Genomic DNA, 57,671 nt, shown 5'->3' with positions numbered 1-57,671 from the left:
TTCGAATTCTGGTTTCATCAGCGCCTTTTTTACGTCTGGATGGATATTCAATTCAAACAGGCGCCGAATGGACGGCAAAAGATGATCCTGTGTCAGGACGCCGCGGTTCAGCATTCTGCCCAGTCCATAGATCGACTGGCGTGTTTCCGGCCAGATGGAAATCTGGATGAGATCACGCACGAGCTCCCGATTGGCGTTGTAGCCGGCCGTACCAGTTTCATCCAGCTCCAGGGCAATCGTTAATAAATCCGCTTCAGCCCTGTTGATAAACCGGACGAAAACGGCGTGATGAGGGGAAACCAGCCCGGTCGAAATCATTGACTCCGCAAAAGCTTCCGCCTCTTTTTTCAGGTCTTCTGATGCCAAGTCCTTTAATTTGATCCGATAATCCCTGAGTGACTGATATTCCCTGCTTAAGGGTGAAGGAAAGGTTAGCGCCCTTGTATATCCAGCAAGTGCTGATTTCTGATTCTCATCAATATCGGCTTCCATCATATGCCGTGCCATCTGGATCATTTTTTCAATCCGGTTGGTCATGATCGGCCTTTGGACGGCAAGCCGGTCAATTTCACTGACAATTTTACCGGCAATCGCATTGAACGATAACTCGTCGCCAAGGAACCGGAACAATCTTTGCGCCCTTTCAATATGCTCGCCAGTATCGAGCCGTGCTTCTTCTGTTTCTGGAGGAAACAGCAAATCAAGATTCAGGGCCAATACCTCGTTTAAAAACGACCTGGCTTCCTCTGGAGAGATTGCTTCGTGGTCATAATCTCCCTTTGCAATTGCGAGGATCCGCAGTTCGCTCAACAGTTCGACAATAGAGTTTACTCCCTTAAGCTTAAGCGACCCGCCTACAAGCGGGGGCTGCATTTTCGAAGGGTCCTCCCATGGACCTCCGTTAAAAACACCGGCCCCATCAAACCGTGAAGCCTGTTCATACAAAAAGTGAAGCCCCTGTTCATTTGCTGCTAGATCGATTGCCGTTTGAAATACATTTGTCTGGTACATACTTTTCGCAAAAGGCTTCGCCTGCTCAAGTGCATGAAGGGCATTCTCAAATTTTTGCTTATATAATTCTATTGTTCCGCTCAAGCCTTTTTCCTCCCTAGATCAACCTTATAGATAGAAATCATATTCCTGGTATTCTTTTAACAAAGACCGGATTCGTTCGCTGTCATCCCCGAAAAAGAAGATGGTTCCATAGTGGTTCCCGAACCCGACCCTTTCAGCTACTTTGGAATTTACCGGGATGAACATGTCATGTTTTTCAAAATAAGGATCATTTTTAAGCTTCTCGGGTACATTTAATTTCTCAATCACATTAACCTTTGGATAGACCATCAGGCTGGCTGCATAGCCGATGGCGGAAGTGACCTCTTCAGGGAAAAAGGCTCTGAGTTCCTCCTCTGTCGTGTCAGGATCACTGCACAGAATCTGAGCCTGGAACGCACTGAAGCCATATGCTTTTTCAATCAGTTCAAAGATATGCCCTCCGGGAACCCTTGCTGCCACTTCACCAAAATGCAGCTTGCCGTCCGCTGAAATAAAATATTCTGGGTGGATGACTCCATATTTTATCTCAAAAGCATCAACAAGCTTTTCTATTTCGTCTTTAATCATCGGTCTCCATTCCTCTAGAGAAGGGGAGGCGGGAACAAAATTCGAGTGCCCCAGCTGCACGTATTCCGTTATATTTAAGAATTGAACTTTTCCATCATGGATAAAGGCCTCGCAGGAAAACTCCTGGCCATCGAGGTGGCTTTCCATCAGACATGGAAACTCCTGGTCTTCCATTTCATCGATTTCACGCGACTCCGTTATCATCCTGTGCCCCACAGCACCTGCCTTGTTTAGCGGCTTCACATGAATCGGGTCATTCAAGTCGCCGTCAATCTTGATCAACGCTTCATTGACACGCTTCAAAAACCTATGTACATCTTCCTTTGAATAAGCCTCTTCGAAAACACCAACCCGGATACCGGCCATCTGGGCTTTGCGCTTCATCAGCCCTTTATCTCTTAAAAGCAGTGAACGGTTAAAAATACGTGGGTCATTCATCAAGCGTGCATTCAGGGCTCCCGCCCACTCGACGGTTTCTTCGTAAATTGGAACCGCTGTCTTCACATTCAATGAATCAAGCTGCCGATAGAGTTCATCCGATTTTTCATTAATTCGTTCAAACTTCCAGGGAACGAATGTTATCTCATTTTTATCGGCAAATTCCTGGTAATCTGGCGGACCCACCACCACGAAAGGCTTATTCAATTTATCCGCAGCCTCAATGGCCTGCAGGCTCCAGCCCAACAATGCAATCCTTTTCTCATTTGTCCCCATATGCTCTCCCGCCTCATCAATAGTTTTATAGAATGGTAACCCCTAATCTATTTCCATTTTTTTCTGCAGCTAAACTAGCTTTTTGCTAATATTTGGTTTATTTACTAAAAAATTTAGGTATATAGAGAAATAGTTGTCAGATAACTTCACAAAGGAGCCCAAAATTCCATGGAAAAGTGGTATCAAAAACTGACGGACTATTTTCCGGCAAACGAAATGAAATCACAGGAGCATATGAAAACACTTTTTAAAGATAAAGAGGGAATCTATGTGAAAGAGGAAGGTCCTCATCATGTCCTCGTCTATCTTGAAAAAGAGGATTTTATTTTCATCGACTACATACTGATTACAAATCTTTCTCGTGGAAAAGGGCTTGGCAGCAAAATAATGGATGTTCTGAAACGGAAAAATAAACCGATTATCCTGGAGGTAGACCCGGTAGATACAAGTGTCCCGGATACCAGCAAAAGGCTAAGGTTTTATGAACGGAATGGCTTCAAGAAAGCAGAAGGGATTGAATATAAGAGAATCCATGCAGTGACGAACGAGCTAAACGAAATGAATATCCTATACTGGTCCTCCTCTCCTCGCTCCGAGTGCTGGGTGTTCGATAGAATGCAGATTGCCTATGAACAGGTGCACGCCTATAGAGCCAGGGAATTCTACGGAAAAGAGCCTCAGGGTACCAATGAGGTGCTGTACTATAAAGAGAAGTCATATCGGACAGCTTATTAGCAAGCCCCCTTTCAGCCAGCTGTACACTTGACCAAATAACCACATGTTTGGTCAATATCTTTTCAGAGAGCTTTACCCAGGGGACCAGACTGCAGACATACTTGAAGAAAATCGGGCTTGTCTGCAGTCTTTTCTTTTATTCTGAGAGAATGGAGGCGGGACGCACGCTTTCTTGGCTCTTTATGCACCGGCTTGGTCTCCCCCTCTCCCTAAGTATTTCTTCGCTCCTTTCACTTCACCGTAACCAGGTCCACATCTACTATAAATAAATTCATTTAAAGATGTTTATTGCGTCCCCCACCGTATCCCTTGGCTTATATGACTGCTAAAGCTGGGACAGCGGGCTCGGGCTTCCAAAAACTGCCCCGTCCCTGATGTGTAATTGAGAGATAAAAAGGATGGCTGCTGCCCTCTATTTCTAGTAATTTCTATAGAACTTTCATCCAATAATGATTAAAATAGTCATATTGTAGTTTCGAGAGCGTAGGTGAAAGATAGATGAGGGAGACAGAGCCACTTTACATTACCCGATCAAAACAGATATGCAGGGAAATGGGAATGGATCCAAATGAATTGGCCCGTCCAAAACGGTTTTTGACGGATGAAAAAATAGAGATGAAACGAAAGGAATACAGCGAGATTTTATCTGTGGTCAGTTATTTCTCAAATAAGCTGGCAGGTTCGCTGGAAGCCCCTATTTTGATCACGATAAGCGATGCGGAAGGATACTTGCTGGAAATCACGGGAAATGAATTAATCAAATCGACCGTGGAAACACTCGGGATTAAGATCGGAGGTTTGTTTGCGACTGAAGATACAGGCACCAATGTCATTAGCCTGGCCCTTGAGCAAGGGCACCCCATCAGCATTATAGGCGAAGAGCACTATCATACGTCTCTTTTTGAAATAGCTTGCTATGGAGCCCCTTTTTATTATAAAGATGAAAGTTCCTTGCTGGGATCGGTCTGCATCATGACTCCCATCATGTTTCGCAATCCATTGCTGCTGAACATGCTGTCTCAGACGGTTGAGACGATTGAAAGAGAATTGCTTCTTAGAAAACAAAACCGGCAGCTCAATATTCTCAATCAAATTTTGATCAGCAGGACAAGAAATGGAATTATGATCACAAATGAAAAAGGAATCATCATCGAATTTAACGAATACGCAGAGGAACTGTCCAAGCAAAGCAGAAATTCCGTTTTGGGCAAGTGTATCTATGACTTAATGTTAACGGGAAGTTATTATAAAAGAGTCCTAGAAGGGGAAGAAAAGTTTGAAAATGAAGAATTAAAATTCACTGCCGACGACGGCAGCCAGATTGTTTGTTTATTTGATATCCAGCCCATCTATGAAAACAATAAATTAATCGGTGCATTTGGCCAGTACCGGGACATTACCGACCGATATGCAATGGAGGAAAAGATAAAAGAGGCAGAAAAGGACGCACTTGCAGGCCGTATTGCTGCGGGTATTGCCCACGAAATCAGAAATCCGCTGACAACGGTGCGAGGATATTTGCAATTTCTTCAAAAGGAAACAGACGACAACATCTCTGAGCTTTTCTCCGGCTTACTGATTCCCGAGATCGATCGTGCAAATAAAATCATTTCTGATTTCTTAAGAATCTCAAAGCCTTCCAGAACAAAATTCGAAAGTATTCCCGTTAACCAGCTGATAACGGATTATATCTATAAGTTTCTTAAAAGTGAATCCTTCCTGTACAATGTGGATGTTGAAATTGAAATAGACCCTTCAGCCCAGAATCTCGAAATCCTGTGCAGCCGTGAAGAACTTTTACAGGTGTTCATTAATTTATTCCAAAATTCACTGCACGCCAAAAGAGATGTCCCGCTCAAAATTAACATCCAGGCAATCAGGGTCGACTCCAGCGTTCAGTTTATCTTCAGTGATAATGGGAAAGGAATTTCCAGTGCTGCTTTGACTCACATATTTGAACCATTCTATTCAACAAAGGATGAAGGCACAGGACTGGGTCTGGCCGTTTCCCGGAAAATTATTGAAAGCCATGGTGGAAGTATGCATGCCTCCAGCGATGGTTCAGGCACCAAATTTATGATCGAAATTCCTTATGTCCAGCAGTAGGCGCTTGCTTCCATTTCCGCTGCATGAGGGTTTCCTCTCCCTGCAGCCAGAATGATTCTTGCTCCACGAAATTGTTATGGAACAAGAATCGCTGATTATATTTAAAGGCTGCAGATTCCTTCCTTGTTCAGAGAATGCCAGGCTGCGTCCTGCCAGATAGAAGCGATGACTAAAAGGATGCCAAGTTAAGACAGGCTGTTCATGATCTTGACCAGTTCGTTTTCAAAATCTGCAGGTTCATTTGCGTAGTTATAGATTCCAAGCATCTTCTCGATGGCGGAAGGATGGGCGGAGACCAGTTTATTGACAGCATCCTGCTGTTCGGTGATGATTTCATTTTTGGAAAGCTCACAGCCCATATAAAAACGGACCATGAACTCAGACTCCATTGCTTGCTGATAGTCGGCCGCAACTCTCCCCCACTGCCGGCTCCAGCCTTTATTCCCAGCTAAAACACCGGCAAGGATTTTCGCTCCGCAGAGGGCATCATGGATCCCCTGGGCCATCCCCGGATCTTTAAAGCAGATCGCATCCCCTACAAGTGCCCAGCCTTTGCCCATCCCTTCATACCAGTAGTTGTCATACCCAAGCAGCCCCTTGATTGGCTCGGCGAGTTTCGCTGCTTTTAGCCGGGCAGGAATCGTGGTGTTGGAAAACTGTTCCGTCAGCAGCTCCCTCATACTGTTTTCCGGGTTTCTTTTAAAAAGGTCTATCAAGCTCTTATTTTCCAGAGGGAAATTCGCCACCACAACATAGAGATCATCACTTGTTGGAAAAAGAATCGCCATGTTGTCCTTTCTTTTATAAACTTCAAATTTTGGATCGTTTTCATGCTTGAAACCCGAGAAATACCCAAAGTAGATGGCCACAGTCGACGGGGAGCTAATCTTCAATTGGCTATTTGCAAGCCTGCGTATAGTCGAGTTTCTCCCATCGGCACCCACAACAAGTGAAGCAGAATACGTTTGTTCTGTACTCGAAGAATCCTCCCCGATTACACCGGCTACTGCATCGCCATCGTACACTAAAGCCTTGACGCGAAACTCTTCCATTACCGTGATATTATCATGGGATCTAGCATGCTGAAGCAAAAGATGATCAAGATAAGTTCTCCGAATACAATAGGCGGTATCCTCGCCGTCCACCACGGGGATAGGCCCTTCAATGACTCTGTCCTCAAACTGGAATTTTATTGCTTTCACCGGGGTGACATTGGTTTCCAGCAGGCTGTCCATTACACCGATCTCCCTCAAAATGGCTGCCGTATTGTTAAAAAAGGTATTGGTCGACAAGGTATCGCTTGGAAATGCAGCCCGGTCCAGCAGCAGCACCCTCAAACCTGCCCTGGCCAGGTAGATGGACAAAGCAGAACCCGCACATCTTGCGCCTGTAATAATGACATCATAGCTTTTGTTCACTGTCTCACTCCATTTTCTTTCATAAATTCGTTGTACAAGACCATGCTGGAAAAACATAGGATGTAAAATTAATATACTATTAAAAAATATGGTCTGGCACTCCAAATATGCAGATTTATAAGGTGCCAGAATCTAAAAATTCTGTATCTCATGAAGGTGCCTCTTCCGATATTTTTGTTTATTTTCCCCTCCCTTGGGAATTATGCTTAATAACTTACCTCATACTATAGGAGTGATTTCATTGGCCAAAAATAAAAACAAAATGAAAGAAAAAGCACTCTCTGCCGTAAACAAAATAAAAGCTAATATTAAAGAAACCTATTACAATATAGCGGATATTCCCTCCGCGTCTGTCCAGCAGCTGGCCGATTTCATCCAGAAACACCCCGAGACACAAGTTACAAAAAAAGAGCTGCTGGGAGTATCCTACACTTTTTATCGTTTAAATTTGTCCGATGAATCTTTTTATCTGGAAACCAACTCTACCCGGATCCTGCAGCTGGATGGATTCTCAAAGGGAAATCAATTTGTCGAATACAGATCCTACCGGGATTCGTACAAGCTGAATACTCCGATCAAATTAACCTGATTACGAGATTTCACAAACTTGTGACCGTATGTTTTGGTTCCCCTTATTATCCCGCTAAGACTTGGGAGCACCCTAGGTTAGAGGGCTAAACGCTTGGCTCCTTCACTTCAGGAGGCCAGGGAAAGCTTCTGTTTCAATTTAGTCCTTCATGTGCATTATGAAGGATTTTTTATGGGGTTAGGGCAGTCATTTTCTATAGTCCCAGCCTCTCACTCTTTTGGTTCCTCCCATCCATTCCTCAGTTGAGTCTTCATCGGCTTGATGAAAGACCTTTTCCTCCCCTCTCTGCCCCGCTTGGGTCTCATCGGTCTGATGAAAGACGATTTCCTCCTTTCATTTCCTCGCTTGGGTCTTCATCGGCTTGATGAAGACCTTTTCCTCCCTTCAACTCCCCCGCTTGGGTCTTCATCGGCTTGATGAAAGACGGTTTCCTCCCTTCCATTCCTCGCTTGGGTCTTCATCGACTTGATGAAGACCTTTTCCTCCCTTCAACTCCCTCGCTTGGGTCTTCATCGGCTTTATGAGGACGGTTTCCGCCTTCTTTCTCCTTTATATTTGTCTTCAATCGATTATTAACATCGTCATTCTTCCTGTTTCTTTGGGGATACCGATGGCAGCAGGCCTTCTCTTCATAGTAAACTCAATAAGCAAACTAAAAAAAGGCAGCAAGATTGCATGCCTTTTTTACAGTTCTAATCCAAATATCCAGTTGATCTTAATATGGGTTTCTTAGCTTTTCTTCATCACAAATCAAGTTACTGAACGTCTTTTCGTTAATGGTCACACAATTTGCCTCTACAAAAAAGTGGTCCTTGTTGTTCACCTGGAAGTAGAAATTTGTAGAGGAGTTTATGTTCTCGATTTCAGTCAATTCTTGGTCAAGGCTTTTAATTTTCACAAAACCAAAGCCATCTGGATGGTAGCTTATCTCTGAAAGCAGCATGGGATCTGTCTCTGTCCATTCATTTAACCTGAATTCTGAATCTTGCTGGATATACAAGGATAAGACCTGTTCAAATTTTATAAAAGTCTTTAGAATATCGGCATTACTTACACTTACTAATTTTAAGCTAAGAGTTTCATTTAAATAATTAACCTGTAAATCACTAATATTCCAAAAATCAGCCTTTTCAGCTAACAAGTTGTTGATTTCAATAGCCATTTCTTCTCTGTTTTTACTCATTTATCATCCCCCTCCCAATTACAGAAATGGCTGCCATTAAAACGAAATTTTGAACCCCCGATTTATTTTTTTGTATGGCACCATTGATAGATAAACGTTACCATCACCTTTGTAAATTGTACAAGCTGGTCAATGGATAGCTGCTCGTTGACGGAGTGCGCTTCACGGAGAGTGCCTGGTCCGTAAATGGCGGCCGGAATCCCTGCGGCTCCAAACCACCCCCCATCATTGACAGTTGTAGAGACTCCGACTTCTGCTCCTTCTTTTAAAATGCTTTCGTGCGAATGCATTAACGTATGTACTGCCGGGTGTTCGCCGTCAATCTCCAGGGATGGAAAAATCTCTCCGCGGTCGACGATCATGGAGGAACCGCCCCATTCAAAAGCCGGGAGATTCTCTCTTAACCATGGATCTGCCTGTGCAATGGCGAGAATGTGTTCTTCGACTTCCTTCGCCACCTGTTCATGGGTCTCATTTGGATAAAAATGCACCGTTATCCATAAACGGCATTCATCTGCAATGAAAGCGGGGTGTCTGCCCCCTTCAATGACAGCCGGGTTAATCGTGTTTGTTCCAGGAGGGAAACCCTGATAGCTTTTGGTAACAGCCCAATGCCTTTCAAGCTCCTGCAAGCCCTGGATGATTTTTGCCATTTTTTCAATCGTACTGGCCCCAAATAGCTGTCCCCCTGCATGAATCATTTCTCTCCTTGTCCCATCATGGAAGGTTTGCTTGCTTTTCACCGTGATCCAGCCTGTTATCACTCCGCCTTGACCTTGAATCTTTAAATCGCTCGTATCGACAACAACCGCAAAATCCGCTTTATAACCCCGATTGCAGCATTCCAAAGTTCCTGCTTCGCCCACTTCCTCACCAATGACCGATTGAAAAGTCAGGTCACCGGGGAGCTCAATGCCTGCTTCATGAAGTAACTGGATGGCAAATAGCGCTCCTGCCAACCCTCCTTTCATATCGGCCGTGCCCCTGCCAATGACAGCACCGTCTTGAACGATTGGCGTAAATGGGTCGGCCATCCATTCCTCATCATCACTCACTTCTGCCACATCCATATGGCCATTGATGATCAAGCTTTTATGATTGCTTGATTCAGCCCCCTTCAGTACACCAACCACATTCGGGTCCCCCGGGTACACATCCCATTGATCGATTTCAAAGCCTTTTTCCTTTAAAAAGGCAGCAACATACTGCTGGGCTTCCTCGGTGTTCCTGGCCGGCGGTGCCGGTGTTTTAAATTGCACCAGATTCTTTAGCAGATCAACCAATTCATCCTTCCGATCCTCTACCTGTTCAACCAGCCTTTTTATTACCTTATCCATTCAATCTCCTCCTCCAAAATAAAAAACCGCTCCCTGTAAAAGAAGCGGTTTTCACATCTATCGCAATTTTAAAGAAACAAACTCTAATTACGATCGTTCCCACTTCCCTTCGCTAGCATTATCTAGTGCAGGTTCAAGGGTTAAGGCAAACGCCTCTCTCAGCTTTGAAAGCACCCCTAGTGTTAATGTTATTCAAATGTTTGATCTCCCTAATCGTTGCATAATTTTGAATAGATATCAATATGAAACTCGATATTCCTTTTAATCCTGTCTAAGAATCCCGCGGACTGTGATCATCATTTATAAAATTTGGCTGGTTCAGTAGACTGCACCCTAATGACCTCAGATAAAACAGGAAAAAAGACTGGCAGAGAATGGTCGTATCATCCTTTCCATGAACATATAAATCTGTTAAAGGGGGAGATGGGTATGATAGAACTATGGCTGACGGTCATTGGCATTATGGCTTTATTCTTTGTCGGACTTTACTTTTTCTTTCTGGCCATTAAATCATCGGTAGACACCGATGATGCGAAGAGAATTGATAAACTTCCGGAGGATTACCCTTATCGGGATAACTCCTAGGACCTGTCATGCTTTTCTTAAAAGCCCATTATATAAAAACACAAATGCAGATCATGCAAATATTCAGTCTCTGTCCTATCAGCCGGTTTCCAGCCGGCCTTTCTTCATGAAAAATCGTTTATTTAGAGACAGGCTTCCTCGAAATTTTCCTTCTACCGATTTTCGCAGCGATCTTTTTATCATCTACACTGACGGTCCAAAAATAGCTGGGTTTTATTTATCCGCTTTAAACATCATTCCTTAAATTCTTCGCCAGGCCTCCAAACCTCTCGCCGCTCCAAAATCACCCATACTTTTTCTGATGTTCGTGTTTCATGGCAAGATACTCTTCGTCCTCCCTTGCCTGCTTCCACTTCTCCTTAAAAATGGCAGCAGACTCTGCTTTCACAGGATCATTTTGTCTTTCCTTCACTGCACCGTCTTCATCGTATTTCCTTCCGCCTTTATAATTGGTATATCGCCGGGCTCTGGTATAGCCCATCTGGAGAAACTTCCTGGCCATATCCATTCCGACAAAGTCCTTTTGATCCTTATAGGTAAGAAACAGCTCATAGATTTTATCTGAAGATTCCCTCGCAATTTCAGGGGTTTTAAAGCGCCAGTAAGGAAGGATTTCACTTTTATACGGTTCAACCAGGAGGACCCCCTGCTCCCCCCTGCCCACCCGGTAAAGCTCCGGATGTTCACGAAAATCAATTTGGTCAAAATCTAGGGAATAATCAAACGGCATACTTTTCACCCTTTTTTCCCCTGCTTTTACCCTTGCTTTCCTCATCCTATGCATGAAGCCCCACGAGGATTTTATATTGCTCGGTGAAGTGGGAAGGCTAAATAAAAAAAACAGCCACAGCCTTTGCCCGAATGCAAAGACCTGTGGCAGTTTTCCGTTTTATTCTTAATACACGTCACGCTGATAGCGTTTCTGCTTTTGCATATCCTTGAGATGAGCTTCAGCTTCTTCAGCGGTCATTCCGCCTTCTTTTTGAAGGATGGCAAGAAGGGTCTCGTGAACATCTTTCGCCATGTATTGCTTATCTCCGCAAACGTAGAAATAAGCACCCTTTTCCAGCCACTCATACAATTCCTTGCTGTTTTCAAGCATTTTGTGCTGGACATATACTTTTTGCTCAGTGTCACGGGAGAAGGCTGTGTCGAGTTTGGTCAGCACGCCCTCTTTTTGATAGTTCTCCAATTCAGTTTGATAAAGGAAATCCGTCGATGAATGCTGATCTCCAAAAAATAGCCATGACCTTCCGGAAGCACCATTTGCTGCCCTTTCCTGGATAAAGGAACGGAACGGGGCAATCCCTGTGCCTGGTCCAACCATGATAATATCGGTTTCCTGTTCTTCCGGCAGGTTAAAGTGCTTATTCGCCTGAACGAATAGCGGAAGTGTTTCTCCTTCATCCAACCGTTCTGCGCACAATACGGAACAAACCCCTTTCCGTTCGCGGCCATGGGCATTGTAACGCACAGCTCCAATGGTCAGATGCACCTCATCCGGATGGGCCGTCAGGGAACTTGCGATCGAATAAAGACGCGGCGGTATTTTCCTGAGTAACGAAACGACATCCTGAGCGGAAGCGTTCCATGGTCCAAAATCGCGCAGCATATCCAGCAAATCGCGGCCGTTGATATATTCCTTCAACTGGGCTGCATTCTCAGCATCCACCAGTACTTTAAGCTCCTCGTTTTCCGTTAATGCTGCCGCGTTCTGCAGAATTTTCTTCGTCAATAGCGTAATTTCAAAGTATGTTAAAAGCGCCTGCTTCAGAGGCAGTGTTTCGCCCGTTTTACCGATGACGACAGCCTGTTCTGCATCCCACTTCATTTCCTCCAGAATGGCCTCTACCAGCTCCGGATCATTTTCAGGGATAATCCCCACACAATCCCCAGGTCCATACGAAAGGCCAGAGTCTTTCAACGACAGCTCAATATGCCGTGTTTCTTTACTGGATCCTGGTTTATTCAGGTTTATATTTACAAGGACTTTTGCATGAAATGGGTTCGTCCTTGTATAAGCTGTTTTGTTTTCGGTTGGTCCTTCAGACTTTGTATCTGCTGTCACTACCATGATCTTCACCTCTTAATTTCATCTAGCATTAGGATAACATAAAGATAGCACAGGATGAGAGTTTTAGCTGTGTTTTTGTTCACATATTTTTTCTTACCTAAATATTCGTTAATCGGTACCGAAAATGGAGCCAATCCATGATCCCTTTCCATACGGTGAATGGTCAACTTCTTCTGTTTAGGTTACGTAGGGTCTCATTTATTATACGGCAGAACAATACCCAATGGCACTTTCCCCTTCTATTCCATTATATTTCACTACCCCATGAAAATGTTAATTAGACCATGGACCAATTTTAAAAAGAGCTAAAAGGACCGAGAGCCGGAATCATATTCCGTGTTAAAGCTTAAGCAACCCGCTATACTATAGGAGAATAATGATATGGAGGGATACAGGATGCAAATTGAAATGTGGACTGACTTTGCTTGACCGTTCTGCTATATTGGCAAAAGGCGTCTGGAGGACGCTATTAAACAGATTGACTACCCAATTGAAGTGACTTACCGATGCTTTGAATTGGATCCGACCATAGGACGGGATATAAAAGAAAACATGTACGAAGGATTAGCGAAAAAATATGGAATGAGCATCGCACAGGCAAAAGCCAACACTGAAAATATGGTGCAAATGGCCAAGGAAGCCGGCCTGGATTATCAAATGGATACGCTTATTTTAACAAACACCTTTGATGCCCACCGTTTGACGATGTTTGCGAAAAAGCATGGGAAGATGCACGAAATAACGGAAAGGATCCTCCGTGCCTATTTTACGGAATCCAGGCACATTGGTGACCACGAAACCTTAACGGAGCTTGCAGGTGACGTTGGGCTCGACCGGGAAGCTGTAGCAAGGATGCTTGCAAGTGACGAGATGGCAGATGCCGTCCGTGGTGATGAGAAGGCAGCTAAAGCATACCGGGTAACCGGTGTCCCATTCTACCTGATTAATAAAAAATACGCCCTGACCGGCGCGCAGCCAACGGAGGTCTTTGTCCAGGCCTTGCAAAAAATCATTGCCGAGGATGAAATCACCGTATTAAACGGCCAGGACGGCGGTTTTTGTGACGGCGACGACTGTGAAATCCCTAAAGAATAATCATAAGAACCTGTCTCTGAAATGGGGCAGGTTCTTTTTGATTTCTGGTTCTGTGCGGCGGACACGTCTAGGACCCTATCCCATGATATCCGAAAACGTGGGACTCCTGCGGTTCAAGAATACCCTGCCGGCAGATCAAGCTGGTATAGACGAACCGAAACTGGCTCAACGTCAATGCAGATTTAACAGGTAAACAAAGGAAATGGATAAATTTATTCCGCCGGTAACACCCTATCATTGAGGTGAGAAAGATGAACAAATACACAACTGGAGGAACTGATATCGAGTCGGTAAAGCAGCAAAACGCCAATTCTGGCATGTCCTACAATGAAGTAAAGGCCTTTTTGGCGAGAACAACCGGCGGTCATGGAACGGCGGGATACAGCAATACAGATGTCGAGCAGGTAAAAAGGAACAATAGCCCCGACAGACAGGGAAGCGATTGAGAAATAGCAGTCCTTGATCCCTGAACATCTATTTCATAGAGACTGCTCGATATGTGAAGTTCTCGGGCAGTTTCAATATCCCCCATGGACTTCTCCCTAGTAATCATGAACCTTCCTTTCGGGAAATATTAAGTAGACACAAGGTGAGTACTATAAACTGGACATTCCCTCTAGCCCGCAGGAAATTTTTACTATACAATTTATAGGTAAAAAGATAAAAGTGCGGGTGAATGCTTGTGTTTAAGCTATTGCTGATAGAAGATGATGCAACATTATTTAACGAAATTAGAGACAGGCTCGCCGGGTGGTCTTACGATGTGTATGGTATTGATAATTTCAGTAACGTCATTCAGGAATTTTCCCTTTTAAAGCCTGATTTAGTGATTATTGATATTCAGCTCCCAAAATTTGACGGGTTTCACTGGTGCCGGATGATACGGTCCAACTCCAACGTACCGATACTATTTTTATCTTCACGGGATCATCCAACCGACATGGTGATGTCGATGCAGCTTGGAGCTGATGACTTTATTCAAAAGCCATTTCATTTTGATGTGCTTATCGCTAAGATACAGGCGATTCTTCGCCGAGTGTATAATTACAATAATGAACCTATTTCACTTAAAACATGGTGTGGGGCCACCGTCGATTATGAGAGAAATACGGTCACAAACGATGCAGGAACCATAGAGCTGACGAAGAATGAGTTTTTTATCCTAAAATTGCTGATTGAACAGAAAAACAGGATTGTCAGCCGGGATGAATTAATCAAAAGCCTGTGGGATGATGAGCGTTTTATCAGCGATAATACCTTAACCGTTAATGTGAATCGGCTTCGAAAAAAGCTGGAAGAGCTTGGCTTGGATCACTTGATCGAAACTAAGGTTGGTCAGGGATATATGGCGAAAGAAGAAGGTCATTGATAAATGGTTAAGAATTATCTAATTGAAAGGCGAAGCTGGATCCTCCTCATTTTATTCCTGCATTTCTTCATTCTGTTCGTCGCCTTTTTTGATTCAACCATTCCGTTGCTGCCAATTGTTTACATAGTGTTTTTATCATTGATCATTTTTACGATTTTTTTAATTGTCCGCTATCATAAAGAAACAAAATTTTATAAAAGTCTTGAAGCATGGGAAAACAATCTTGATCTAAAATCAATCTCCAGCCCCGAAAGCCCGTTTGAAAAACTGATTGAGGACAGTGTGGTCAGCCAGACTGAATTCCTGAAAAAGATGGCCTCACAAAATCAGATCTCTTTAGAGCAGGAAAAGGATGAGTTATTATCCTGGATTCATGAGGTAAAAACACCGTTAACCGCGATGCGATTAATGATTGACCGTCTGGAAGAACCGATGAAATCGCAGTTAAACTATGAATGGCTGCGGATCCATCTGCTGCTTGACCAGCAGCTTTACCAAAAAAGGATCCCTTTCATGGAAAATGACCTGTATATCGAGAATACAGATGTAAAAGCCTTGATTATTAAGGAAATTAAAGAGCTCAAATCATGGTGCATTCAAAAAGGAATTGGCTTTGATCTACATATTGAGGCTGGCGAAGTGCTGAGCGATGCGAAATGGCTGGCCTTTATCATCCGACAGCTGTTAACCAATGGTATTAAATATAGTGAAGCCTCCGATATCCATATCAGGAGTTTTCAGCAAAACGGACAAACGGTCCTGGAGGTGGAAGACTTTGGACGAGGCATTGATTCCAAAGACCTCCCGCGAATATTTGATAAAGGCTTTACTTCTACTGCCAAGCATCAGGATCATGCGGCAACAGGAATGGGGCTGTATCTGGTCAAAAAAGTGGCCAAGCCCCTGTTGATCAACCTAGACGTCCAGTCAGAGCCGGGATCCGGGACCACTTTTACCTTACTCTTTCCAAAGCGAAATCAATTCGATACCACCATTACAGGCATGTGACGAAATTGTCACATGCTTTTATGATTTGTAGTGTCAATCGAAGGAACTGAACAGCAGGGCCTACTATAATAAAACTATCAAATAAGAGGTGATTAGCCATGAATATACTTGAAGCAACAAAAATTCATAAAAGCTACGGAAATAAATTTAACAAGCAAGAAGTTTTGAAAGGCCTGGATGTGACCATTCAGAAAGGAGAATTTGTCAGTATCATGGGCGCTTCCGGTTCAGGGAAAACAACGCTCCTGAATGTCCTTTCCTCCATTGATAACGTCAGTAGCGGCTCCATTAAAATTGAAGGAAAAGAAATGACAGGCATGAAAGAAAAACAGCTCGCTGAATTCCGGAAGCATCATTTGGGTTTTATTTTTCAGGAATATAACCTATTGGATACACTGACCGTCAAAGAAAATATTCTGTTGCCGCTGTCGATTACAAAAACACCCAAAAAAGAAGCAGAGCAAAAATTCAATACGGTGGCGAAGGAACTCGGCATTCATGAGTTGAAAGATAAATATCCGAATGAAATATCCGGGGGTCAAAAACAGCGGACCTCTGCAGCCCGGGCCTTTATTCATGAACCAAGCATTATTTTCGCCGATGAACCAACTGGCGCACTTGATTCAAAATCTGCTTCGGATCTGCTGAACAAGCTAAGCGAATTAAACGAGAAACTAAAGTCCACCATTCTGATGGTCACCCATGATCCCGTTGCGGCCAGTTACTGCAACCGCGTTATTTTTATAAAAGATGGACAAATTTATACCCAGCTGACGAAGGGCGAAGAATCGAGACAGAGCTTCTTTAATGGCATCATGAAAACCCAGGGGATCTTAAGCGGGGTGCAAAATGAGCATTAATCATCTCATCCTCCAAAATCTAAAAAAGAATATCAAAAATTATTATCTCTATATATTTGCCCTAGTCTTTACTGTAGCCCTGTATTTTGCCTTTGTCACCCTGCAGTACGACCCGGCTTTGGATCAAACAAAAGGAAGCATAAAGGGAGCGGCTTCCATCCGTACAGCATCCGTTTTACTGGTAGCGATCGTCACGATTTTTCTTTTATATGCCAACAACATCTTCATCAAACGGCGCAGCAAGGAAATTGGGCTGCTGCAGTTGATTGGAATGACTAAAAGCGGAATTTTCCGCATTCTGGTCCTTGAAAACTTAATCCTGTACTACGGCTCTTTGATCTTTGGCATTTTTATCGGGTTTTCTGCTTCAAGATTGATCATGATGATCTTGTTTAAAATTATTGGTGTTGAGACCGCCGCAACATTATCCTTTTCAACAGAAGCATTGATTCAGACTCTTGTGGTTTTTGCGGTTATTTATCTTTTTATTATGCTTATGAACTATCTGTTCATTAAAAGACAAAGCATCTTGTCTCTATTTAGAGTTCTTTCATCAACCGAGGAAAAAGTAAAAAAAGTTTCTCTCTTTGAAATGTTCCTCGGAATTTTTGGCATCTTGCTGGTTATTTTAGGCTATTTTATTTCGTCCAAGTTATTTGGCGGAGACTTTACCACCATGACCGAATTATTCTTAGCCATGATCTTCATTTTAGCGTCCGTTATTATTGGAACCTATCTTTTTTACAAGGGCTCCGTCCGGTTTATCTTTTATATGATCCGTAAAAAGAAAGATGGTTATTTAACGATCAATGAAGTATTATCCCTTTCCTCCATCATGTTCCGGATGAAATCCAACGCATTATTATTAACCATCATTACAACTGTATCGGCTCTGGCGATCGGCTTGCTGGCGTTAAGCTATATTTCGTATTACTCTGCGGAGAAATCCGCTCAAAATTATGTAGTTGCCGATTTTTCGATGGTAAATGAACAAGATGCTGAAAAGTTCAAAGAGGCATTGGCAGAAAATAAAATTGGATATAGTGAAAAGACAATGGATGTCATTCAGGTAAATGCAAACATCAAAGAAATCTCGGAGATAAAATTAAAGGAAATGAATTTTGACCCTAATATCATGACAATGCCCGTCATCAGTGACAAAGACACGGATAAGGTGGATGTTTCTGCGAAAGAAACGGTTTTTACGGGTTATAATGATTTGCTGCAAAAATTCATGCCTTTGAAAGATTCAGGCCGGATTGAATTACAAGGAAAAAAAGAGACTATTCCGCAAGAATATTTAGGTTTAAGACATGATTATGTAGTTTACGATTATTTTACAAGCGGCGGTCTTCCTGTCGCCATTGTAGACGAAACCATTTTCGAAACCTTGAGAAAAGATCTTAACCTGGACATTCAAAAAGAATCCACCCTTTTTATCGGCATTGATTTGAAAGACAAAAATGAAATGAAAAAAGCAAATGAACTGTTTCAAAACATAACGTTCAATAGCGGGCATGATTCCCAGCTGGAAATGAGTAATTACCAAAAAGCAAACATGGGACTGATGATGTTTATCGTTGGCTTTTTAGGCTTAACCTTTTTAATCACATCCGGATGTATTTTATATTTTAAACAAATGGATGAAAGTGAAGAAGAAAAACCTAATTACACGATTTTAAGAAAACTGGGATTCACGCAAATTGATTTATTAAGGGGTATTCGGGCAAAACAAATCTTTAACTTCGGTATTCCATTGGTGATTGGCCTCGCCCATAGCTATTTTGCCGTCAAGTCCGGCTGGTTCATGTTTGGCACGGAACTGTGGACACCAATGATTCTCGTGATGCTTTTATATACCGCTCTATACTCGGTTTTCGGAATCCTGTCACTCCGCTATTACAAAAAAGTGATTAAAGAAGCACTATAAATAAATAGGAAAGGCTCCAGTCTGGATTGACTGGAGCCTTTTTCATTATATGAGCCTTTATTCAAAGTCAGTTTAACGGATTAAATGGAGGATTCTATTTTACAATTATAATAAATACTTCCCCCTACCCCCAAAATTTCAATCTCGCTTCCTAAACTTTTGATATTAGTCATTTTTTGTCGAATGAAGTTTTTTTGCTGACTTTTGCTCTTAGGGTTCCGTGCATTTCTGTTCCCTAAAATGACATTACACCTATGAGGAGGCACCTGTATGAATCGAGTTTTCAGGTGGATTGTCAGATCATTGTTTGCACCTGTCACCGGAAATGCCGGGGCGGTTGCAAGTACACTTGGTTTTTTTCTGGCCTTTTTACCATTAGATAGTTTAAGAGTTCCATTATTGCTGGCTTTTTCTCTATTATTTCGGCTTAATATTATCGCCTTGTTCCTTGGAACGCTGATTACTGTTTTTACACCAAACCTTCGTGAATTGCCATCCGTCGATTTTAGTCTGTTGGAGAAATTCGGGTTCCTTTCAGCCCTGATAACGAAAGTCCAATCCTCACAGATTATTGCATCCGGGGTCTTTGGAGGCTTTATTGGACTCCTCTGCTATTTTTTCTTTCACTGGTTTTACAACTTAGGGCTGAAAAAAGAGGACCAAAACCAGGACCATGTTTTTCTTGACCCGGCCAAAAGACGCTGGTCGATTATTAAGCGAATGAGTGCAGGCTTTGCTGTCTTAATCGTTTTAGTCTCGACTATTTTTTTCCAAAGTCTTCATAGAGATCCGGATTTCACTGAGCTGCAATTGAATCATCCAAGCACAGAAAGGAACGGGATTGAACCGATTCAATCAAGTTTTAGCGAAGAAGAGCTTGCTTCACAGGTCCAACAAACGGAGCGTTCCACTCTTGTTAAAGAAGATATGGGAAAATTAAACGAAACACAACTGTCGAACAAACAGGAAGTGTTTGGCTTTTACGTGAATTGGGACAAAAACAGCAAGACCTCCTTCAAGAAGAATATCGATAAAATTACGATCTTAGTGCCAGAGTGGCTGCAGCTGACCCCTGCCCTTACCCTTAAACCCAGCACGGACAGCTCTATTGCTAAAGATGCAAAAGCGCATGGGATCAAGATTCTTCCGTCCGTTACCAATTATATTGATGATAAATGGGATGGCGATGTACTCCACGAGCTGTTTACTTCTCCGGGCGCTGAAGATTTTTTCATTTCCAATATGCTTGCTTATGTGAAAGGAAATGACTTTAATGGCATCAATATCGACTTTGAAGAAATCAAGGAAGAAGACAGATCCCATTTCACTGATTTTATGGCGAAAGTCAATAAAGCCTTTCATCAGGAAGGTCTCATGGTCACAGCCGCTGTCCCGCCAAAGAACAAGAGCTTTGACTATGCCTCATTGACAGACAGCGTTGACCGTATGATTGTCATGATGTATGACCAGCACCATTCCTTGAGCGAGCCTGGTCCAATCGCTCCTGTTGATTGGGTAAAAGAGAGCCTGGCCCAGCTCCCTGTCCCTTCCGAAAAGCTGATTGTGAGTCTGGGAAACTACGGCTACGACTGGGAAGGAAAATCCAGGAAGCCGGCAACTAACACAACGTTCAGGGATATCATGGAAATGGGCAGCGGGACCAGCCTAAAGATCCATTGGGATCAACAAGCTGGAAACCCGTATTTTCGATACAAACAAAATGGAAAGAAACATACTGTCTGGTTTTTAGATGGAGCAACCTTCTATAATCAGATGAAGCTGGCGATCGACAGCGGTTCAAGAGGAATAGCGGTTTGGCGTCTCGGTTCTGAAGATCCTTCCATCTGGAAGTACATCAATCAGCCCAAGCAAATTCAAGATCCATACAAAGCCCTAAAAACCCTGGAAAACCAGGAGCCAATTCACTCTTCAGGTGATGGAGAGATTTTAAAAGCAGTCTCTCAAGAGGAAAATGGAAAAAGAACCATAGATTTGGATACAAAGGGCCTGATTAAAACGGAAACCTACAATCAATTCCCCAGTCCTTTTGAGGTGGCCCGATACGGCAAACCTGAAGGGAAAGAAATCGTCCTTACCTTTGATGACGGTCCGGATCCAGCCTATACTCCGCAACTATTGGACATTTTGAAAAAGAATAATATTAAGGGAACCTTCTTTGTTGTTGGAGAGAATGCATTGCTGCATCAGGACCTTGTTAAAAGGATTCATGACGAAGGGCATGAAATTGGCAATCATACCTATACTCACCCAGATATTGCGTCCATCTCGCCTTATCAGACAAGAATGGAGCTGAATGCCAATCAGCGTTTAATCCAGGAAATTACCGGACACTCCATGACCCTTTTCCGCCCACCATATGTGGCGGACACTGAGCTGAAGACCAAAGATGAACTGGTGCCTCTGACACGTGCCCAGGAAATGGGTTATACCATGGTAGGTCAATCAATCGACTCCGAAGATTGGAAAAAGCTTCCCAGCAACGAGATTGTGAAACGGGTAATCGATCAGCTGCCAGATGGGAATGTAATCTTAATGCACGATTCTGGCGGTGACCGCTCCAGTACTGTAGAGGCCTTGCCAACGATTATTAAAGAGCTGAAACAGCGCGGGTACACCTTCACGACTGTTGCCGGCCTGATCGAGAAGAGCGAAACTCAGATTATGCCGCCTGCCGATCAGGACAGCCCTTATCTGATTTATGACAAGGCAGTATTCATGGTCATGAAAGGCTGGCACCATGGGTTAAGCTTCCTGTTCTATTCCGCCATTGTGCTCGGAATACTGCGGCTGGCTCTCTTTGTTTTCCTTTCGAGAAAACAGATGAAAAAAGATAAAGAAACACAGATTGACCCAAGCTTTACCCCTTTTGTCAGTGTAGTGATCGCTGCCTATAACGAGGAAAAAGTGATTTGTAAAACCGTAGATTCCATTTTATCCAGCGATTACCGTGCTTTGGAAATCCTGATTGTCGACGATGGATCAAAGGATGGCACTGCCGCTGTGGTTGAGGAAACCTATGCAAACCACCCCCTCGTCACATTAATTAAAAAATCGAATGGAGGAAAGTCGTCTGCAGTCAATCTTGGTTTTAAAGAGGCAAAGGGAGAAATTGTGGTGGCGCTTGACGCCGATACACTCATCGCTGAAAATGCGATTTCCCTTCTTGTGAACCATTTTAAAAATGGCCAGGTGGCCGCTGTTTCAGGCAATGTAAAGGTTGGCAATAAAGGAAACCTCCTGACGAACTGGCAGCACATCGAATATGTCACAGGCTTTAACCTGGAGAGAAGAGCCTTTGCTGCTCTTAACTGCATTACCGTTGTGCCAGGTGCAATTGGTGCTTGGAGAAAGTCGGCGGTGGAAGAAGCCGGGTACTTTAAAGAAGACACACTGGCAGAGGATACCGATCTTACGCTGACCCTTTTACAAAACGGGAAAAAGATTGAATTTGAGGAAAAGGCCTATGCCTTTACCGAAGTGCCGGAGGATGTGAAAAGTCTGGCCAAGCAGCGTTACCGCTGGGTTTATGGGACGCTGCAATGCTTATGGAAGCATCGCGGGGCTTTATTTAATAAAAAACATCACTCCCTGGGATATGTCGCGCTTCCAAACATGTGGCTTTTTCAATATATCTATCAAACGATATCGCCACTTGCAGATCTTTTGTTCATTGTCGCCCTTTTTAACCCGCATCCTGAGAAGGCAGCCATCGGATTTGTGCTATTTTATTTGCTGGATTTCTTTACTTCCCTATATGCATTCCGATTGGAGAAGGAAAGTCCCAGACCGCTGGGCTCCCTGTTCCTGCAGCGAATTCTGTATAAGCAGCTTATGACCTATGTGGTGATAAAATCCCTCTTCTCCGCATTAAAGGGAGTAACCGTTGGCTGGGGTAAACTAAAGCGAAAAGGCAATGTTACACAGGAAACCTCTATTGAAGGGTGAGGAACCTGGTTAATACCCATTATTGATCGAAAAGGTCTTTCCCGGCTGGGAAAGACCTTTTTTATGCTAAAAAGAGCCGCCTTCATTTGGCGACCCTTTTCTAAAAGATTTAGAGTTTTTCTCCTTTGTTCCCTTTTTGCTCCTTATTGATTGCAGCTTTTTCTTTTGCGGTTTGAGAGACTTCCTGGCCTCGGTTGGCGGGCTTTACGGCTGAATTTGCTGGATTAGTTCCCTTTGTCGCAGATGCAGTTCTTGCTGCAGGTGCTTTCGGACTGGCCGCGGATTTGGTTGCTGCAGGTGTTGCTGGAATAGATTTCACTGGTGCAGATGGCGCTGTGGCTGTACGATCTTTTTTGGTTGTCGTCGATGCGGAGTCGGTTGTTGTCACAGGTGCTTTTATACGTGTCTCCGTTTTCGTTGGTGAGGTTACTTTTGATGTCACTTGCTTTGGTGCAGATGGCTTTGGTGCAGGCCTTGCGGTTGTCGTTTCCGGTACAGGAGATACTGCAACAGCAGTTTTCCTTGTTGGTTTTACGCTTGTCTCAGGCCTCGTTGCTGCAGAAGGAGCAGGCACTGCAGTGTCACTCTGCTTATTTGTGGCCGACTTTTCTGCAGTCTTCTTGCTGACATTTTTCGTATTCTCATCAACAAGGGCTATAGCTGCATCGCTCGTATTCTTATTGTCAGGAACCTTTTCCAAGGCTGAAGGATTAGAAGAAACCTTAGTTTGAACGTCCTTCTTATCATTCACTGCAGGTGTTTGAGCATTCACCGTTTTTTCAGCTCTGGAGATTATATCCGTTTTTTTAAGATTGTCGTTTAGTGCTGAAGCACTTCTTTTGATCAGTTCTTTAGGTGATTGCTCCACCAACAAAGCAGCGGAGATTGAAAACGTGACAGCCCCTGCTAGGACCATCGCAAGTGCCCCCTTGGTTCGTGTACTCATAAAATTCCCCTTCTGTCTTATGTATAGTCGTATTAATAGAATACGAACATACCAGATTGTATTGTGGGGGTATAGGAACCATTTAGTATTGTTGTTAAATGGTCACGCCAAATAAAAGTTAAAAAAGGCCGCCGCAAGACAGATGTATGTAAAAAGCTCCTTCGGCAGAAGAAGCTTTTAGACAGGAAAGATTCATTAATCCTCAATATTTAATCCTTCAATGACAAATGTTTTCAATTTATCGCGTGTTTTTTCTAACCCTGCCAATACATCATTTTGGGTTAGTTCACCGCTTAATTCGTACTTGAGTATATGCCTGGGTTGTTCGACGTGGGCCTTGATTTTTCCCATTCCAGTATCATCATCATCCATGTCGATATTTTTTAGCCGGTATTCAGTTTGCATGCTGTTGGCCAACTCCATTTTTAACCTTGACATGTCAAAACCTTCCTTTAATTTCACCGTTGCTGCTACGCGGATCCTACTCATTGTTCCAGCTCCTCGCCAATTATTTACAAGGTTAAGGTTTGCATTTTCTGGAATGAATATGTAAGGATAAGAATTGTTTTGTAACTGGCTGGAACCAAAACACTAAATAGCCTTACTCAATTTGAAGCCTTAAAATAAGGAATTAACCCCTTTTGGCCTCCATGCCTCCCTTTCCCCTTACATTTTACTTATTTTCATCCATGACCCAGCTTCTAAAAAATATATTTTAATTATTGTCACATCTATTCACCCATTGTCGTCTTGAGTTATGAAATAACAACTGGAGGTTATCTTATGGCTCAAAAATGGGACATTGTCATTGTTGGCGGCGGTTTAGCAGGTTATGTTGCTGCAAATTTTTTAACTAGTACCAATTTATCTATTTTAATAGTAGAAAAAGGAAAAAATGTTGGAGGAAGGGCTAGAACAAATAAAATCAATCAACAATGTTTAAATCTGGGCCCGCACGCTCTTTATAAAAAAGGAAAAGCCTGGTCTATTCTCGAAGAATTAGATGTTGCGCTTAATGGAAAATCCCCAAAATTAAGCGGCCTGTTAATTGAAAACAATATCGAATATGCTGCTCCATTTTCCCCTATAGACCTTTTTACGACCAGGTTTTTGAATTGGAAAGAACGTATGGAGTGGGTCGCCGTTTTGGTAAAAATCATGAATGCAGATCCTGATAAGCTGGCAGAACAAACCTTCCACCAATGGGCTAAGGCAGTAACCCGCTCTAAAAAAGTTGAATCATTACTCTATACACTTGGCAGAATTGCAGCCTATTGTCATGCTCCTGATCTGGCAAGTGCAAAAGTAATGGTAACGAATTTAAAAAATGCTATTGGAGGTGTACAGTATTTGGATGGCGGCTGGCAAATGATCATTGACCAGCTTCACAATAAAGCAATCTCCTCAGGCGTTCAGGTTCAAACACATACTCTGGTGAAACAGATTAAACCCATCGAACAGGACCAATTTAAATTGGTTCTATCTAATGATGAAGAAATTCTCGGGAAGTATATCATTTGTACAGCTGGACCTGCCGAACTGAATGAAATGTTAGATGAAAAAGATCATCCTGACCAAAACAGCTTTTTCGCTGAAATTACAGCTGTAAGAGGCGCAACGTTAGATGTTGCTTTAACCCAGCTGCCTTGCCCAAATCGACTATTCGCCATGGGCATCCCGGATCCTCTCTATTACTCTGTGCATTCAAATGCTGCCACCCTGTCTGATGATCCAAACAATGCCGTCCTTCATGTATTTAAATATCATCACCCATCTGATTATATAGATGGAACAAGGGTTAAAATCGAGCTTGAACAATTTTTAGATCAGCTGCAGCCAGGGTGGCGGCAATACGTCATCACCAAACGATTTATCCCTAATATTACAGTGAACCAGCGCCTGCCCCAAATTGGTGATGAGCAGAAGCTGACACGTTCTACAACAAAAATTCCGGGATTATATATAGCAGGAGACTGGGCTTCACCTGACTGCATTTTGGCAGATGGAGCCGCCAGCAGCGGAAAACAAGCAGCGAAAGAAATTATATTAACCGAAAAGAGGAAAAAGAGTGCAAATTACTGATGAGGATTATCAGCACTATAAACCCTTGTTGTTTTCATTAGGCTATAGGTTATTGGGTTCCGTCATGGAAGCAGAAGATATGATGCAGGAAACGTTTTTACGGGCCATCAAACTTAAGGAACAGAACATCAATAATAAGAAAGCCTATCTTTGCAAAATGATGACGAACCGATGTCTTGATGCACTAAAATCCGCCCGGTACAAACGAGAACAATATGTGGGCCCATGGAATCCCGAGCCATTATTACTGGAGAAATGGCATGCCTTTGATCCTTCTGAAACTTTGATCAAAAAGGAAGGATTGAGCATCGCCTATTTACGGATGATGGAGCATTTAACAGCAGATGAACGAGCCGTCCTCCTGTTAAGGGAAATATTTGATTTCCCATACTCTGAGATTGCTAACATCATTGAGAAAAAGGATGAAAACTGCAGAAAAATTTATAGCAGGGCTAAACAAAAGATCTCACTTGTGGAAGGAGAAAGCTTAAACTATGAGAAGAATGAGTCAATGGTTCATTCTTTTATAAAAGCTCTTCAATTGCAAAACATGGATGCCTTATTAGAACTGATTTCAGAAAATGTCACATTGTATTCGGATGGCGGAGGAAAAGTTAATGCCGCCGTTCGCCCAGTTGTATCCAGATCCAACGTCCTAGCCTTATTATTCGGTATCCTGAAAAAAGTTCCAAAAGACTTTAATTTTGAAATTAAAAATGTCAATACCCAGCCGGCCATCGTCATTAATATGAATGGAACCCTTCAAAGCATTCTTAGTTTTTATATTTCCAATGACCAAATGAATGAAATCTATATCACCATGAATCCTGAGAAACTGGCGATTTTTTACCGAGATAAGATAAGATGAGTATGCAAAGCTGTGGTATAGGCTATCTGAGGAGATGAGCTCTAATATTGCTTACCTTAGCTCTTTAAAACCCAGTCTCTCTAGATAAAAAAAGGAGACTGTCCACATTAAGGTACATTTATTTGTACCTTTGGGCAGCCTCTTTTTAACTCCGTTTGCGTAAGCTTATTTAGTTCGTACGTTCTGCAATGTCTAACATGATGAAGTTTCAAAATTTTATCCTCTTTACTACTATTTTGTTCGCCTAGCAATTCCCCTGTTTTTTATACTTTCACCCTTTAACATTTTTAACCTTTTTGAATCATCCTTCGTATTCTTAAAAATGAGTAGTGCTTGGCTAATCTATAAACGAACTCTATAATTGCAATTCTCGGTACAAGGCATAACATTATCATTTAGCTGTTAATCTCATTCTTGAGTTGAACAACGATACGCATCTTCTTCCTCGGTCCCCATTTCAACAATCACTCCACAGGCTCCATCTAAGTTGGTAAATACATCTTAACTCCATAACAAATTCAATCATTAGATGTTTTCCTTTTTGAAACACTACTGCACTTTTATAACCGAAAGAAACTGCTTCTAAATCTACAACAGGAAATGCCCCCGAGTTTCTATCTTCGCATTTATTCATTTAAATTTTTTATTAACTCAATTTTAACAATACAATATATCTTTATTATACTAATTGCCCATCCATATATTTCAAATTTATGATACATTTTACAAATTTGGTTTACAAATAGGTTTTATTCTATTATAATCCTTTTTGGTAATATTTTAAAATTTTCCAAACCATTCATACTATGAATATTTTCCTATGGGTTATTTAGAAAGGATTGCACATGAAAAAGTTCTTAATCGTACTACTTGCACTAGTTTTATTAACTGGTTGTACCAATAAAAATACACAAATGCATTTGACGGAAAAAGAATGTAAGACAAATTGGGCAATATGCTTAGTTTTTTCAGATAAATCTTATCAATATAGCTTTAAGAAAAAGATAAAAGTTGCCATTTTAGACAGCGGTATCGACGGAAATCTCCCTGAATTAAAAGGTATATTAAAGAAATCATACAACGCTATTAATCCCAATGAAAAAATAATAGATTCCTATGGTCACGGAACAGCTATCGCAGGAACAATAGCAGCAAAACCAAATAAATATACGATTCAGGGAATTAGTCAATCTGTCCATCTATATGATGTGAAAGTTCTGAATGATAAAGGGGGTGGTAAAATTGAGGATGTTGTAGACGGGATCGAATGGAGCATCAAAAATAATGTAGATATTATCAATCTCAGCTTCGGATTCCAAAAAGACAATAAAACCCTAAGAGAAGCGATCCTTAAGGCAACCTCACACGGAATAATCATTGTAGCTGCTGCAGGAAACAACCTTGGATTATATACCGATTACCCTGCTAAATATGAGGAAGTCATCTCTATTTCGTCAATCAGTAAAAAATTGAAAGTTGATCCATTTGCCGGCAAAGGGAAAGTTGATTATGTAGCACCTGGTGTAAATATCCCTGTCCTAACAACTGATGAAAATAAAGTTAGTTATGTTGATGGTACTTCGTTTTCAACAGCATTTGCCACAGGAATTATTGCCAATATTCTAGAACAATCGGAACATCCCCTAAGTTTGACAGACATAAAAGAAAAATTAAATAAAATATCTCTCGACTTAGGAGAAAAAGGCAAAGATACTGCATATGGCAATGGATTGATCCAGTTACAAAATAACCAATAAACACGAAACGAGGGGAATAAAAGTGAAAAAAATATATTTTAGTTTTATAGCTACTATATTGATATTTGCATGCATAGCTCCTGCATATGCTAGAGCAGCTACTGAAGAAGAGCAATATAACCATCTTGAAGAATCCATTCCTGCCATTACTGATATCCAGGAAGAAGAGGTTACAACAGTCGATATTGAAAGTGCTGAAGAGGAAACAAATGAATTTGTTGGAGAGGACATTGAAGATAGTCTTGAGATTCAAAGTGAAGTAGTTGATGATACAGCTGTTATTGAAACTGAAATTGAATCTGAAGATGTACATATTGATAGTACATTGGAACTTGATCTAGAATCAAGTGCTATGACAGTTGAAACTGAACTTGAAATTGAAGATGGTCAGAAAGTTTCTAAATCTTTTGATGTATCTGTGACAGAAGTCAACGGAGAAGATTTCACCGCAAAGTTAACGGATACAGAAACTGGGGAAATCTATGAGGTCAACACTGAAGAAGTATCCGCTTCTTGGTATCCACTAGTGGTTATTGCCATTCACGTAGCTCGTTATGGCATTACATATGCAATCAAGAAGTATGGAAAAAGTGCCGTAACAAAGGCTACAAGTAAATACGGAAAAAAAGCTACAGCAAATACATTAAAAAAAGTACAATTTGCCTCTAAATCAACGTTTGACCGTCACTGGAGAGATCATAAAAATGAATTCCCTGGATACACTCAATCAAAATATTTAACTAGAGCCCAAGCAATAGCGGGAACTACTGGCAAACATATTCTTACCAAAAAACGTGCAAATGGAGATATTTTAAAATACAATAAAGATACGAATGAATTGCTTATTCTTGACAAGAATGATGTGATTAGAACTCTTTTTAAACCTAAACATCCTAATAAATCAAAAGGTTATGAGTATTTTAAAAGACAGTAATTTTGAGGTGATTCGATGAACTATATCTGTCCTGTATGTGGGTTTGATCAGTTAGATCAACCTGCTTATGATGAATATAATGATGCTTCATTTGATATTTGTCCTTGTTGTCGATTTCAATTTGGAGATGATGATGACATAGAGATCAGTGAAGGAGTTTTTATGCAGAGAGAGGAAACTCACACTATTTATAGAAAGAAATGGATTGAAAACGGAGCTGAAATATTTCAGCCAGAATGTTATCCGCAAGAGTTTCAGTTAGATGGCAAAGTAAAAAAAGAACATTTGATTAAACAACTAAAAAATATTAACGTAATTTTATAAAAGGTAGAAAACTATCCATTTTAGACGGTAGAAAATTAAAGGGGGAAGAAGAATGATCTTCAGTAGTTCATTCCTCTTCCCCCTTTTTATAGTGGGTCGATCATTTTATTCTTAACTGAATTGGGAAATTAAATTAAAGAGAAACCCAATTAAAACCCTCAATTATTTATGAAACGGTTCACGGCAATTGATGCTAATTTAATTCTTAACTATCTGCCTCTAGTCCTCGTACTGAACAAGAGTTAATAAACCAATATGAATGTATTATTTAAGTTTAAGCCCCAATGATTTGCAATCCGTTCCGTTTCTTGTTATGATAAATAAGAATTATTTTTGTTCGGTGTAAAGGATAGTATAAGTATCGACTTTTCGTCTTGATGATCACTTTGGGCAAGGATAGTAATACGTTGTGCGTTAACGCACTAGGAGGCAACAAAAATGGAACAAGGTACAGTTAAATGGTTTAATGCAGAAAAAGGCTTCGGCTTCATCGAACGTGAAAATGGAGACGACGTATTCGTACACTTCTCTGCTATTCAAAGTGAAGGTTTCAAATCTTTAGATGAAGGTCAAAAAGTAACATTTGACGTTGAGCAAGGTGCTCGTGGAGCTCAAGCTGCTAACGTTCAAAAAGCTTAATCTCAAATCGATTATATAAACAGGCTCTTTATATAGAGCCTGTTTTTTATATTCCCTTCATTTATAATGCTCAAAATAAAACCCTACTCAACGTTTTGAGCAGGGAGATGGAAAAGGGAATGTGTAAAATGATAAAAGCTTTAAAGGTTTGTCTACAGTACAACATACTGGGATAAACTATATGCGGAATGTATATCATTATAAAAATTTCTTTTCAAGAACAACTAGATTTTATCCTTTCTTATGTCACAAACATGCCCCGTTAGTTTTGTAGATTCATCAAGGATAAGCGACGATCGTTTTGGATTATCGCATTTATCATCTATCCAAGTATCTTTTAATTGGTCATAACTTTTTCATTTTACTTCTAACACCTGTTTTGCCATAGTCAAATACTCTTCACTACCGGATACAAATGCAAATTCTGCGACTGCAACAATTTTATGTAAGTTCTTTTTTTTACCTAATCTCAACATGCAACTTTAACAGAGCCAGTAAAAAGAAGAATGAAGCCCTTATGGCCTCATTCCTCCCTTTCTCCTTATTAATTCTTAAATTTTGGAACCCAGCCATCCAGCACATTTTCGACTGTGTATTTGGCGGCTTCTTCATCGCTGAGCTGGCGGCGGTCTTCATTGATGACGGCACCAGGTCCTTCATTTTTATATTCAAACAGTCTGGCGTCCTCCGGCTGGCGGCCGCCCATCTCTGTCCAGCCCACAGTCTTGATATGTTCGCCCATGTAGCTGTTTTTAAAGACGACATTGCCGTGGTCCCTCCAAGGACGGCCCAGATAGACGGTGTCTGCCGGTGCATTGCTCGTTAATTTGCTGTTGATGATCAGGAACCCGAATGGCTGATCCACCGGAGTGCTTGCCGCGGTTATATAGCCGTTATTGGAATTGGAACCGCGGCTCAGGGAATGGATCGTGCTCTCTTCAAAGACGGCCCGTGCTCCGCCGTAGATAAAATCAACATCCCCTTCAATATAGCAGTTATAGTAGTACTGTTTCCCGGAATGGGCCAGCAGCGTATCCTGGTTGCCAAGGAAACGAACATTTTTGAACGCCATACGTTCTCCGCGGGCATATGCGGCAAGGGCCTGCTCACCATCAACGTCTACGGAGGCTTCGTCAAAGGAATTTTTAAAGGTCAGGTTCTCTGCCGTGAAATCACTGGCTTTTAAAATGGCTGTTGCACTTTCAAAGCCTAGCGTTCCCCCAAGGCCATTGTCTTTGCCGGCATAGTTATCAAAATCGATAATCGTTCCTTCAGCACTCTCGCCAATTAACGTAACGTACGGTTTATCCGCAGGAATAGAGATGACTTCCTTATACACTCCATTCTTAATGTTGATCACTACAGGTTCGCTGTTTTTGGAAGGAACAGCATCTATTGCATCCTGCACGTTTCCGTATTCGCCGCTTCCATCCTGTGCCACCGTAAGCTCACTTGGGATCTTCTCCAGTTCTCGGGAATAATCCTCCAGCTTCTCCACTTGTCCTTTTACCAATGTCCTGCCCAGCACATCCCGAGATTGATCATCCAGAACGCGGGCATATACCTTTCCTTCAAAGAAGCCAGTTGTTTTAGCCGTTTCAAGAAGCTGTCTGGCATAGGATCCGCCCCATGAATAGCCATTTCTTCTCTCGGCCTCGATCTCTTTGATATCCCGTTTAATCACTCCATCCCGCCCGGAAAAGATTGGTTCGTTCGTGACAGGGTCATAAAATCTGTACCAGGTAACTGCATTGAGATCCTTGACGAAATATTCCCCGTCTGCTGTTCCTCCGCTGACATACCGGATTCCTTCCAGCTTGCTGTCATCAAACCACTTCAATGCCGATTGTACCGCCTTCTTGATTTCAGGCGTTTGATTTGGCCTGGACATTAAAAATTTAACGATCCCGACTGATTCGCTGCCGGAAATGGAAGGGTGCTCATAGGAACGGGCCCCCACTGGTTCATAGGTCGAAGGGTCATGCTGCGCACACCAGGCTTTCAGCACTCCGTCCGTTTCAATCTGGGCGTTTAAAATGTAGTGTATTGCCTTGTCCATCGACTTTTCAATCATTTCATAATAGCTTTCATCAATGACACCGGAATTGAAAGGATACTTCTTGTTTAGAATATCATCAAACATAGTCAATACGCGGATCATGGCATTATCATTAAAAGTCACCATATCGGAATAATTCCCGCGCCTCGGATAGACCTGGGCAAACCCGCCAGTATCATATTGAAGATCCATCAGGAAGTCCATGCCTGCTTCAATGCTTTCCTTATAGCGCTCATCTTTTGTGACGGAGTACACTTCTGCCAGGTAGCGAATTTCTTTCACCGTTCCATCGTTGTCAATCGTGCCCAGTTCAACGCCATCCTTATTCACCCACGGGGATCTCGGTGCTTTGCCGTCCCAGGCTTTGCTGTAATCGATCGCTTTCGACCAGCCCCCATGATCCATTTGCCATGACAGCATATGATTGGCCTGCCGGATGGCTTCCTCAACATTCCCTTTAAATTCCTGAGTTTCTTCTTCAAGAATAAAGGAGTCCCCGTTCAATTCATCCATGCTTTCTAAAATTAATACCGTATTGCCGAATGCGTCAGTGCCTTTTGCCGCTTTGGAGATGCGCAGGTCTCTGTCCAGCTGAGGTGTCAGGCTGTCCCAGCTTCCCCGCGGAACCGATATCGCAAGGTCCTTATAATCGAAATCATCAAATGTCCCGTTGAACGTCACGGCGATCAAATTACTTCTTAACGCATCAACGCGGGCAATATTGACCTTATTTGTCTCTTTGTCACTTGCAGCTGCCAGCCTTTGCACCAGATCCTTCGCTTCCTGCCAGTTCATATTGTCTTTAATCCCAAAGTTTTTATCACTGTTCGGATTCATGATTCCTTGTTTGGCAAGCTGGCCCAGCATATTCGAACCCTCTTTGTCGTCTTCAATCATATCCAGCAGGTCACCAGCTATTAAGGCAATATGCTCTTTTTCAAGAACCTGGTCCGGCTTCAGCTCCTTCCAAAGAAACTCGGGGACATAGTGATGGTCCGCTGCGACTTCAGCAATATAATTCCCCCAGGACTCGGCCGGGATATTTCCGTAGGCTTGCTTCGATTCGAGATTTTTAAACACCTCGTCATTGTCAAACCCAAAGGCATTATTAATCAAGGCAAGGAACTCGAGAAACGTTACTTCTACGTTTTGCTTCTCCTCTGTATCTCCAATCACACCCAGCTGTTTTAACTTTTTCATCGTCAAACCATCAATAAGCTTAGATAGCTCCACTTCCTCTGTTTCAACTGGAACCAGACTATTATCTGTTTTTAGGTGATTGTGAACCCGCAAATGGTCAATATTGCCGCCGCCCTCTGAACCGGTGGCTGTCAGGCGGATGGTATTTTCGCCTTTTTGCAGAACAGCCCCCATGCTCTCATTGGTCCATTTGGTCCAATCTGTAGGCGGGAAACGCAGTTCTTCAGCATCCTTTCCGTTAATGGATACCTTCGCTGGCCTTTCACTTCCGCCTCCGTGTGCATAGCGGAAGTCCAGGTTATACTCGCCAGCCTCCGGAACATTCACTTTCCACTCCAAATATCCGCCTGGGACGTTTGGATTAAAGTCTGCAAAACCAGAACCGGTAAAACCATGGTGCTTGTTATCCAGAACAATCCCTTCGCTAACCGCCTCTTCCGCTTCTGAAGTGATATCTACTAGCCGGTAGACAGACAAATGATCGATGTTGGCACCGCCGTTTGGAGCGGTTGCCGTCAGCCTGATTTTATGTTCACCTGGTGCAAGCTCTGCCTGGGTTGTGACGTATATGTAGTCATCAAAATCACCTGATTGATGAAAATCGAGCTGCTCCTCTACAACTTTCCCATCAACGGTAAGCTTCGCGTGTCGATTATCCGAATTTCCATTGGCATACCGGATGGCAAGTACATACTCGGCGGCTTCCTCGACCTTGACTGTCCATTCTATATATCCTCCCGGCTCATTCGGTTTGTAATCAACAAAACCATCCCCCGTAAATCCTGGATGCTTATTATCACTAATCACCCCTTGTCCGCCGGCATGCTCTGCTTCATAAATTTGTCCATAACCCGGTGCACTTTCCCCGGCTGCCTGCACCTGAACAGTGGGTACAGCAGACGACAGGAAAAATGAACCTGCCATGATCACACTTGCAGTTAAACGTATCTTTTTTGGTTGCATTTTCACGTTTTCACTCTCCTATTTTGACAGATCGACTAATGAAAACCCTTACATTCCAATTATAGCAACCTATTGATTACACATTTTGTATTCTCTATATGTTAACGTTTACATTTTAGTGATCAATCCTGGCTAAATGGCTACCTATTGCTGTTTTTCTGTTCCTGATGATGATTACGGTATTCATTGGGAGACATAGCCGTCATCTTTTTAAAAACACGCCAAAAATGAACGTTATTGGAGTACCCGACCTTCTTCGCTATTAAGTTCACTTTCAGAGTAGATTCATTTAATAATCTCTTAGCTTCATTGATTCGAATCGCATTCAGATAGTCAATAAAGCTGCAGCCCGTATACTTTTTAAACAATTTACTGATATACTGTTCATTTAAATGAAACTGCTGCGACAAAACGCGAAGTGATACATCACTTGAATACTCCCCGTTAATAAACGCAATCATGGCTTCTATATCGGTTATAGTACCGATTGGAGGATTGCCGGAATTGCTCGAAGTCTTCTTGGGTTCCAGCAGTCTGGCGCTTTCAATCAGGAGCTGTGTTAACAGGGACTTGAGATAAAGATCCTTATCGCCCTGGCTCAGCTGATATTCCTCGAGCTGAGTGACAAGATTACTGCGTATACGTTCTCTTTTACATGGGGGAATTTGAAGAATATGGGGACCATTTTCAAAAAGCTTTTTCAAAAGGTGAGCTGCACTCGCCTCCAGGAAACTGTCCCTAAAATTAATGACAATTCGGTCATACACGTCCTTGTCCCTGCTGTTAACCGTTGTCTTATGGATGAGATTTTTATCGATAAAGACCAAATGGTGTTTTTTTATTAAATATTCTTTCCCATTAATCTGGTAAATCCGTTCTCCCTCAAGCAAGTAATAAATTTCATAATCCTGGTGGATGTGATGATTGGTCATCGAAGGATGGTCCCCTTGAATGCGATTAATGTAGAAAGACTGATCTCTCAGAGAAACATTAACTTTTTGTACCAAAAACCCTGCCTCCTGTCCCTACTCTCCTATTAATAATACTAAATTTTCAGTAAAATCATCAAGCAGGCGAGGTGCGGTACTATGGGGCATCTTTTATTTACAACGGCAAAATAGGTCACACTGGGAACAGGTTAACAGTACGCGACCAGAGGTGGTTGTTACGAAGATTGAATCTATTTCATTACAATGAGAAATCAGAGGATAAACCTGCTAAATAGAATGGATTCTTGCCATTTCGAGGATCAGGCCGCGGGAATTTACGTGCGGCCCAGCTCCTCTATTGTCCAGATGAGCATTCTATACAGGAAGTAAACCCCGAGATATGCCCCCGTAACCAGGAAAAACGGATTTAGGAATAAGCCGTGAATATTGGTCATAAAAACAGTTTTATCTTCAATGATCTCATGGATCGCCAGGGAAGCGATATTTCCAAACATCAAGGCAGAAAAGACCGCTAAGCCGTTTAGATACAGCCTGGAACCTGGCCACTTCCTCCGTAAAATAAACAGAAGCACCGGAGAGATTATGCTGCCAGAAATCAACAGGAATTCCATCCTATCACCTCTCTTTCATTCTGCCCCTGTAAAAGAACACTAAAACCTTCCCTAACTCATTTTATCGGTAATTTATATACTTCTTCTAAGGGCCCTGGTCTTTTTTTATCCCGGTCGGGAATAAGATAAGAGGTGAATGTATTGAGAATGTGCTGGGAGGAATTGATCATATGAAGATCCAACGGCTTGGACATGCTATGTATCTGTTAAAAAGCTCCAAAGGTAAGAACTATTTGATTGACCCTTTTTTTGATTTGAATCCTGGATTCCCTTCCTCATTGAATAACACCGAATTTTTTAAGTCGATTGATTGCGTTTTTCTTACACACGGTCATTTTGACCATACGAGCGGGCTTTCCAAGGTGATTGAACACAAACCAAATATTATGATTGTTGCTATCTATGAGCTGGCGTTGCTTCTCCTCCAGCAAGGCATAAAAAATGTCCTCCCAATCAATATTGGCGGCTCAGTGTCATTGGAGGATGTAACCGTAACGATGGTACAAGCGAAGCACACATCCTCATACGGAGAGACGGAAGGCACCCCTGTTTATGCCGGTGAAGCGGCAGGCTATATCTTTGATTTTGCTGATGACTATACCCTCTACCATTCGGGGGATACCGCTTTAATGGCTGACATGAAAGTCATTCAAGATGTATACCAGCCGGAAATTGCCATATTATCTTCATCTGGCCATTTTACTATGGGACCAAAAGAAGCTGCTTATGCCGTTAAACATCTGCTAAACGTTCGTTATGTAATCCCCAGCCATACATTTCCTACAAAAAGTACTGCTCCATCACCAGAGTCACTGACCCAATTGTTAAAGGCCTTTCCAGTAGTAGAGTTTATGATTGATAAAGATAGGGAGCTAAAAGAGCTGTTAAGTGATTATAAGCAAACAGAGGTAGAAGTTATGGGGTATGGAGAAGAAAGGACATACGAAAAATAATTAGATTGATTTGATTGAAAGTGTTGCTCAACAAAAATATGCCTGATCCTCGAAGCGTTAAAGGTTTAATGCACCGAGGATCAGGCACCGATATGAATCTATTATTTAGCCGTTTTTAATGAAGGCTTCCAATAAAGTTCATTTCCTGTAAAAGATTCTGCTAAATGAATTGCAACCGTCTTGTCTGCATCACCAATTGAAAATAAACGTGCCATCAAAGTAAAAACGTTCATTCCGCCACACTCCCTTTGCTTAACTTACTTACATAATAAGGTCAGGAGAATGGCAGAACAACAACCATGTTATATTTTATGACACGGAAATTAACGAAGAGGTTCCTGTATACCGGCTGTATGATCCAGGTCCCTTGATAAAAATAAAACTCATGAGGGATTTTTGGAAGGCGCCCTATTGTTTTGGTGTAATGAAAAATTCTACTAGATGATTATCTATATCCTGCAAATTTTCTAAAATAGTGTCCCTTTTTTATGTCTTAAAATTCTTGCGTATCAAGGGTTTAGGTTAATGCAAAATGCTCATATAAAAAAAGAACAAGGCATGAATTTTGAACACGCTCTGTCCTGATTATATGATTCAATGACTTAACTTAATATCATTGGCCGAGTCCTCTTTATTAACATGTGAAGAGGGCGGCTTTACAGCACGCCCTCTCGTATAGAGTTTGGTAATTACTCCGAGTTGCTTACGCTTATGCTATTGTGTAATGGGTTGTCGTTACTCCACGATGTAGCACTCGCGGATTTGCGTGTTGCCCTTGGTGTCGACGTAGACCTGGTAGGTGCCGACCTTATAGGTGCCGGCAGCGTTATTGCTGATGCTGAAGGTCTCGCTTATAACGTTCGTGTTGCCGTCAGAAAGCTCCTCGGAGATTTTGATCGTTAGGTTGTTCTTGTTTCCGGACAGCTTCTCAACCGAGGCCGACGGAGTCGCCTTGAGAACAACAATCTCTTTCCATTTGGCGTACAACGTCATATCGGTGGTGACAGGCATGTCGAAGTTCCACGGGGTTTCAAGCTTGGCGTCGCTGAACCAGCCGTCAAACATGAAGCCGGCCTTGGTCGGGTCTTCGGGCTGTTCAATTTTGCCGCCCTCGGCCACAACCAGCGAAGCAATCTCAGAACCGCCGTTGGTATCGAACGTCACAATGTTATCATTTTTAGTGGATCTTTCGGAGGCGTCTACTCTCACGTTGTGCAGCATGACGGTGTTATTGGTTGTCATGCCGCTTCCGGCATAGTCGTAAGAGGAGTTGCCAGAGTTGTTAATCCGGATGCCGAAGCCGCCAAAAAGGTTGTCACCCAAAGCGCCGGTTTCATCCGTCCACGAGATGTCAACCGAATTAGGAAGATTTTGCTGGGTTTGCAGCGGCGTCTTCTCGGACAGCGTCGAAGCCTGTACGCGAAGAGTGCTGCCCGTTACGGAAACGGTAATGGTACTCTTCGGCATAAACGCAGCTGTCCTAATGGGCTCGCTCAACGGAATCTGATTGGTGCCGTCATATTTATACAGCGTCCATATCGTAGCGTTAGAGCCGCCGGCAGCGGTACGTTCTACACGTAGCCCATACCCCGTGCGGGTCGCCGGATCATATTTTACATAGATATCCATGAAGTGACCGTTTCCGCCGAAGCCCTGACCCTCTACCTTACTTGAGGAGTAGTTCAGATTCAGCGACATGTCTCTGTAGCTGCCGGTTTGACCGAACACGAATCTGGTGTTCGTCCCGCCGGAATTGTTCTGAAGGCCCCAAATCTTATCCGTGCCGTTGGTTCCGATCCCCCACCCCCATGGCACTGCTGTACCGCTCACCCGGTCAAAGAACCATCTGCCCTTCGTGGTGGTATTGTCTTCATTGGTAAAATACAAATTCTTAAAATCGGTATACAATGACGTTTCCGTCACGTCTTTTGCCGTGACCGGGCGCTTGGTGTATACCGTGATGGGGGCGCTGGCTGAGCTGAACTCATACTTCGGTTTGATAACGGCGCGCAGGTAGTAACCTACGTCATACTTATTAAGAGAGTAGTTTTTATACGGTTCGTCTATGAAGAATTCGTTAGCGTCGTTGTGCATCGTTCCGATATGAACGCCGTTTGTAGTATCGGGACCTGTCTCGCGGTACCATTCGATGACAGAGGTATCCTTGTATCCGAGCTGGTCCAGCGTATAGCTGAGCGTCGCAAGGTTCTCGCTGATATCAATCGCAGGCCCTGTAACTACAGGAGCAGGGACGGGCGTGGGGCGGATGTACAGAGTCGCACCGGCCGAGATACCGCTCGGAAGCGTGCCCGTCACAATCGTCTTAACGATAGCGCCGGTATTGTTGGGCTTGGCGGTCAGCGTAATTACGCCAGTCGCGGCGTCAACGGTGCCGTTCAACAGATTCGTATCGTACGACCAAACGGTATTCTTTACGTCAACGGAATCCGCCGGAGCCGGGGCGGGCGTCAAAACGGCCCTGTTGGTGCTGTCAGCTTTGTCGGAATACATGGTTTTGCCCTTTGCATCGACTAAGAATCGGTACGGCAAGTTGGCGTAAGGTTCCCACTCAGCATTGAACTGGCCTTTAGGGTCCCAACCGTCATTCCCCTTTAAGAGGTTATATACGTTGTATTCCTCGCCGACCTTAAAGGCATTAAGGGCGTCTCCGGTCAGCGTTACGGAGGTTTGCGGCTGGGACGGGCTGATGACGAGCGGCGTTTTACCTTCGCCGATTGTGTTGTTTGACACAAAGTGGCGGGCGTCCTCGCGCACCACGTTTTCCCACTCGACAGATTCAATCCGGCCGGTGAACTGGGTATCGATGAGGGCGAAGATACCGTTCGCGTTAGGGCCGATAGCGTTGGACTGCTTGGCAAGGTAAACATCCGTACTGGTCATTTGCGGCATGCCGATGATTTTGCTGCCCAGCAGGACGTTGACGCCGCCGTTATCTGCGCCGTTGACGGATGGGTGGTTGCCGAAGAAGTGGAAGGTACAGTTCTCGTACACATTGACTCCGCCGGAGAAAATAGAGTCGTCTGTTAATTGGAAAAAGCTGTCTAAGAAATACGCCCGGGTAGGCGCGAGTCCAACCATCATGTTCAAATATCCGACGAACCGCGTGTTTTCGAAGTACAGCTTATCTGGAGCACCTGTTCCGTTGGCTCTCGTTAAAACCTCGGCGTGATTTTTGGAGTCTAAGCGCTTTTTAATATTTTGCGACGGATCTCGCGGATAAACCAGATCCTCCTGCGCGTAATTTGCGATTGTGATGTTCTCGCTGTGGAAGCCAGAGGAAATGCCAAGTGAATACCAGCTGCCGTTCGCGCCTAAGCCGTTCTCGCCCCCCTCGCCGCGGTTGCCGCAGATGATTGCGTCTGTAGCATCCTCAGTAAGGCCTAAGAACGAGATGTTTTCCCCCAAAATGCTCAGGCCGATATTTGGACCTCCAATTACGCCGCCTTCCTTATACGTCTCATCCGTCCAGTACACGCCGGGGACTATGTACACCGTCGTACCCTCGGGCAGCGTCAGCTCGCGTTTGTTTTCGGACAGCGTTCCCAAGGTCTGCAGCGTCTTCGCGACGTAAGGACTTTCAAGCTCTTCAGCCGAGGCGTAGGCATTCAGCAGGCGATGCTTCTCGTCCACCTTGATCCACTTTGCGTAAAGCGTCATGGAACGGACTACCGTGTTGTTCAAAAAGTCCCACATATGGACGCTGGCAGCTTCATCCGTATACCAGCCCACAAATACCAAACCGTCTTTTTTAGGACGTTCCGGAACCTCAATCGCGTCGCCGGCGGACACCCGCTGCGGTTCTACCGCGCTGCCGCCGGCGGTGTCAAACGTTACCAACAGGTCTTCTTCGCTTGCTGCACCGGTTAAGTTGCCGATGAGGTCGTTCGCTGCTTCTAAGGCGGTGCTCGCTTCCTCCCGCGCCGCTTGTACCGCAACGATTTCCTCAGCCGACGCCCCTTGGGCAGTTTCCAAACCGTCCGCCAGCGCCTTTACGGCGGCCAGCTTCGACTGCAGCTGGGCAACCGTGGTAGCATTGGCCGACTTCGCCTTCTCCAGAGTGGTTACCTTGTTCTGCAGTTCCATTTTAGCTGTTTCCAATTGCGTAAATTTTTCTGTTTCGACCCTAGTTCCTGCGGGAGAAGCTGCGTCATCGTCTTCCGCGGCAAACGCGATTCCCAGGAACATGTTGAGAACTAGAAGAACGCCAATCAGCATACTGACTGCTCTCTTTACTACCATCAGACTCACACTCCTTATTTTTTTAATTTGAAGGCTGCCCTACACCCTCCATGATAAATGCTCCCCCCTACCGTATGACGCCGAGGCTGCGGGCGGATTGGCGGTGGCGGTACAGTTACAGCTGATTTTCTTATTTCAATCTTTTCGCGTACCATCGTCAACTTCTCTTCTCTCAACTTTTATAAGTGTTCAATCCTCCGGATACGTGCCTCCGGAGTCTGTGCATCAATTATTCATTGACGATTGAGATTTCGCGGATTTGTGTGTTTCCTTTTGTGCTGACGAAGACTTTGTAGTCGCCGACAGTGTAAGTGCCTTCTGCATTGTTTTTGATGGTGAAGATATCAGAAATTTCATGAGTCTTTCTATTTTGATAAGTTTCTGTTACTGTCACAGTCAGCTCATTTTGATTCCCGTTCAGTTTATTGATCACTGCTGAAGGCGCAGCATCCACCACGGTCAACTCGCCTACCAGATAAACATCCGACCATTCACTCGAACCGGCAGAGTTGAGGGCACGGACTCTGAATGAATAAGCCCCACCTTCTTCAGCTTCGGCAAGAATGGCTCTCAGATTGGCAAACTGGTCGATATCCTGGGTAATGAAGCTTGCAGGACGGGCATTGGCTTTAACAGTGGCAAGGGTTGTCCACTCATTAGAACCTTGATCCCATTGAATTTCATAGCTTTCTGTCAATACATCTGTATTCACCCAGTTCACGGTGAAGGTATTTTCATGAACAACGATTTTACCTGGCGCCTCAATAAAATCTCCCACTGCAGAACGTACTTCATTATTAATGACAACACTTGAAATTACAGGAGTTGTTGGCGCATCGTGTACTTTCGCAGCATGTTGGGCACCGGAATATGTTTCAATTTCCGTTCTTAAAGCCTGGGACTTTTCCGCTGTGCCTGTTGGCCAAACACCTTCTTCACTAGGCCTGAATTTCCAATCCAATTGCGCAGCCGGACTTGTTGACATATTTGGATTAGAAGTGATCGAATCATTGGCAACAACGATTCCCACATCTTCTTTTACATTAAAGTTTTTTGCAGAGCTTTCGTCAATAACATTCGGTTGAAGGTTCAAGGCAGCTTCTCTGAGGGCATCCAGGTCTTTTTGGGTAATGCCACTCATGACATCCGCTAGGGTTCTAAAACCTTCTAAAGTTTCAGGAAAATCCCCTTCAGTCACTGCTTCATAGGACACGATAAATCCTGGGGCATCACCGAAGAAGTGATTATATCCGGCATTTGGAGTTCCTGATGGCAAGTCAGATCCGAAATCATTGGATTGGTAGCCTCTTGCGTGTCCTTGACGGCTTCTCAGGAATGGGAAGTTGACATTGTCGAAAATATTACCTTCCGCCCAAACGTTGGCATTATGGGCAGCACCGATTCCATAACCATTGTTACGTTCCAAGAGAGTATCATGATATGGATGCCCTTGAACATCTTCGAAGAGGTTGTTGAAGACGTGAATACGTCCGTTGCGCACCCGTGGTGTTCTTTCTTCAGAACCCTCGAACCAGTTATGATGGATGGTTCCATAGTGCGCGCTGATTGAGCCGGTACCGCCTCCAATCAGCATCACTTTACTGCTGCCGTTGAAGTGGTTGTAGGCAATGGTGTAGTTTCTTGCATGGTTGGTAACATCAACTGCGCCGTCGCCTTTAGCTTGATCCGGATCGGCCGCATTGGCAAGGTGGAGGTTTTGACCATAACCAAAGCTGTTGTTATGCACCCAATAATTTGAACCTCTTGTGGTCGTGTTTTGACCATTAAGTTCAATGGCGTCATTTGGCCAATAATCGAAGTTCAGGTTGCGGATAACAATATTGTGGGCGCCTCCAGTACGAATCCCCCACCCATAAAGCAATGCATCCGGACCTATACCCTCAAAAGTGATATTTCCATTGCCGGCACCGACTAAGCGGTCACCGCCGGTTACAGTTCCTACGAAACGAACGATTAACGGCGTACGTTCATTTGGAGTACTTCCTCTTTCTGTTTGAAATACTGCATTTCCCCAGAAAGTAGTTTCTTTATTTTTTTCGGTGACATAGATGATTTGTGCCTCAGGATTTACGCGTCCATCTGGCAGGTAACCACCTACAGCTCCATCTAAAGCAAATTTGTGATTTCCTGCAAATTCATTTCCATTAGAAGGAACAAACGCAGCTCCGTTACGTGGGAATGAGCGTGTTTGCAAATTGGAAAACGTTTCAAGGACTTTTCCTTCTCTGTCCCGTATCTGAATTTCATATTCCCCTTTAGGCAGGCCCGGAATATCAACGCGCCAAGTACCGCGGGCTTCGTCTACTACACGAACCAGCAGTTCGTTGTCCTCGTCATTAACTAAAGTCCATTCTGTTAAGAAGTCTTTGATCAGGCTGTTATCGCGCCAATCGAGGATGTTTTTCCCCCGGACATAAACTTTATAGTCTGCGTCGGTGCTTCCTGTCCAAGTCGCAAAAGCGGACTCAAACCAGGTCCCGGCTTCTTTGGCAACTACTTCATTAAAAGCCGCCGACGCCGGCGAATCATTAGCTAAAATCGGCACGGAGATGAATGATGCAAACGTTAACATCATCACCAAAACGATACTGATTCCTTTCTTTCCTTTTGAAGAAAACATTTTTAATCCTCCTCTCCTTACTCCGTTCCACACCAAGGCCAATATTCCCCTATCACCCTTGGACATTTTCTTTTTTTTAACCGTGTTGCTTTCGATCGACGTTTCAGTAACTCCACTTGAAATATCCCAATGATTTCCTCCTTTCTTGGTTTCATTATAATGAAAACGGTTTCATACTTACATTAAAGAATTTAATATTTTTGTTTAAAATTTTAAGATATTGCAAATCTTTATCTATTATTAAACAATCTGTTAACATGCTCTCACCAAATTATTTTATTACTATCTTCCTAATTGCTAAATACAACGTAAAAAAACTGACTGCTAGATCAGAATAGCAGTCAGTATGTTAGTTTCCTTTTAAACTTCAGGGCTAAATACTGGTTCATCAACATGAACTCCCGGAGGCCAGTATACTAATCATTTTAAGATTGATTCGATTTTTTTGGTTCATTTAACGAATGTCCTTTATGTTTTTCTAATGTCTAGTTAATCCTAAAAAAAGACGCTCTGATTTCAGGAGCCTTTTTTCATTAGATCTCTTAATACGTTGTTACACCCCTTGTTTGTTGAATTTGATGGTGAAGAAAAAGAAATACTGCCTGCCGTATATATAGCTTGGTCCGGTCCGCTAAAATGTAATAGTGTGAGATTTTTAGGTACTTTTCAGCTGTTTTTATATTGTTTTGGTGTAACACCAGCAAATTTTTTGAAGACTTTAGTGAAATAACTCTGATCCTGGTACTCGATGGACATGTGGTCAGTATCCCTCTACTGAGTGTTAATTTAGTGATTTTTGCTCAATTCTCCTATTTTTAAAAAAGTTACAAAAAATTCAAAATTTTCTTGAAAGCCCTTCCATTTCCTGATATCCTAAAAATATACAAGTAAATGTTTAATAGAATTGTCATTTTTTTAGTAAATTATTTACTAGAAAGGTATAAGAGATGGCTACCATAAAGGATATAGCAAAATTATCAAAGGTCTCCGCTGCAACCGTTTCAAGGGTGTTAAATGGCGATGAATCAATCACTGTTCAGGACCAAACGCGTCAGCGAATCTATCAAGCCTCTAAAGAACTGGGATATAAGACGATTCAAGAACGCCGTAATCAGCAACAAATGGTAATAAGTAAAAAGTATCCTGCGACAGGTATTATCCTTTGTCTTTCATATGAAGAGGAATTGAGTGATCCCTATTTTTTATCGATACGTCAGGGGATTGAGGAAGAGCTCATAAAGCAAGGGATTAGTACAACAACTATGATCCGTTTACATGATAAGGTCGATTATCAGAAAGTTCGGGAACTAGATGGAATGATTATTGTTGGAAGAATCAATGAGGAGGCCATAAAAAAAGTAAGCTGTCATAGTAAAAACATCGTTTATATCAATCATTCTCCTGATGATGATATTTATGATTCCGTTGTCGTCGATTTTCAAAAAGCAACAGAAAGAGCCTTACAGCATTTGTTAAAAGCTGGTTATAAACGGATCGGTTATATTGGCGGTGTCGAAAGAGAGCATCTAAAAGAGAAAACGATCATCGGTGAAGATCTACGCTTTACGACCTATGAAAAAGTGATGAAATCAGTTGGATTCTATCAACCTTCCTATGTTTTCATTGGTGAATATACGATGACGCAAGGATATGAACTGATGAAGAAAGCTGTCAAACAGAAAAATGTTCCTGAAGCATTCTTTATTGCGAGTGATCCTATGGCAATTGGAGCTTTACGGGCCCTTCAGGAATTAAAAGTTTCCGTTCCGTCCGATATAGCTATTGTCAGCTTTGATGATATTGAAATGGCGGAATTTTGCAGTACGCCTTTAACAACAGTAAAGGTCCATACAAAAGAGATGGGACAAACTGGGGTAAAATTATTATTAGATCGAATAAACGGCAGGGAACTTCCGTTGAAAGTAACGGTTCCTACAGAATTAGTGATTAGACAAAGCTGTGGGACCAATAAATAAAGAGCAGTACCATTTTAAGGAGGTGATTATCAGAGAAGTGAGAGTAGCTTTTATAAGGCTTAATATCCCTATTGTGACGGCCATCACATGTGATAGGGATACTAAACCAGGACTCAAGGACTAAGTAAATGAGTCTCTATTATTATATAGTAGTCTCATTCTACTAACAACGTTATAAATGTAGCTTCATTTTGGAGAGAATGCTTCCAAATATGAAAGCGCATTCAAAGTCTTGGGCTGTTTTACAAGAAGTTCCAAATTTTGGATTTAACTTTGGAGATCGTTGGTAATGGCAACATACTTATCCCGGATTGCTAAATTGGAATCAAAAAAAAACAAGAAGGGATACATAGAGGTATCCAAGGCATCGTATCTATTGTTTTTTAGTGTTTTCATTTCCAAGTAATAATTAGGAGGTATAGATATGAAAAGAAAATCAAATGTTCTCCTTAAAATTGTTCCAGTATTTTTTGCCGGCATGCTAGCCCTTTCCGGGTGCAGCGGAAGCGGGGAAAAAGCATCCTCAGAAGGCGGCGGTTCTGGTAAGACCGTAAACCTTACGATGTCTGCTTGGGGAAATCCAGCAGAGCTGAAGGTATATCAAAAAGGAATTGATGCCTACACAAAAGAGCATCCAAACGTAAAAATCAAATTAATTCCAGTGCCCAGCGACGGTTATGAGCAAAAAATATTGACGCAGCTGCAAGGTGGAGATGCTCCAGACGTATTTTATGTAGGTGACGCCACAATGGCAAAGCTTGCGCAAAACGGTTCTGTTTCAGAGCTAGGTGAATATATGCAGACAGAAGAAAGTTACGCTAAGCCAGATGAATATGCTGACGGGTTATGGGGAGCAGCCAAGCAGGGTGATAAATATTATGGTATACCGGTAGACAGTAACCCGTTGTTACTTTACTACAACAAAAAGATGTTCAAGGATTTAGGAATTAAATCGCCTCAAGAATATTTTGACGAAGGTCAATGGAATTGGAAAGCTTTTGATGAAGTTACGAAGAAGTTAAAAGATGGTGGTAAAAAAGGCTTTATTGCTGAAAAATGGCTGATGGATACTTGGATTTGGTCAAACGGCGGACGTGCCTATGATGAACAAGGTAATTATGTTTTAGATAAGAATGAAAAAGCACATGAGGCTATCAAATTTATCAGTGACTTAACAAAAAAAGGACAAATTATGTATGCTGGTTCCCTTCCTAAGGGGCAAGGTCTAGATGCCATGTTTATGTCCAACCAAGTAGGTATGGTAGCCGCTGGCCGCTGGTTAACTCCAATGTTCAGTGAAAATAAAAATCTTGATTTCGATTACATTTACTGGCCATCTAACACTGGTAACAAAATGGAACCCGTTCAAATTGGTGTAGCTTTTATTGCCGCAAATAAAAAGTCTAAACATGTAGAAGAAGCTATGAATTTCGCAACCTACTATGTTTCCAAAGAAGGACAAAAGGCCCGATTAGAGGGAAATGGTAACGCGATACCATCAGTTAGCGGTATTGACGAGATCGTAACAAGCGATAAAACAGTCGAGCATTCACAATATTTAATGGATGGCCGTGAAAGAGGCTTTGTTAACGGTTCACCTATTATGTTCAAGGGGCAAATTCCTGGATTGAATAAAGAAGTAGAAGATCAATACGACTTATTGCTTTTAGGTAAACAAGGTGTAGATAAGACAATCAAGAATATTACCGAGAAAACCAAGCAGTTGACAAGCGAATATAAAGCAGAAAACTAATTTTTCGAGAGTAAGAGGCAGGGAATGATCACGTTCTATCCCTTCCCTCCCCTTTCTCTGTTCAAATCGATAAATGACAGATGCTTAATATGGAAGCTTTGGGCTGCTAGCGGTCTGATTTTCATAAATTGAAGTGGAGGGTGAGTTCCATGCACAAGCGTCAAAGGACGTTGGCAGGATATTTGTTTATTACACCGCAATTAATTGGCCTGCTTGCTTTCTCATTATTCCCAGTTGCTTACGCACTTGTGTTAAGTTTCATGAAATGGGATGGTTTTGGTGCGAAAACCTTTGTAGGTTTCGCCAATTTTTCAAAGCAGTTTCATAATCCTGATTTTTGGATGGCCATGAAAAATACCGTGTATTACATGATATTAGTTATTCCCGTTGGAATTGTCATTTCTCTGCTCCTTGCAGTGGCCTTAAACAATGTGAAAGGAAAAGAGATATATCGCGTGTTTTATTTCATGCCTGTTGTTACAAGCTCTGTTTCTATCGGAGTCATTTGGATGTGGATTTTAAACGGTGACTTTGGAATTTTGAATCTCTTGCTTTCTCACATCGGGATTGAAGGACCAAAGTGGCTGACGGATACAAATTGGGTTATTCCAGCTATAGCGATCCTCAGTATTTGGTGGGGACTTGGTAATAACATGGTTATCTTTCTTGCGGGATTGCAAGGAATTTCAAGAAGTTATTATGAAGCTGCCGAAATAGACGGTGCGAACACTTTTCAGAAGTTTTGGCACATTACCCTGCCCTTGCTTTCACCAACGACGTTTTTTATTGCCATCATGGCAATCATCGGCTCCTTCCAAGTATTTGATCAGGCCTTTGTTATGACAAACGGTGGCCCAGCGAAAGCGAGCTACACACTCGTTTATCATATCTATCAACAAGGGTTTATTGACTTCAAAATGGGAGAAAGCTCTGCTACTGCCATGATTTTGTTTGTGATTATCTTGTTCTTCACACTTATTCAATTCAAAATGTCGAAAAGGTGGGTTCATTATGGCGAATAATGTTGTTGCAGCTGTCGAAAAGAACGCCATACCAGTTATTGAGACAAAGGTGAAAAAAAGGGTTAAACCGTCACAAATCCTTATTCATATTATTTTAACGATTGGCGCCATCATAATGGTTTTTCCATTCCTATGGACAGTAAGCAGTTCCTTAAAAGATATTTCACAAATCTTTCTGGTGCCGCCGGCTTGGCTCCCAAATCCAATTAAGTGGTCGAATTATATCGATTCTTTGACTGCGATGCCATTCGGTTTAGCATACTGGAACAGCTTCTATATTACAGCTGTGGTTGTATTGGCTACATTACTGACAGCCTCTATGGCCGCCTATGCCTTTGCGAAAATTGAGTTCAAAGGCGCAAACTTTTTGTTCGTACTTTTCTTAGCTACTATGATGGTTCCGAAGCAAGTAACGATGATTCCTTTATATATCATTATGGGGAAAATCGGATGGTTGGATTCCCACCTGTCTCTGATTGTGCCGGGTGCTTTATTTAACGCATTTGCAGTATTTTTATTAAGGCAATTTATCATGGGGATTCCAAAAGAATTGGAAGAGGCAGCAATTATTGACGGTGCTGGCTATTTTAAAATCTATTGGAGCATTATTTTGCCGCTTATACGTCCTTCTCTTGCGGCAGTTGGAATTTTTGTCTTCTTAGGTTCATGGAATAACTTTCTGGATGCCTTAATCTTCTTAAATACACCTCAGCAATTTACCGTACCATTACTGCTAAATACATTCAAAGGACTGTATGTGGCTGACTGGGCGCTTATGATGGCAGGAACCACCATTTCGGTTATTCCAGTATTGATCATTTATATCTTTGCTCAAAAGCAGATTATTGAGGGTGTCACGATTACAGGAATTAAATAAGAAAATTAAAATACTAGTGGTGAGTATATGAACTTTATGAACAGCAAGGGATATTCCGCATTCGAGACTGCTTCGAATCTTCTACTGATCAATTTACTTTGGCTTTTGATGTGTTTGCCTATAGTTACGATTTTTCCAGCAACAGCCGCAATGTTTGCCGTTATTAGGCAATTGGTTTTGTATAAAGATTCCAGTGTGATTAGACCGTTTTTCCGTTTTTTCAAGGAAAATTTTAAGCAAAGTTTTCTGTTAGGGATGATATGGCTGCTTATTGGTTTTTTCTTATATTTTGACTATAGGTTTATGAACCATTTCGGTTCAATCCGTACTATTTTGCTGCCGATTCTATTCTTTTTTGGAATTCTATACTCCTTTTCAACCGTCTTTTTGTTTTCTGTAATGGTTCATTACAAAGCGAATTGGCGTACAGTTATTAAAAATTCGATCTTCCTTTCAATTATTCATTTTCCGAGCACCCTTTTGGGTCTGGTAATTCTTGTTGGAACAGCCATCCTTGCAATGGCCTTGCCCATTACTGGTGTGATCATTTTTAGCATCAGTACTTATGGAGTATTTTCCCTTTGCAATCGTAGCTTTCGGAAAGTAGAGCGGCTTAAGGGGGTGGAATCGGTCAAAGAACAATATGATGGAGAATTTTTGGAAATATAAACTTTAATTAACGGAGGATTAAAATATGGAGAAAATTACATTTATCGGGGCAGGCAGCACTGTTTTTGCAAAAAACGTTTTGGGAGATTGCATGATGGTTCCGGCTCTTGATGGCTTTGAATTTGCTTTATATGATATTGATGAAAAGCGGTTAAGAGAATCAGAGGCTATGCTGACGAATCTAAGGAATCGTTACAATAAATCCATTAGCATTAAAGCTTATTTAAACCGGAGAGAAGCATTAACCGGAGCTAAATATGTAATCAATGCAATTCAAGTGGGCGGCTATAGGCCAAGCACCGTAATTGATTTCGAAATTCCTAAAAAATATGGCCTTCGTCAGACAATTGCGGATACGATTGGGATAGGAGGCATTTTTAGAGCGTTACGTACAATCCCGGTACTGTTCGACTTTGCGAAGGATATTGAAGAGGTATGCCCTGACGCTTGGTTATTAAACTATACGAATCCGATGGCTTCCTTAACAGGGGCCATGCTTCGATACACAAATGTAAAAACAGTAGGATTATGTCACAGTGTCCAGGTTTGTACAAGAGACTTGTTTAAGACATTAGAGATGGATCCTGAAGGCGTGGAAGAAAAAATAGCTGGAATTAACCATATGGCTTGGCTGTTGGAAGTGAAAAAAAATGGGAAGGATCTATACCCTGAAATTAAACAGCGTGCATTAGAAAAGCAAAAGTCTAAACATCATGATATGGTGCGTTTTGAACTGATGGATAAATTCGGCTATTATGTAACCGAATCTTCTGAACACAATGCTGAATACCATCCTTACTTTATTAAAAATAATTACCCAGAACTAATTGAAAAGTTCAATATACCGCTTGATGAATACCCAAGGCGTTGTGAAAATCAAATTAAAGGCTGGGAAGAAATGCGGGAATCTCTTACCAATGACTCAAATCTTTCACACGTACGTTCATCTGAATATGGTTCAAGAATTATTGAAGCGATGGAAACTAATATTGCATTTAAGTTCGGAGGCAATGTATTGAACACGGGCGGACTGATTAGCAATCTCCCTCGAAAGGCTGTTGTAGAGGTTCCGTGTATTGCGGACCGAAGCGGCATTATCCCTTGTTATATAGGAGAATTGCCTGAGCAGCTTGCCGCTTTGAATCGAACTAATATTAATACACAATTGCTGACCATTGAAGCTGCTGTAACAAGGAAAAAAGAGTACATTTACCAAGCAGCTATGCTCGATCCCCATACAGCTTCAGAGTTATCATTAGATGATATTGTCTCATTATGCGACGATTTAATAGAGGCCCATGGAGAATGGCTGCCTGCCTATGAGAATAAAAACCAGTTTATAGCTACGACTTAAGGTTAACGGCCTTATACGACTTAAGGGGACTCTCAATTGAAAATTGAGAGTCCTTTGTGCACTTTGCAGCTTATTGAACCGGATAGAGGGTGTATGAAGAAGCATAAATCAGTTTAAGGAGTTGGCAATTCTGTTGGAAAATAGTAAATCACCTTTATTTATTGTTACTGGTGCGAGTGGTACAGGTAAAAGTACAGTGGTTCCATACCTTCGTGAGATGTTGGATAATTTTGATGTATTTGATATCGATGTTATTTCGGAAGATATTGGTGATTGGCAAAAACTTAAAAATGTCTGGTTAAAAATTGCTAGCAGTATCGCTAAAAGCCACCGAATGACGGTTCTGTGTGGAACGATGATGCCTTGGGATGTGGAAAAATGCGATAATTATCAAGATTTTAATCATATTTATTATCTAAACCTTCATTGTGATGATGAAACTCGTGAAAAACGGTTATCTAAAAGAGGTTGGTCACAGGAACTTATTGAGGAACATAAACATTTTGCAAAATGGCTGCTTGAAAATGCAGAAAAGGCCTATTCTCCTCCTATGCCTATCGTCCATACATCAAATAGTAATGTAAACGAGGTTGCACTGAAAATTAAAAATTGGGTTTTGGAAGTTTTGGATCATTAATTTTTTCTTGAAACCGGGATATACTTTGTAATGTATCGTTTTTGGTTGGTTATAGAAATGAATAAAGCGTACCCGACAAAAGGAGCGCTATCTGTTCTAAAAAGTTAAGTAAAATAAAGCTCTTAATTGATAAATTTTATCCAAAACATACATAACAACAACAGATTGCAAGAATTCAAAGAGCATATTTCTTTAATAGCGTAAAATCGAAATTTTAAAGGAGAGAACTCCATGTTAAAGGTTGACAAACCTGGAAAGATTATAATCCTGAACGGAACTCCGAGATCTGGAAAATCCAGCATTGCAGCTGTCATTCAGAATATGTTCGAAGGTGTGTGGATGAATTTAGGGGTCGATCGGTTCATGCAGATGACCCCCGAAAAATATCAGCCTGGGATAGGTTTGCGACCTGGTGGTGAACGCCCTGACCTTGAACCTCTCGTTATTGTTATGTACCGTGCTATGTATGAAACGATTGCTATATATAGTCGATTAGGGCTAAATGTCGTAGTAGATGTTGGTCACCATGAAGGTTATTCCACCAATTTAGACATTCTTTCAAATTGTACTCGGATCCTAAATGGACTTCCTGTTTGGTTTGTTGGCGTCCGTTGTCCAATCGAAATTGTCATGGAACGCAGGCTTAAAACTGGGTATCCTGGACACACCGCTGAAGGATTAATCCCAAAGCCAATCAGTTTATGGCAGCAGCTAGTCCACATACCTGGTATCTATGACTTGGAGGTCGATACATCAGTGCTCACTCCCGATGAGTGTGCTAAATTGATTCGCCAGCGACTCGAAGATGGTCCACCCCCGACTGCTTTCCAGCGCATTGAGAGAAGGGAGTTTAACTGAGGCTTTCAAAAAGTAAGTTTGTGAAAGACTCTCTTTAAACTCCTTCATTTTAATGATTTACTCCTGGGGTTCTCATATGGCAGTTCGAAGGATCTGAATCTGACGTAGAAAAACTATCTTCCATAACTTCCAGGTATTAAACAAATGTCGGCTGCTTAAGGGTATGGCGAAAGACAAATGTTGCACGCATTTTATCAGGGGCAGAAGAACTAAAATCCTTTGGCTATTTGTATAAATAAGATATGTGAAATTTTTATTTAAGATAATTTAAATATTTATATATAATAAAATCAATATATTAGTTATGCTAATATTAAAAATTAGTCCCCCCATAACAAAATTCCCCATTTTGTTTTTTAGGAATATATTCGATTGCATCCAAAAGTTTAGCAATTATTTTTAATTGAATTCACCTATTCAAAAGGACCTCTACCCAATTCGCTCTGTAACGGAACTAGACGGCAACCATGCAGCCTGAGAGTGAATTTCCTAACCCATAGTAAAGATAAGTAGCCACTATGCAGCAAATGCACACATTTGGTCGTTTAAATATACAAAATCAGATGTAAACCAAAATAGATTGCGCACTATTTAATATCACCTTGGAATAACCACGCATTGCAGGCCTCTTCCTAAAACTCCAGGGGATACACCAATATTATCGAACAAAAAACCTAATCCAGATGGATTAGGTTTTTCCGTTAGTAGTGGGCCTAAATGGACTCGAACCATCGACCTCACGCTTATCAGGCGTGCGCTCTAACCAGCTGAGCTATAGGCCCATATTGTCTTGCTTCGGCTCCTGGCTTTCCGTTTTTCAAAGCTAATCAGTCGCCTTTGCATTTCGTTTTTGGAGCGGGTGATGAGAATCGAACTCACATCATCAGCTTGGAAGGCTGAGGTTTTACCACTAAACTACACCCGCAAATCTATATAAAAACAGGTTACCCTGTTACGAAATACCGGTGGTCGGGGTCGAACCGACACTCCTTGCGGAACACGATTTTGAGTCGTGCGCGTCTGCCAATTCCGCCACACCGGCAAAAGAATAATGGAGGCGGCAACCGGATTTGAACCGGTGAATGAAGGTTTTGCAGACCTTTGCCTTACCACTTGGCTATGCCGCCATTGCAGGATGGCAATCGAGCCAGCATCCATTTGCATATAAAACATAAAAAACATTAGCTGGAAATAATAACTGGTGGAGGGGGACGGATTCGAACCGCCGAACCCTGAGGGAGCGGATTTACAGTCCGCCGCGTTTAGCCACTTCGCTACCCCTCCAAAAAAGATCTATTTAAAAGCTGGCGCCAACCGAACTAGTAAACTAGAAATTTAAAGAATGGCGGTCCGGACGGGACTCGAACCCGCGACCTCCTGCGTGACAGGCAGGCATTCTAACCAACTGAACTACCGGACCAGATTGCGGGGGCAGGATTTGAACCTGCGACCTTCGGGTTATGAGCCCGACGAGCTACCGGACTGCTCCACCCCGCGATAATAATATTTACATTGTACTGTTTATGCCCAATGTTTGGCATGGACTGTCCCGATCTCAGGATGCTAAATCAAGAAGCAGCTCGATCGGTACAACTCGCAGATCATTCGGTGAAGTGTTGCTCGTTGCTCCACCCCGCGATAATAGTATTTATATAAAGCCATATCCATACCTTAAAGGTAATTATGGCGGAGGAAGAGGGATTCGAACCCCCGCGCGGTTTGACCCGCCTGTCGGTTTTCAAGACCGATCCCTTCAGCCAGACTTGGGTATTCCCCCATAAAATGGACCCTGTAGGACTCGAACCTACGACCGGACGGTTATGAGCCGTCTGCTCTAACCAGCTGAGCTAAGGGTCCCAACTCTATATCAAGCTATTTAGCGAAAAACATAATTTATAAAATAAATGGAGCCTAGCGGGATCGAACCGCTGACCTCCTGCGTGCAAAGCAGGCGCTCTCCCAACTGAGCTAAGGCCCCATGTTCATAAAAGTGGCAAGCATGGTCGGGAAGACAGGATTCGAACCTGCGACCCCTTGGTCCCAAACCAAGTGCTCTACCAAGCTGAGCTACTTCCCGTAATATGGCGCGCCCGAAAGGAGTCGAACCCATAACCTTCTGATCCGTAGTCAGACGCTCTATCCAATTGAGCTACGGGCGCATATAAATGAAGTAAAAATGGTGCGGGTGAAGGGAGTCGAACCCCCACGCCTTGCGGCGCCAGATCCTAAGTCTGGTGCGTCTGCCAATTCCGCCACACCCGCGTATGAAAATGGTGAGCCATGAAGGACTCGAACCTTCGACCCTCTGATTAAAAGTCAGATGCTCTACCGACTGAGCTAATGGCTCCTAATTAACAAATTGTTTATATTGACTAAAATAGTTGTATCGCACCTGCGATGCTCGAAATACCTTACGGTCTTTCTCGCAGATTGCCTAAGAAGTATTTCAAAGATGTGAGCAATCTGCTCTACCGACTGAGCTAATGGCTCAAACTGAAAAAGTGGTGCCGGCTAGAGGACTTGAACCCCCAACCTACTGATTACAAGTCAGTTGCTCTACCAATTGAGCTAAACCGGCGTATATATGGTGGAGGATGACGGGATCGAACCGCCGACCCTCTGCTTGTAAGGCAGATGCTCTCCCAGCTGAGCTAATCCTCCAATTTAAGTTGCTATATTAAGAGATTATATTAATAGAAGAAACACGAATTAAATGTCGCTTTTTTTCGATCTTCTCGTTCACCACTCAGAAGCGACGTTTATTATCTTACCACGTTACTTTTACAATGTCAACAACTTTTTATCGATATTGTAATGAGTTAAGTTATTTCGGAAGCAACTTTTACATATTACAACAGTGAATCACTAACGTCAATACTCTTTTTTTAAAAAAGTTAGTTGCTACCAAGGCAGCTAAAATAGATTAACACCATTCATACTTAGGAGGCAATAGTTATTTATAATAAAAGAATGATACAAGGATATTTAAAGTATATCCATAATAAGGTCAGCCTCTGGAAACACAGTAACCAAATCCCTGTAGAAACAAAAAAAAGCAAGGGAACTTTGTCTCTTGCTTTCCAAAAATGAATCATTATTTATGCTCTTTAATCTTTTTCAAATCCAGTACTCGATCTGGCTCTCGTCCGAAACCGTCAATTTCAATTCGGTCCTTAAATATTTTGATCACAGAATAAGCATTACTTTCTTCTGTTTCAACCATTCCTTGAAAGTTTACATAATAAATTCCGTTTTTCCGGGCATAATTTCCTACATGGTTATGTCCATTAAAATAGGCCACAACATTCCCTGCAGACTCCATGACTTTAATCAAATATTCGTCATTCCATACATTATGGTTATTTTTAGGATAGATTGGCATGTGGCCAAATACGATGACTTTTTCTTCGTTGGCTTCGGCGTCCTTCAATACACCTTCAAGCCAAGTTATTTGATTCTGACTTAAACCTCCATTCCAGGTTTGGGCATTCTCAGCTCCGCTTGCTTTTAATTGTTCATATAGAGATAAGGCTTGATTATATTTTTCTGAACCCTCTGGATTAGCATAAAGGCTTAAATCATTTGTATCGAGGACAACAAACCGAAATCCCTTATGGCTAAAATCATAATACTGTTTTGGCATTTCCAGGATATCAATCACCTTGTCAGTTGGAACGGGAAAATCATGATTGCCAAGCACACTGTATTTCTTTCCTTCGACTTGGTTATATACGGGGATTATTTCCGAAAAGCTTTCAACATCCCTGTCAATGATATCCCCAAGCTGAACCGTAAAAGCAAGGTTATGCTGGTTAAGAGTTTGGGCAGCGGCGGAAAGCTTGTCTAAGGATTCTCTGTAGTACCTAGTTCCAGCAGGCTCACAATCACAGTATTGAGCATCTGCAATTAAACCAAATTCAAATCGTGGCTTTTTTTCTTTCTTATTATTCTCTCCTGCCGAAGCCATTGCTAACGGACTGGAAGCAAAAAGCGATACTCCCATCACTGCCGCAGCACTCATAACCATCAGCTTTTTCCTCATACGGTTTTTCATTTTCATTCCATCCACCTCTTATTACGATTTTTTAACTGTTTATCCCCACAAGATCCTTTACAATGGCAACTATTCTTTTCTTTCAGCTTGTTTCGGCCTTTACCTTTTATAGAAAAGACTTCCTCTTCCTCCTTACAGTTCATTTTGGTCTTTTCCTTCTTACCGAGCCCTTCTTTTTTTACCATTTCATGATTTCAATCTTCTTCACCCACATGAAGACCTTTCCTTCTGATCTTCCGCTTGAACTGGGCCTTCATCACCCTTATGAAGACCTCTCCTGCTGATCTTCCGCTTGAATTGGGTCTTCATCACCCTTATGAAGACCTCTCCTGCTGATCTTCCGCTTGAATTGGGTCTTCATCACCCTTATGAAGTCCTCTCCTGCTGATCTTCCGCTTGCATTTGGTCTTCATCACCCTTATGAAGACCTTTCCTTCTGATCTTCCGCTTAAATTGGGCCTTCATCACCCTTATGAAGACTTCTCCTGCTGATCTTCCGCTTGCATTGGGTCTTCATCGCCCTTATGAAGTCCTTTCCTTCTGGTCTTCCGCTTGAATTGGGTCTTCATCACCCTTATGAAGACCTTTCCTTCTGGTCTTCCGCTTGAATTGGGTCTTCATCACCCTTATGAAGTCCTCTCCTGCTGATCTTCCGCTTGCATTTGGTCTTCATCACCCTTATGAAGACCTTT

The 57,671-nt window shown here is 42.4% G+C and carries 44 protein-coding genes, 16 tRNA genes, 1 pseudogene and 1 riboswitch (1 of these 62 running past the window's edge); of the genes and pseudogenes, 27 read left to right on the top strand and 34 right to left on the bottom strand.

Translation table 11 applies throughout. The annotated features are described in order from the left end of the window. A protein-coding gene (locus tag EV146_RS18700) for a hypothetical protein (RefSeq protein WP_132009390.1) crosses the window boundary here: on the bottom strand, window positions 1–1,095 show its 5' portion. Its footprint begins 867 nt before the window's first position; 1,095 of the gene's 1,962 nt are visible here — the first part of the coding sequence; its start codon is at window positions 1,093–1,095; its stop codon lies beyond the left edge, outside the window. Between the two features lie 24 nt (window positions 1,096–1,119). Beyond that, on the bottom strand, window positions 1,120–2,337 hold the full coding sequence (locus tag EV146_RS18695) for an ATP-grasp domain-containing protein (RefSeq protein WP_132009387.1): 1,218 nt from the start codon (window positions 2,335–2,337) through the stop codon (window positions 1,120–1,122). Window positions 2,338–2,505: 168 nt separating this feature from the next. Between EV146_RS18695 and EV146_RS18690 the strand changes: the two genes are divergently transcribed. Beyond that, on the top strand, window positions 2,506–3,072 hold the full coding sequence (locus tag EV146_RS18690) for a GNAT family N-acetyltransferase (RefSeq protein ID WP_132009384.1): 567 nt from the start codon (window positions 2,506–2,508) through the stop codon (window positions 3,070–3,072). Window positions 3,073–3,570: 498 nt separating this feature from the next. Then, a complete protein-coding gene (locus EV146_RS18685; RefSeq protein ID WP_132009381.1) occupies window positions 3,571–5,178 on the top strand; it encodes an ATP-binding protein in 1,608 nt (535 codons plus the stop codon). Window positions 5,179–5,363: 185 nt separating this feature from the next. Here EV146_RS18685 and EV146_RS18680 read toward each other — a convergent pair whose 3' ends face one another. After that, the gene (locus EV146_RS18680; RefSeq protein ID WP_132009378.1) at window positions 5,364–6,596 is read right to left on the bottom strand and encodes an NAD(P)/FAD-dependent oxidoreductase; all 1,233 of its coding nucleotides are present in this window, start codon (window positions 6,594–6,596) and stop codon (window positions 5,364–5,366) included. A gap of 241 nt (window positions 6,597–6,837) precedes the next feature. Between EV146_RS18680 and EV146_RS18675 the strand changes: the two genes are divergently transcribed. Further along, complete coding sequence (locus tag EV146_RS18675; protein WP_241993958.1) at window positions 6,838–7,185, top strand: hypothetical protein; 348 nt, start codon at window positions 6,838–6,840, stop codon at window positions 7,183–7,185. Window positions 7,186–7,900: 715 nt separating this feature from the next. Here EV146_RS18675 and EV146_RS18670 read toward each other — a convergent pair. Further along, window positions 7,901–8,368: a YxiG family protein gene (locus EV146_RS18670; RefSeq protein WP_132009372.1), complete on the bottom strand. Its 468-nt coding sequence runs from the start codon at window positions 8,366–8,368 to the stop codon at window positions 7,901–7,903. Window positions 8,369–8,430: 62 nt separating this feature from the next. Continuing rightward, a complete protein-coding gene (locus EV146_RS18665; protein WP_132009369.1) occupies window positions 8,431–9,705 on the bottom strand; it encodes an acetylornithine deacetylase in 1,275 nt (424 codons plus the stop codon). Between the two features lie 87 nt (window positions 9,706–9,792). Next, a riboswitch (TPP riboswitch) is annotated at window positions 9,793–9,893 on the bottom strand. A 241-nt stretch (window positions 9,894–10,134) separates the two neighbouring features. On the opposite strand from EV146_RS18665, the gene EV146_RS27135 reads away from it, so the two are divergent. Continuing rightward, window positions 10,135–10,290: a hypothetical protein gene (locus tag EV146_RS27135; protein WP_158287135.1), complete on the top strand. Its 156-nt coding sequence runs from the start codon at window positions 10,135–10,137 to the stop codon at window positions 10,288–10,290. Between the two features lie 283 nt (window positions 10,291–10,573). On the opposite strand, the gene EV146_RS18660 is transcribed toward EV146_RS27135, so the two are convergent. Then, window positions 10,574–11,020: a DUF4385 domain-containing protein gene (locus EV146_RS18660; RefSeq protein WP_132009731.1), complete on the bottom strand. Its 447-nt coding sequence runs from the start codon at window positions 11,018–11,020 to the stop codon at window positions 10,574–10,576. A gap of 165 nt (window positions 11,021–11,185) precedes the next feature. Next, window positions 11,186–12,364 carry a sulfite reductase subunit alpha gene (locus tag EV146_RS18655; protein WP_132009366.1) on the bottom strand — a complete coding sequence of 393 codons (1,179 nt, stop codon included), beginning with the start codon at window positions 12,362–12,364 and terminating at the stop codon, window positions 11,186–11,188. A 441-nt stretch (window positions 12,365–12,805) separates the two neighbouring features. On the opposite strand from EV146_RS18655, the gene EV146_RS18650 reads away from it, so the two are divergent. From EV146_RS18650 to EV146_RS18620, 7 genes are all read left to right on the top strand, one after another. After that, a complete protein-coding gene (locus EV146_RS18650; protein ID WP_277873227.1) occupies window positions 12,806–13,459 on the top strand; it encodes a DsbA family oxidoreductase in 654 nt (217 codons plus the stop codon). A gap of 251 nt (window positions 13,460–13,710) precedes the next feature. Then, window positions 13,711–13,905 carry a gamma-type small acid-soluble spore protein gene (locus EV146_RS18645; protein ID WP_132009360.1) on the top strand — a complete coding sequence of 65 codons (195 nt, stop codon included), beginning with the start codon at window positions 13,711–13,713 and terminating at the stop codon, window positions 13,903–13,905. A 236-nt stretch (window positions 13,906–14,141) separates the two neighbouring features. After that, on the top strand, window positions 14,142–14,828 hold the full coding sequence (locus tag EV146_RS18640) for a response regulator transcription factor (RefSeq protein ID WP_132009357.1): 687 nt from the start codon (window positions 14,142–14,144) through the stop codon (window positions 14,826–14,828). A gap of 3 nt (window positions 14,829–14,831) precedes the next feature. Continuing rightward, window positions 14,832–15,836 (top strand): sensor histidine kinase, encoded by a 1,005-nt coding sequence (locus EV146_RS18635; RefSeq protein ID WP_132009354.1) that lies wholly within the window; start codon window positions 14,832–14,834, stop codon window positions 15,834–15,836. 98 nt (window positions 15,837–15,934) lie between these two features. After that, window positions 15,935–16,696, top strand: a complete 762-nt coding sequence (locus tag EV146_RS18630; RefSeq protein WP_132009351.1) for an ABC transporter ATP-binding protein — start codon at window positions 15,935–15,937, stop codon at window positions 16,694–16,696. Further along, the gene (locus tag EV146_RS18625; protein ID WP_132009348.1) at window positions 16,686–18,626 is read left to right on the top strand and encodes an FtsX-like permease family protein; all 1,941 of its coding nucleotides are present in this window, start codon (window positions 16,686–16,688) and stop codon (window positions 18,624–18,626) included. The genes EV146_RS18630 and EV146_RS18625 overlap by 11 nt, the downstream gene beginning before the upstream one ends. Window positions 18,627–18,896: 270 nt before the next feature. Further along, window positions 18,897–22,592 carry a polysaccharide deacetylase family protein gene (locus tag EV146_RS18620; RefSeq protein ID WP_132009345.1) on the top strand — a complete coding sequence of 1,232 codons (3,696 nt, stop codon included), beginning with the start codon at window positions 18,897–18,899 and terminating at the stop codon, window positions 22,590–22,592. A 109-nt stretch (window positions 22,593–22,701) separates the two neighbouring features. Here the strand turns inward: EV146_RS18620 and EV146_RS18615 are convergent, their stop codons facing one another. After that, window positions 22,702–23,538 carry a hypothetical protein gene (locus tag EV146_RS18615; RefSeq protein WP_132009342.1) on the bottom strand — a complete coding sequence of 279 codons (837 nt, stop codon included), beginning with the start codon at window positions 23,536–23,538 and terminating at the stop codon, window positions 22,702–22,704. 195 nt (window positions 23,539–23,733) lie between these two features. Then, on the bottom strand, window positions 23,734–24,027 hold the full coding sequence (locus tag EV146_RS18610; RefSeq protein ID WP_132009339.1) for a hypothetical protein: 294 nt from the start codon (window positions 24,025–24,027) through the stop codon (window positions 23,734–23,736). Window positions 24,028–24,321: 294 nt separating this feature from the next. On the opposite strand from EV146_RS18610, the gene EV146_RS18605 reads away from it, so the two are divergent. The 6 genes from EV146_RS18605 (at window position 24,322) to cspC (ending at window position 30,142) form a co-directional block, all read left to right on the top strand. Then, window positions 24,322–25,620: a phytoene desaturase family protein gene (locus tag EV146_RS18605; RefSeq protein ID WP_132009336.1), complete on the top strand. Its 1,299-nt coding sequence runs from the start codon at window positions 24,322–24,324 to the stop codon at window positions 25,618–25,620. Then, a complete protein-coding gene (locus EV146_RS18600) occupies window positions 25,607–26,488 on the top strand; it encodes an RNA polymerase sigma-70 factor (protein WP_132009333.1) in 882 nt (293 codons plus the stop codon). The genes EV146_RS18605 and EV146_RS18600 overlap by 14 nt, the downstream gene beginning before the upstream one ends. Before the next feature lie 845 nt (window positions 26,489–27,333). After that, complete coding sequence (locus EV146_RS18595) at window positions 27,334–28,245, top strand: S8 family serine peptidase (protein WP_158287134.1); 912 nt, start codon at window positions 27,334–27,336, stop codon at window positions 28,243–28,245. 22 nt (window positions 28,246–28,267) lie between these two features. Further along, a complete protein-coding gene (locus EV146_RS18590; RefSeq protein ID WP_132009330.1) occupies window positions 28,268–29,179 on the top strand; it encodes an SAR2788 family putative toxin in 912 nt (303 codons plus the stop codon). Window positions 29,180–29,194: 15 nt separating this feature from the next. Beyond that, the gene (locus EV146_RS18585; RefSeq protein ID WP_132009327.1) at window positions 29,195–29,503 is read left to right on the top strand and encodes a hypothetical protein; all 309 of its coding nucleotides are present in this window, start codon (window positions 29,195–29,197) and stop codon (window positions 29,501–29,503) included. Between the two features lie 438 nt (window positions 29,504–29,941). After that, the gene (gene cspC, locus EV146_RS18580) at window positions 29,942–30,142 is read left to right on the top strand and encodes a cold shock protein CspC (RefSeq protein WP_010331195.1); all 201 of its coding nucleotides are present in this window, start codon (window positions 29,942–29,944) and stop codon (window positions 30,140–30,142) included. 544 nt (window positions 30,143–30,686) lie between these two features. Here cspC and pelA read toward each other — a convergent pair. The 3 genes from pelA to EV146_RS18565 form a co-directional block, all read right to left on the bottom strand. Beyond that, window positions 30,687–34,364, bottom strand: coding sequence for a pectate lyase (gene pelA, locus EV146_RS18575; RefSeq protein ID WP_241993971.1), 3,678 nt, complete (start codon window positions 34,362–34,364; stop codon window positions 30,687–30,689). Window positions 34,365–34,504: 140 nt separating this feature from the next. Next, on the bottom strand, window positions 34,505–35,371 hold the full coding sequence (locus EV146_RS18570; protein ID WP_132009321.1) for a helix-turn-helix domain-containing protein: 867 nt from the start codon (window positions 35,369–35,371) through the stop codon (window positions 34,505–34,507). A 257-nt stretch (window positions 35,372–35,628) separates the two neighbouring features. After that, window positions 35,629–35,925, bottom strand: coding sequence for a transposase (locus EV146_RS18565; RefSeq protein ID WP_132009318.1), 297 nt, complete (start codon window positions 35,923–35,925; stop codon window positions 35,629–35,631). Between the two features lie 170 nt (window positions 35,926–36,095). Here EV146_RS18565 and EV146_RS18560 point away from each other — a divergent pair, with 170 nt between their 5' ends. Further along, entirely contained in the window at window positions 36,096–36,878 is a 783-nt protein-coding gene (locus tag EV146_RS18560; RefSeq protein WP_132009315.1) for a metal-dependent hydrolase, read from the top strand. A gap of 101 nt (window positions 36,879–36,979) precedes the next feature. On the opposite strand, the gene EV146_RS28190 is transcribed toward EV146_RS18560, so the two are convergent. The 4 genes from EV146_RS28190 to EV146_RS28405 all read right to left on the bottom strand — a co-directional run bounded on the left by EV146_RS28190 (window position 36,980) and on the right by EV146_RS28405 (window position 44,535). Beyond that, on the bottom strand, window positions 36,980–37,111 hold the full coding sequence (locus tag EV146_RS28190) for a hypothetical protein (RefSeq protein ID WP_258236002.1): 132 nt from the start codon (window positions 37,109–37,111) through the stop codon (window positions 36,980–36,982). Between the two features lie 502 nt (window positions 37,112–37,613). Then, window positions 37,614–41,114, bottom strand: a complete 3,501-nt coding sequence (locus EV146_RS18555) for an InlB B-repeat-containing protein (protein ID WP_199232694.1) — start codon at window positions 41,112–41,114, stop codon at window positions 37,614–37,616. Window positions 41,115–41,367: 253 nt separating this feature from the next. Continuing rightward, window positions 41,368–43,779 carry a pectate lyase family protein gene (locus EV146_RS18550; RefSeq protein WP_158287133.1) on the bottom strand — a complete coding sequence of 804 codons (2,412 nt, stop codon included), beginning with the start codon at window positions 43,777–43,779 and terminating at the stop codon, window positions 41,368–41,370. Between the two features lie 666 nt (window positions 43,780–44,445). Beyond that, window positions 44,446–44,535: a helix-turn-helix domain-containing protein gene (locus tag EV146_RS28405; RefSeq protein ID WP_132009306.1), complete on the bottom strand. Its 90-nt coding sequence runs from the start codon at window positions 44,533–44,535 to the stop codon at window positions 44,446–44,448. Between the two features lie 191 nt (window positions 44,536–44,726). On the opposite strand from EV146_RS28405, the gene EV146_RS18540 reads away from it, so the two are divergent. The 9 genes and pseudogenes from EV146_RS18540 (at window position 44,727) to EV146_RS18505 (ending at window position 52,925) form a co-directional block, all read left to right on the top strand. After that, window positions 44,727–45,755: a LacI family DNA-binding transcriptional regulator gene (locus EV146_RS18540; RefSeq protein ID WP_132009303.1), complete on the top strand. Its 1,029-nt coding sequence runs from the start codon at window positions 44,727–44,729 to the stop codon at window positions 45,753–45,755. Window positions 45,756–46,179: 424 nt separating this feature from the next. Further along, window positions 46,180–47,508 carry an ABC transporter substrate-binding protein gene (locus tag EV146_RS18535; RefSeq protein ID WP_132009300.1) on the top strand — a complete coding sequence of 443 codons (1,329 nt, stop codon included), beginning with the start codon at window positions 46,180–46,182 and terminating at the stop codon, window positions 47,506–47,508. Between the two features lie 149 nt (window positions 47,509–47,657). Beyond that, window positions 47,658–48,530: a carbohydrate ABC transporter permease gene (locus tag EV146_RS18530; RefSeq protein WP_132009297.1), complete on the top strand. Its 873-nt coding sequence runs from the start codon at window positions 47,658–47,660 to the stop codon at window positions 48,528–48,530. Next, a complete protein-coding gene (locus EV146_RS18525) occupies window positions 48,520–49,407 on the top strand; it encodes a carbohydrate ABC transporter permease (protein WP_132009294.1) in 888 nt (295 codons plus the stop codon). The genes EV146_RS18530 and EV146_RS18525 overlap by 11 nt, the downstream gene beginning before the upstream one ends. A gap of 27 nt (window positions 49,408–49,434) precedes the next feature. Further along, window positions 49,435–49,692: pseudogene (locus EV146_RS28400) on the top strand (YesL family protein); the annotation flags it as partial. A gap of 18 nt (window positions 49,693–49,710) precedes the next feature. Beyond that, window positions 49,711–50,076 (top strand): YesL family protein, encoded by a 366-nt coding sequence (locus EV146_RS27925; protein ID WP_241993957.1) that lies wholly within the window; start codon window positions 49,711–49,713, stop codon window positions 50,074–50,076. Window positions 50,077–50,101: 25 nt separating this feature from the next. Continuing rightward, window positions 50,102–51,430 carry an alpha-glucosidase/alpha-galactosidase gene (melA, locus tag EV146_RS18515; protein ID WP_132009288.1) on the top strand — a complete coding sequence of 443 codons (1,329 nt, stop codon included), beginning with the start codon at window positions 50,102–50,104 and terminating at the stop codon, window positions 51,428–51,430. A gap of 121 nt (window positions 51,431–51,551) precedes the next feature. Continuing rightward, window positions 51,552–52,067 carry an AAA family ATPase gene (locus EV146_RS18510; RefSeq protein ID WP_241993956.1) on the top strand — a complete coding sequence of 172 codons (516 nt, stop codon included), beginning with the start codon at window positions 51,552–51,554 and terminating at the stop codon, window positions 52,065–52,067. Between the two features lie 231 nt (window positions 52,068–52,298). Next, the gene (locus tag EV146_RS18505; protein ID WP_132009285.1) at window positions 52,299–52,925 is read left to right on the top strand and encodes a chloramphenicol phosphotransferase CPT family protein; all 627 of its coding nucleotides are present in this window, start codon (window positions 52,299–52,301) and stop codon (window positions 52,923–52,925) included. Window positions 52,926–53,633: 708 nt separating this feature from the next. Here the strand turns inward: EV146_RS18505 and EV146_RS18500 are convergent. The 18 genes from EV146_RS18500 to EV146_RS27130 all read right to left on the bottom strand — a co-directional run bounded on the left by EV146_RS18500 (window position 53,634) and on the right by EV146_RS27130 (window position 57,164). After that, window positions 53,634–53,707, bottom strand: a tRNA-Ile gene (locus EV146_RS18500). A gap of 69 nt (window positions 53,708–53,776) precedes the next feature. After that, window positions 53,777–53,850: transfer RNA gene (locus tag EV146_RS18495), tRNA-Gly, on the bottom strand. Window positions 53,851–53,885: 35 nt separating this feature from the next. Then, window positions 53,886–53,967: transfer RNA gene (locus EV146_RS18490), tRNA-Leu, on the bottom strand. Window positions 53,968–53,977: 10 nt separating this feature from the next. Next, a tRNA-Cys gene (locus EV146_RS18485) sits at window positions 53,978–54,052 on the bottom strand. 72 nt (window positions 54,053–54,124) lie between these two features. Further along, window positions 54,125–54,209, bottom strand: a tRNA-Tyr gene (locus tag EV146_RS18480). Window positions 54,210–54,268: 59 nt separating this feature from the next. Next, a tRNA-Asp gene (locus EV146_RS18475) sits at window positions 54,269–54,345 on the bottom strand. Window positions 54,346–54,348: 3 nt separating this feature from the next. Next, window positions 54,349–54,422 (bottom strand) — tRNA-Met (locus tag EV146_RS18470). Between the two features lie 187 nt (window positions 54,423–54,609). Next, window positions 54,610–54,702: transfer RNA gene (locus EV146_RS18465), tRNA-Ser, on the bottom strand. Window positions 54,703–54,708: 6 nt separating this feature from the next. Next, a tRNA-Ile gene (locus EV146_RS18460) sits at window positions 54,709–54,782 on the bottom strand. Window positions 54,783–54,830: 48 nt separating this feature from the next. Next, window positions 54,831–54,903: transfer RNA gene (locus EV146_RS18455), tRNA-Ala, on the bottom strand. A 22-nt stretch (window positions 54,904–54,925) separates the two neighbouring features. Further along, window positions 54,926–55,002 (bottom strand) — tRNA-Pro (locus EV146_RS18450). A gap of 5 nt (window positions 55,003–55,007) precedes the next feature. Continuing rightward, window positions 55,008–55,084, bottom strand: a tRNA-Arg gene (locus EV146_RS18445). A gap of 18 nt (window positions 55,085–55,102) precedes the next feature. Continuing rightward, window positions 55,103–55,187 (bottom strand) — tRNA-Leu (locus tag EV146_RS18440). Window positions 55,188–55,196: 9 nt separating this feature from the next. Continuing rightward, window positions 55,197–55,272: transfer RNA gene (locus tag EV146_RS18435), tRNA-Lys, on the bottom strand. A 155-nt stretch (window positions 55,273–55,427) separates the two neighbouring features. Beyond that, a tRNA-Thr gene (locus EV146_RS18430) sits at window positions 55,428–55,503 on the bottom strand. Window positions 55,504–55,510: 7 nt separating this feature from the next. Continuing rightward, a tRNA-Val gene (locus tag EV146_RS18425) sits at window positions 55,511–55,586 on the bottom strand. Window positions 55,587–56,019: 433 nt separating this feature from the next. Then, a complete protein-coding gene (locus EV146_RS18420; RefSeq protein ID WP_132009281.1) occupies window positions 56,020–56,985 on the bottom strand; it encodes a metallophosphoesterase in 966 nt (321 codons plus the stop codon). Next, window positions 56,982–57,164, bottom strand: coding sequence for a hypothetical protein (locus EV146_RS27130; RefSeq protein WP_158287132.1), 183 nt, complete (start codon window positions 57,162–57,164; stop codon window positions 56,982–56,984). The genes EV146_RS18420 and EV146_RS27130 overlap by 4 nt, the downstream gene beginning before the upstream one ends. Window positions 57,165–57,671 lie beyond the last annotated feature (507 nt).

Source organism: Mesobacillus foraminis (genome assembly GCF_004340465.1).
GTDB classification, from domain to species: domain Bacteria; phylum Bacillota; class Bacilli; order Bacillales; family Cytobacillaceae; genus Mesobacillus_B; species Mesobacillus_B foraminis.
Note: the sequence above shows the minus strand (reverse complement) of the source record. Positions and strands in the feature narration are given on the sequence as shown.

Coding starts and splice junctions, on each gene's coding strand:
- EV146_RS18695 (WP_132009387.1), bottom strand. CDS start 2,337: ATGGGGACAAATGAGAAAAGGATTGCATTGTTGGGCTGGAGCCTGCAG.
- EV146_RS18690 (WP_132009384.1), top strand. CDS start 2,506: ATGGAAAAGTGGTATCAAAAACTGACGGACTATTTTCCGGCAAACGAA.
- EV146_RS18685 (WP_132009381.1), top strand. CDS start 3,571: ATGAGGGAGACAGAGCCACTTTACATTACCCGATCAAAACAGATATGC.
- EV146_RS18670 (WP_132009372.1), bottom strand. CDS start 8,368: ATGAGTAAAAACAGAGAAGAAATGGCTATTGAAATCAACAACTTGTTA.
- EV146_RS18665 (WP_132009369.1), bottom strand. CDS start 9,705: ATGGATAAGGTAATAAAAAGGCTGGTTGAACAGGTAGAGGATCGGAAG.
- EV146_RS27135 (WP_158287135.1), top strand. CDS start 10,135: ATGATAGAACTATGGCTGACGGTCATTGGCATTATGGCTTTATTCTTT.
- EV146_RS18660 (WP_132009731.1), bottom strand. CDS start 11,020: ATGCCGTTTGATTATTCCCTAGATTTTGACCAAATTGATTTTCGTGAA.
- EV146_RS18655 (WP_132009366.1), bottom strand. CDS start 12,364: ATGGTAGTGACAGCAGATACAAAGTCTGAAGGACCAACCGAAAACAAA.
- EV146_RS18645 (WP_132009360.1), top strand. CDS start 13,711: ATGAACAAATACACAACTGGAGGAACTGATATCGAGTCGGTAAAGCAG.
- EV146_RS18635 (WP_132009354.1), top strand. CDS start 14,832: ATGGTTAAGAATTATCTAATTGAAAGGCGAAGCTGGATCCTCCTCATT.
- EV146_RS18630 (WP_132009351.1), top strand. CDS start 15,935: ATGAATATACTTGAAGCAACAAAAATTCATAAAAGCTACGGAAATAAA.
- EV146_RS18625 (WP_132009348.1), top strand. CDS start 16,686: ATGAGCATTAATCATCTCATCCTCCAAAATCTAAAAAAGAATATCAAA.
- EV146_RS18620 (WP_132009345.1), top strand. CDS start 18,897: ATGAATCGAGTTTTCAGGTGGATTGTCAGATCATTGTTTGCACCTGTC.
- EV146_RS18615 (WP_132009342.1), bottom strand. CDS start 23,538: ATGAGTACACGAACCAAGGGGGCACTTGCGATGGTCCTAGCAGGGGCT.
- EV146_RS18610 (WP_132009339.1), bottom strand. CDS start 24,027: ATGAGTAGGATCCGCGTAGCAGCAACGGTGAAATTAAAGGAAGGTTTT.
- EV146_RS18605 (WP_132009336.1), top strand. CDS start 24,322: ATGGCTCAAAAATGGGACATTGTCATTGTTGGCGGCGGTTTAGCAGGT.
- EV146_RS18595 (WP_158287134.1), top strand. CDS start 27,334: ATGAAAAAGTTCTTAATCGTACTACTTGCACTAGTTTTATTAACTGGT.
- EV146_RS18585 (WP_132009327.1), top strand. CDS start 29,195: ATGAACTATATCTGTCCTGTATGTGGGTTTGATCAGTTAGATCAACCT.
- cspC (WP_010331195.1), top strand. CDS start 29,942: ATGGAACAAGGTACAGTTAAATGGTTTAATGCAGAAAAAGGCTTCGGC.
- pelA (WP_241993971.1), bottom strand. CDS start 34,364: ATGCAACCAAAAAAGATACGTTTAACTGCAAGTGTGATCATGGCAGGT.
- EV146_RS18565 (WP_132009318.1), bottom strand. CDS start 35,925: ATGGAATTCCTGTTGATTTCTGGCAGCATAATCTCTCCGGTGCTTCTG.
- EV146_RS18560 (WP_132009315.1), top strand. CDS start 36,096: ATGAAGATCCAACGGCTTGGACATGCTATGTATCTGTTAAAAAGCTCC.
- EV146_RS28190 (WP_258236002.1), bottom strand. CDS start 37,111: ATGAACGTTTTTACTTTGATGGCACGTTTATTTTCAATTGGTGATGCA.
- EV146_RS18555 (WP_199232694.1), bottom strand. CDS start 41,114: ATGCTGATTGGCGTTCTTCTAGTTCTCAACATGTTCCTGGGAATCGCG.
- EV146_RS18550 (WP_158287133.1), bottom strand. CDS start 43,779: ATGTTTTCTTCAAAAGGAAAGAAAGGAATCAGTATCGTTTTGGTGATG.
- EV146_RS28405 (WP_132009306.1), bottom strand. CDS start 44,535: ATGTCCATCGAGTACCAGGATCAGAGTTATTTCACTAAAGTCTTCAAA.
- EV146_RS18540 (WP_132009303.1), top strand. CDS start 44,727: ATGGCTACCATAAAGGATATAGCAAAATTATCAAAGGTCTCCGCTGCA.
- EV146_RS18535 (WP_132009300.1), top strand. CDS start 46,180: ATGAAAAGAAAATCAAATGTTCTCCTTAAAATTGTTCCAGTATTTTTT.
- EV146_RS18530 (WP_132009297.1), top strand. CDS start 47,658: ATGCACAAGCGTCAAAGGACGTTGGCAGGATATTTGTTTATTACACCG.
- EV146_RS18525 (WP_132009294.1), top strand. CDS start 48,520: ATGGCGAATAATGTTGTTGCAGCTGTCGAAAAGAACGCCATACCAGTT.
- EV146_RS27925 (WP_241993957.1), top strand. CDS start 49,711: ATGAACCATTTCGGTTCAATCCGTACTATTTTGCTGCCGATTCTATTC.
- melA (WP_132009288.1), top strand. CDS start 50,102: ATGGAGAAAATTACATTTATCGGGGCAGGCAGCACTGTTTTTGCAAAA.
- EV146_RS18505 (WP_132009285.1), top strand. CDS start 52,299: ATGTTAAAGGTTGACAAACCTGGAAAGATTATAATCCTGAACGGAACT.
- EV146_RS18420 (WP_132009281.1), bottom strand. CDS start 56,985: ATGAAAATGAAAAACCGTATGAGGAAAAAGCTGATGGTTATGAGTGCT.
- EV146_RS27130 (WP_158287132.1), bottom strand. CDS start 57,164: ATGGTAAAAAAAGAAGGGCTCGGTAAGAAGGAAAAGACCAAAATGAAC.